Annotated in this window: 36 protein-coding genes and 1 pseudogene; 18 read left to right on the top strand and 19 right to left on the bottom strand. The window is 75.3% G+C overall.

Translation table 11 applies throughout. The features are described from left to right. From ACH4B3_RS33245 to ACH4B3_RS33230, 4 genes are all read right to left on the bottom strand, one after another. Nucleotides 1–7,124 (bottom strand): type I polyketide synthase (locus ACH4B3_RS33245; RefSeq protein WP_398469350.1); only part of this gene is annotated, 7,124 nt, incomplete at its 3' end. A gap of 67 nt (nucleotides 7,125–7,191) precedes the next feature. Next, nucleotides 7,192–10,518: a type I polyketide synthase gene (locus tag ACH4B3_RS33240; protein WP_398469348.1), complete on the bottom strand. Its 3,327-nt coding sequence runs from the start codon at nucleotides 10,516–10,518 to the stop codon at nucleotides 7,192–7,194. Nucleotides 10,519–10,801: 283 nt separating this feature from the next. Next, on the bottom strand, nucleotides 10,802–11,203 hold the full coding sequence (locus ACH4B3_RS33235; protein ID WP_398469346.1) for a nuclear transport factor 2 family protein: 402 nt from the start codon (nucleotides 11,201–11,203) through the stop codon (nucleotides 10,802–10,804). A gap of 270 nt (nucleotides 11,204–11,473) precedes the next feature. Then, nucleotides 11,474–14,344, bottom strand: a complete 2,871-nt coding sequence (locus ACH4B3_RS33230; RefSeq protein ID WP_398469344.1) for an AAA family ATPase — start codon at nucleotides 14,342–14,344, stop codon at nucleotides 11,474–11,476. Between the two features lie 1,777 nt (nucleotides 14,345–16,121). Between ACH4B3_RS33230 and ACH4B3_RS33225 the strand changes: the two genes are divergently transcribed. From ACH4B3_RS33225 to ACH4B3_RS33210, 4 genes are all read left to right on the top strand, one after another. After that, nucleotides 16,122–18,461: a molybdopterin oxidoreductase family protein gene (locus ACH4B3_RS33225; protein ID WP_398469342.1), complete on the top strand. Its 2,340-nt coding sequence runs from the start codon at nucleotides 16,122–16,124 to the stop codon at nucleotides 18,459–18,461. Nucleotides 18,462–18,467: 6 nt separating this feature from the next. Continuing rightward, entirely contained in the window at nucleotides 18,468–18,968 is a 501-nt protein-coding gene (locus ACH4B3_RS33220) for a hypothetical protein (RefSeq protein ID WP_398469340.1), read from the top strand. A gap of 136 nt (nucleotides 18,969–19,104) precedes the next feature. Next, on the top strand, nucleotides 19,105–21,864 hold the full coding sequence (locus ACH4B3_RS33215; protein WP_398469338.1) for an ABC transporter substrate-binding protein: 2,760 nt from the start codon (nucleotides 19,105–19,107) through the stop codon (nucleotides 21,862–21,864). 129 nt (nucleotides 21,865–21,993) lie between these two features. Further along, a complete protein-coding gene (locus ACH4B3_RS33210) occupies nucleotides 21,994–22,443 on the top strand; it encodes a PPOX class F420-dependent oxidoreductase (protein WP_398469336.1) in 450 nt (149 codons plus the stop codon). A gap of 47 nt (nucleotides 22,444–22,490) precedes the next feature. Here the strand turns inward: ACH4B3_RS33210 and ACH4B3_RS33205 are convergent, their stop codons facing one another. The 4 genes from ACH4B3_RS33205 to ACH4B3_RS33190 form a co-directional block, all read right to left on the bottom strand. Continuing rightward, complete coding sequence (locus tag ACH4B3_RS33205) at nucleotides 22,491–23,294, bottom strand: aminoglycoside phosphotransferase (protein ID WP_398469334.1); 804 nt, start codon at nucleotides 23,292–23,294, stop codon at nucleotides 22,491–22,493. A 190-nt stretch (nucleotides 23,295–23,484) separates the two neighbouring features. Next, nucleotides 23,485–23,706, bottom strand: coding sequence for a hypothetical protein (locus ACH4B3_RS33200; protein ID WP_398469332.1), 222 nt, complete (start codon nucleotides 23,704–23,706; stop codon nucleotides 23,485–23,487). Continuing rightward, nucleotides 23,703–24,119 carry a hypothetical protein gene (locus ACH4B3_RS33195; RefSeq protein ID WP_398469330.1) on the bottom strand — a complete coding sequence of 139 codons (417 nt, stop codon included), beginning with the start codon at nucleotides 24,117–24,119 and terminating at the stop codon, nucleotides 23,703–23,705. The genes ACH4B3_RS33200 and ACH4B3_RS33195 overlap by 4 nt, the downstream gene beginning before the upstream one ends. Before the next feature lie 74 nt (nucleotides 24,120–24,193). Next, nucleotides 24,194–25,378 carry a multiprotein-bridging factor 1 family protein gene (locus ACH4B3_RS33190; protein WP_398469328.1) on the bottom strand — a complete coding sequence of 395 codons (1,185 nt, stop codon included), beginning with the start codon at nucleotides 25,376–25,378 and terminating at the stop codon, nucleotides 24,194–24,196. A gap of 116 nt (nucleotides 25,379–25,494) precedes the next feature. Here ACH4B3_RS33190 and ACH4B3_RS33185 point away from each other — a divergent pair, with 116 nt between their 5' ends. From ACH4B3_RS33185 to ACH4B3_RS33175, 3 genes are all read left to right on the top strand, one after another. Further along, nucleotides 25,495–26,025 carry a flavoprotein gene (locus tag ACH4B3_RS33185; protein WP_398469326.1) on the top strand — a complete coding sequence of 177 codons (531 nt, stop codon included), beginning with the start codon at nucleotides 25,495–25,497 and terminating at the stop codon, nucleotides 26,023–26,025. A gap of 201 nt (nucleotides 26,026–26,226) precedes the next feature. Beyond that, complete coding sequence (locus ACH4B3_RS33180; RefSeq protein WP_398469324.1) at nucleotides 26,227–27,600, top strand: cryptochrome/photolyase family protein; 1,374 nt, start codon at nucleotides 26,227–26,229, stop codon at nucleotides 27,598–27,600. 370 nt (nucleotides 27,601–27,970) lie between these two features. Continuing rightward, nucleotides 27,971–29,017: a hypothetical protein gene (locus ACH4B3_RS33175; RefSeq protein WP_398469322.1), complete on the top strand. Its 1,047-nt coding sequence runs from the start codon at nucleotides 27,971–27,973 to the stop codon at nucleotides 29,015–29,017. Nucleotides 29,018–29,290: 273 nt separating this feature from the next. On the opposite strand, the gene ACH4B3_RS33170 is transcribed toward ACH4B3_RS33175, so the two are convergent. Then, on the bottom strand, nucleotides 29,291–31,054 hold the full coding sequence (locus tag ACH4B3_RS33170; RefSeq protein ID WP_398469354.1) for a S8 family peptidase: 1,764 nt from the start codon (nucleotides 31,052–31,054) through the stop codon (nucleotides 29,291–29,293). Nucleotides 31,055–31,914: 860 nt separating this feature from the next. Then, nucleotides 31,915–32,112, bottom strand: a complete 198-nt coding sequence (locus ACH4B3_RS33165; RefSeq protein ID WP_398469320.1) for a hypothetical protein — start codon at nucleotides 32,110–32,112, stop codon at nucleotides 31,915–31,917. Between the two features lie 268 nt (nucleotides 32,113–32,380). On the opposite strand from ACH4B3_RS33165, the gene ACH4B3_RS33160 reads away from it, so the two are divergent. From ACH4B3_RS33160 to ACH4B3_RS33150, 3 genes are all read left to right on the top strand, one after another. Next, the gene (locus ACH4B3_RS33160) at nucleotides 32,381–32,737 is read left to right on the top strand and encodes a DUF6204 family protein (RefSeq protein ID WP_398469318.1); all 357 of its coding nucleotides are present in this window, start codon (nucleotides 32,381–32,383) and stop codon (nucleotides 32,735–32,737) included. Between the two features lie 319 nt (nucleotides 32,738–33,056). Then, entirely contained in the window at nucleotides 33,057–34,412 is a 1,356-nt protein-coding gene (locus ACH4B3_RS33155; RefSeq protein ID WP_398469316.1) for an MFS transporter, read from the top strand. 61 nt (nucleotides 34,413–34,473) lie between these two features. Then, entirely contained in the window at nucleotides 34,474–34,830 is a 357-nt protein-coding gene (locus tag ACH4B3_RS33150) for an ArsR/SmtB family transcription factor (RefSeq protein WP_398469314.1), read from the top strand. Between the two features lie 251 nt (nucleotides 34,831–35,081). On the opposite strand, the gene ACH4B3_RS33145 is transcribed toward ACH4B3_RS33150, so the two are convergent. Next, complete coding sequence (locus ACH4B3_RS33145) at nucleotides 35,082–36,035, bottom strand: LysR substrate-binding domain-containing protein (RefSeq protein ID WP_398469312.1); 954 nt, start codon at nucleotides 36,033–36,035, stop codon at nucleotides 35,082–35,084. A 109-nt stretch (nucleotides 36,036–36,144) separates the two neighbouring features. On the opposite strand from ACH4B3_RS33145, the gene ACH4B3_RS33140 reads away from it, so the two are divergent. The 4 genes from ACH4B3_RS33140 (at nucleotide 36,145) to ACH4B3_RS33125 (ending at nucleotide 39,936) form a co-directional block, all read left to right on the top strand. After that, nucleotides 36,145–36,549: a DUF4345 domain-containing protein gene (locus ACH4B3_RS33140; protein WP_398469311.1), complete on the top strand. Its 405-nt coding sequence runs from the start codon at nucleotides 36,145–36,147 to the stop codon at nucleotides 36,547–36,549. A gap of 495 nt (nucleotides 36,550–37,044) precedes the next feature. Then, entirely contained in the window at nucleotides 37,045–38,067 is a 1,023-nt protein-coding gene (locus ACH4B3_RS33135) for an isopenicillin N synthase family dioxygenase (protein ID WP_398469309.1), read from the top strand. Between the two features lie 150 nt (nucleotides 38,068–38,217). Beyond that, on the top strand, nucleotides 38,218–38,688 hold the full coding sequence (locus ACH4B3_RS33130) for a hypothetical protein (protein WP_398469307.1): 471 nt from the start codon (nucleotides 38,218–38,220) through the stop codon (nucleotides 38,686–38,688). Between the two features lie 69 nt (nucleotides 38,689–38,757). Next, nucleotides 38,758–39,936 (top strand): PP2C family protein-serine/threonine phosphatase, encoded by a 1,179-nt coding sequence (locus ACH4B3_RS33125; RefSeq protein ID WP_398469305.1) that lies wholly within the window; start codon nucleotides 38,758–38,760, stop codon nucleotides 39,934–39,936. 37 nt (nucleotides 39,937–39,973) lie between these two features. Here ACH4B3_RS33125 and lysA read toward each other — a convergent pair whose 3' ends face one another. Further along, nucleotides 39,974–41,308 (bottom strand): diaminopimelate decarboxylase, encoded by a 1,335-nt coding sequence (gene lysA / locus ACH4B3_RS33120; protein ID WP_398469303.1) that lies wholly within the window; start codon nucleotides 41,306–41,308, stop codon nucleotides 39,974–39,976. After that, nucleotides 41,305–41,736, bottom strand: a complete 432-nt coding sequence (locus ACH4B3_RS33115; protein WP_398469301.1) for an SAV_915 family protein — start codon at nucleotides 41,734–41,736, stop codon at nucleotides 41,305–41,307. Before ACH4B3_RS33115 ends, lysA begins: the two co-directional genes overlap by 4 nt. A gap of 268 nt (nucleotides 41,737–42,004) precedes the next feature. On the opposite strand from ACH4B3_RS33115, the gene ACH4B3_RS33110 reads away from it, so the two are divergent. The 3 genes from ACH4B3_RS33110 (at nucleotide 42,005) to ACH4B3_RS33100 (ending at nucleotide 44,684) form a co-directional block, all read left to right on the top strand. After that, nucleotides 42,005–42,415 (top strand): PPOX class F420-dependent oxidoreductase, encoded by a 411-nt coding sequence (locus ACH4B3_RS33110; RefSeq protein WP_398469299.1) that lies wholly within the window; start codon nucleotides 42,005–42,007, stop codon nucleotides 42,413–42,415. Between the two features lie 419 nt (nucleotides 42,416–42,834). Further along, on the top strand, nucleotides 42,835–43,563 hold the full coding sequence (locus tag ACH4B3_RS33105; RefSeq protein WP_398469298.1) for a helix-turn-helix domain-containing protein: 729 nt from the start codon (nucleotides 42,835–42,837) through the stop codon (nucleotides 43,561–43,563). A 62-nt stretch (nucleotides 43,564–43,625) separates the two neighbouring features. Next, entirely contained in the window at nucleotides 43,626–44,684 is a 1,059-nt protein-coding gene (locus tag ACH4B3_RS33100; RefSeq protein ID WP_398469352.1) for a methyltransferase, read from the top strand. A gap of 275 nt (nucleotides 44,685–44,959) precedes the next feature. On the opposite strand, the gene ACH4B3_RS33095 is transcribed toward ACH4B3_RS33100, so the two are convergent. The 6 genes from ACH4B3_RS33095 to ACH4B3_RS33070 all read right to left on the bottom strand — a co-directional run bounded on the left by ACH4B3_RS33095 (nucleotide 44,960) and on the right by ACH4B3_RS33070 (nucleotide 53,527). Then, nucleotides 44,960–46,309 carry a hypothetical protein gene (locus ACH4B3_RS33095; protein WP_398469296.1) on the bottom strand — a complete coding sequence of 450 codons (1,350 nt, stop codon included), beginning with the start codon at nucleotides 46,307–46,309 and terminating at the stop codon, nucleotides 44,960–44,962. Between the two features lie 325 nt (nucleotides 46,310–46,634). Then, complete coding sequence (locus ACH4B3_RS33090) at nucleotides 46,635–47,333, bottom strand: DUF5825 family protein (protein ID WP_398469294.1); 699 nt, start codon at nucleotides 47,331–47,333, stop codon at nucleotides 46,635–46,637. Nucleotides 47,334–47,459: 126 nt separating this feature from the next. Further along, on the bottom strand, nucleotides 47,460–49,376 hold the full coding sequence (locus ACH4B3_RS33085; protein ID WP_398469292.1) for a RiPP maturation radical SAM C-methyltransferase: 1,917 nt from the start codon (nucleotides 49,374–49,376) through the stop codon (nucleotides 47,460–47,462). 298 nt (nucleotides 49,377–49,674) lie between these two features. Further along, complete coding sequence (locus tag ACH4B3_RS33080; protein WP_398469290.1) at nucleotides 49,675–51,609, bottom strand: alpha/beta hydrolase family protein; 1,935 nt, start codon at nucleotides 51,607–51,609, stop codon at nucleotides 49,675–49,677. A 590-nt stretch (nucleotides 51,610–52,199) separates the two neighbouring features. After that, on the bottom strand, nucleotides 52,200–52,874 hold the full coding sequence (locus ACH4B3_RS33075; RefSeq protein WP_398469288.1) for an HAD family hydrolase: 675 nt from the start codon (nucleotides 52,872–52,874) through the stop codon (nucleotides 52,200–52,202). Nucleotides 52,875–53,266: 392 nt separating this feature from the next. Next, entirely contained in the window at nucleotides 53,267–53,527 is a 261-nt protein-coding gene (locus ACH4B3_RS33070; protein WP_398469286.1) for a DUF5133 domain-containing protein, read from the bottom strand. 493 nt (nucleotides 53,528–54,020) lie between these two features. Between ACH4B3_RS33070 and ACH4B3_RS33065 the strand changes: the two are divergent. Next, nucleotides 54,021–54,114 (top strand): annotated as a pseudogene (locus tag ACH4B3_RS33065) (electron transfer flavoprotein subunit beta); the annotation flags it as partial.

Genomic DNA, 54,114 nt, shown 5'->3' with positions numbered 1-54,114 from the left:
ACGAACGGCTCCAACGCCCGCCCGCACCGCTCCATCGACTCCGCGAACACCGGCACCGAAGCCATCAACTCCCGCGCCATCCCCACCCACTGCGCCCCCTGACCCGGGAACACGAACACGGTGTGCGGCGGCTCCTCGGCCGCCTGGCCCCGTACCAGGGCGGCGGTGCCGGGCTCGGCGGTGCCGTCGGTGTCCCGCTCCAGGGCGGCGAGGCCGCCCAGCAGCGCCTCGCGGCTGTCGCCGATGACGGCGGCGCGGTGCTCCAGGCCCCAGCGGGTGGCGGCGAGTGACCAGCCGATGTCGGCGGGGCCGAGGGAGGGGTGCGCCTCGGCGAACCGCCGGAGCCGTGCCGCCTGGGCGCGCAGCGCCTCCTCGGTCCGGGCGGAGATCAGCCAGGGCAGCGGGCGGGCCACGGGTACCGGCCCGTCAACGGGTGCGCTGCCGGTGGGCTGTTCGGCGTCGGCCGCGGCCGGCACCTGCTCCAGGACCACATGCGCGTTGGTGCCGCTGACGCCGAAGGAGGACACCGCGGCGCGGCGCGGGCGGCCGGTCTCCGGCCAGCCGCGGGCCTCGGTGAGCAGTTCCACGGCGCCGGACGCCCAGTCGATGTGCGGTGACGGCTCGTCCACGTGCAGCGTCTTCGGCAGCGTGCCGTCACGCAGCGCCATCACCATCTTGATGACGCCGCCGACCCCGGCCGCCGCCTGCGCGTGGCCGATGTTGGACTTGAAGGAGCCCAGCCACAGCGGGTCGTCGCCGCCGCGTTCCTGCCCGTAGGTGGCGAGCAGCGCCTGCGCCTCGATGGGGTCGCCCAGGGTGGTGCCGGTGCCGTGCGCCTCCACCGCGTCCACCTCGGCCGCGGTGAGGCCCGCGTTGGCCAGCGCCTGCCGGATCACCCGCTCCTGCGAGGGCCCGTTGGGCGCGGTCAGACCGTTGCTGGCACCGTCCTGGTTGACCGCCGAACCGCGCACCACGGCCAGCACCCGGTGGCCGTTGCGGCGCGCGTCCGACAGCCGCTCCACCAGCAGCAGCCCGACGCCCTCGGACCAGCCGGTGCCGTCCGCCGCCGCGGCGAAGGACTTGCACCGGCCGTCGGCGGCCAGGCCCTGCTGGCGGCTGAACTCGGTGAACACGCTCGGCGTCGAGAGCACCGTGACGCCACCGGCCAGGGCCAGCGAGCACTCACCGCGGCGCAGCGACTCCACCGCCAGGTGCAGCGCGACCAGCGAGGAGGAGCAGGCGGTGTCGACGGTGACCGCCGGGCCCTCGAGACCGTAGGTGTAGGCGAGCCGGCCGGAGACCACACTGCCCGCGTTGCCGATGGTCAGGTAGCCCTCGACGCCCTCGGGGTAGCGGCTGACGCGGGTGGCGTAGTCGTGGTACATGACGCCCGCGAACACGCCGGTGCGGCTGCCGCGGAGGGTGGCCGGGTCGATTCCGGCGCGTTCGAAGACCTCCCAGGAGGTCTCCAGCAGCAGCCGCTGCTGGGGGTCCATGGCCAGCGCCTCGCGCGGCGAGATGCCGAAGAACCCGGCGTCGAAGTCGGCCGCGTCGTAGAGGAATCCGCCCTCGCCGACGTAGGAGGTGCCGGCGCGCCGTCCCTCGGTGTCGACCAGGCTCGCCACGTCCCAGCCGCGGTCGGTGGGGAAGGCGGAGATGGCGTCGGCGCCTTCGGTGACCAGGCGCCACAGGTCCTCGGGACTGCGGATGTCGCCGGGGTAGCGGCAGGCCATGCCGACGATCGCGATCGGCTCGTCGGAGGCGGCGGCCCGCGTGACGGCGGCGTCGGCGGCCGCGCCGGACCGCCGGCCGGCCAGTTTGCCGTGCAGGTGGCGGGCGAGGTCGGCGGCGGAGGGGTGGTCGAAGACGACGGTGGCGGCCAGCTTGACACCGGTGGCGGTGGTGAGCCGGTTGCGCAGTTCCACGGCGGCCAGCGAGTCGAAGCCGTGCTCGCGGAAGGAGCGGGCGGCGCTGATCGACCCGCCGGAGCCGTGGCCGAGCACGGCGCCGGCGTGTTCGCGCACCAGGTCGGTGAGCAGCCGCAGCGCGTCGGTGTCGGACAGTCCGGCCAGCCGCCCGGCGAGGGCGGAGCCGACGGCGGCCGGCGCTCCGCCGCCGGTGGTGCGGGCCGCCCGGCGCCGCGGGGCTCGCACCAGGCCGCGCAGCAGGTGCGGTACGCCCTGGTCGCCGGCCGCGGCGGTGAGGGCGCGCGGGTCCAGCCGGACCGGGACCAGCGCGGCCTGGTCGGTGGCGCCGGCGAGGGCCGCGTCGAACAGGGCGAGGCCGGTCTCCGACGGCATGGCGGCGACCCCGGTACGGGCCAGCCGGCGCACGTCGCCGCCGTCCAGGTGGCCGGTCATACCGCTGGCTTCGGCCCAGTAGCCCCAGGCCAGGGAGAGGGCGGGCAGCCCGGCCGCCCGGCGGTGGGTGGCGAGGGCGTCCAGGTAGGCGTTGGCGGCGGCGTAGTTGGCCTGGCCGGCGGTGCCGAGCACACCGGCGACGGAGGAGAACAGCACGAAGGCGGCCAGGTCGTGGTCGCGGGTCAGGTCGTGCAGGTTGTCCGCCGCGTCGGTCTTGGGCCGCAGCACGGTCTCCAGCCGCTCGCCGGTGAGCGTGGGGACGATGCCGTCGTCGAGCACCCCGGCGGCGTGCAGCACGGCGGTCAGCGGGTGTTCGGCGGGGATGTCCGCGAGGACCGCGGCGAGCGCCTCGCGGTCGGCGGCGTCGCAGGCCACGACGGTGGCGGTGGCGCCCAGTCCGGCCAGTTCGGCCACCAGTTCGGCGGCGCCCGGCGCGTCCGGGCCGCGGCGGCTGGTGAGCAGCAGCCGGCGGACGCCGTGCGCGGTGACCAGATGGCGGGCGAACAGGGCGCCCAGGGTGCCGGTGCCGCCGGTGATCAGGGCGGTGCCGGCCGGGTCGAGCGGCCGGCGGCCGGGCTCGGGGGCGAGGTCGGCGCGGGCCAGCCTGGGGACCGACCAGGCCCCGTCCCGCCAGGCCAGGTGGGGTTCCCCGGTGGCGAGCGCGGCGCCCAGCCGGGTGCGGTCCGGGCCGTCCGGGCCGTCGGTCTCCACCAGCACGAAGCGGCCGGGGTTCTCCGTCTGGGCCGAGCGCACCAGGCCCTGGACGGCGGCGTGGGCGGCGTCTCCGGCGCGGGTCACCAGCACCAGCCGGGAGTCGGTGAACCGCTCGTCGGCCAGCCAGGCCCGGACCAGGGCGAGGGCCTGGCCGAGCGCGGCGCGCAGGTCCGTGCCGGCCGGCAGCGGGGCCACCACGGCCGCCGGCGCGGCGGCATCCGCCGTTCCGGTGAGGGCGGCCAGGTCGGCGGCGTCCGCGCCGGGCAGCAGCAGGGGCTCCGGGTCGCCCGCCGACGTGCGGCCGGGGTCCGCGAGGGGCGCCCAGGACACCTGGTACAGGGCGTCGGTGCGGCCGTCCCGCGCGGCGGTCAGGGCTCCGGCCGGTACCGGGCGCAGGGTGAGGGATTCGACGGTGGCGACCGGGGCGCCGGTGGCGTCGGCGAGGTCCAGCGCGACCGTGCCGGGGCCGGTGGCGGCCATCCGCACCCGGGCCACGGCGGCCCCGGTGGCGTGCCAGGTCACGCCGCTCCAGGCGAACGGCAGCCGGACCGGGTGGCCCGGGACGTCGAGGGAGTCGAGCAGCGCCGGGTGCACGGCGGCGTCGAGCAGCGCCGGGTGCAGCCCGAACTGGTCGGCGTCGTCGGCCGATTCCAGCTCCACCTCGGCGTAGAGGTCGGCGCCGCGCCGCCAGGCGGCCCGCAGGCCCTGGAACACCGGGCCGTACTCGTAGCCGATCCCGGCCAGCCGGCCGTAGAGGTCGTCCAGGGTGACCGGTTCGGCTCCGGCGGGCGGCCACACCGCCAGGTCGGCGCCGGTGGCGGCGGGCGTGGCGGCGGCCAGGGTGCCGGACGCGTGGCGGGTCCATCCGCCGTCCGCGGTGCCGTCGTCCTCGGCGGCGGAGCCGCCGCCGGCGGGCTCCGGACGGGCGTGGACGCTCACCGGGCGCCGCCCGTCGCCGTCCTCCTCGCCGACCCGCACCTGTATCTGCACGCCGCCGCGTTCGGGCAGCGTCAGCGGGGCCTGGAGGGTGAGGTCCTCCAGGCGGCCGCAGCCGGCCTCCTCACCGGCCCGGAGGGCGAGTTCGACGAAGGCGGTGCCGGGCAGCAGCACGGTGCCGGAGACCGCGTGGTCGGCCAGCCAGGGGTGGGTGTGCAGGCCGATCCGGCCGGTGAGCAGCACCCCGCCGCCGTCGGCGAGGGTGACGGCGGCGCCGAGCAGCGGATGTCCGGCCGAGCCGAGTCCGATGGCGGCCGCGTCGCCGCGGGCGGCGGACGGGGTCAGCCAGTAGTGGCGGCGCTGGAAGGCGTAGGTGGGCAGTTCCACCCGTGCCGCGCCGTCGAACAGCCGGTCCCAGGCGACCGGGGCGCCCACCGCGTAGGCCTCGCCGACCGAGGTCAGGAACCGGTCGAGGCCGCCCTCGTCGCGGCGGAGCGAGCCGACCGTGGCGGTCCGGGCGCCGGCGGCGTCGGCGGTCTCCCCGATGGCCAGGGCGAGCACCGGGTGCGCACTGCACTCGACGAACAGGCCGTGCCCGTCGTCGATGAGCTGCCGGGTGACCTGCTCGAACTCGACGGTGCCGCGCAGGTTGCGGACCCAGTACGCGGCGTCCAGCCCGGCGGTGTCGATCGGCGCGGCGTCCACCGTGGAGTAGAAGGGCACCTCGCAGGAGCGGGGGGTGATGCCGTCCAGGACGCGCAGCAGTTCCTCGCGGACCGACTCCACCTGCGGGGAGTGGGAGGCGTAGTCGACCGGGATGCGGCGGGCACGGATCCCGTCCGCCTCGCAGCCGGCGACCAGTTCGTCCAAGGCGCCGGGCTCGCCGGCGACGACGGTGGAGGAGGCGCCGTTGACCGCCGCGACCGCGATGCGTCCGGCGTGGCCGGCGATCCGCGCCTCGGCCTCGGTGCGCGGCAGGGCCAGCGAGACCATGCCGCCCCGGCCGGCCAGCCGCGCGCCGATGACCCGTGACCTGAGTGCCACCACCTGGGCGGCGTCCTGGAGGGACAGCGCGCCGGCCACCGCGGCGGCGGCTATCTCGCCCTGCGAGTGGCCCGCCACCGCGGCGGGTTCCACGCCGTAGGAGCGCCACAGTTCGGCGAGCGAGACCATCACCGCCCAGGAGACCGGCTGCACCACGTCCACCCGGTCCAGGCCGGGGGCGCCTTCCTCGCCCCGCACCACCGCGCCGAGCGACCAGTCGGTGAACGGGGCCAGGGCCGCGGCGCACCGCTCCATCGACGCGGCGAACACCGGAGCCGACTCCCACAGCGCGCGGGCCATGCCCGCCCACTGGGCGCCCTGGCCGGGGAAGACGAACACGGTGCGGGTGCCCTTGAGGGCCGTGCCGGCCGCGACCGCCGGCGATGCCTCGCCGGCGCTCACCGCGTCGAGCCCGGCGAGCAGCGTCTCCCGGTCGGTGCCGAGGACGACCGCCCGGTGCTCCAGCGCGGCGCGGGTGGCGGTGAGCGATCCCGCGACGTCCCAGGGGTCGAGCGCGGGGCGCTCGGCGAGGTGGGCCCGCAGCCGCCCGGCCTGGGCGCGCAGCGCGGCGGCGCTCCGGGCGGACACCACCCACGGCACCACGCCCGCGGTGGCGGCGGCCGGGCGGATGTCCGCCGCCGGCCCGGCCACCCCGTCCACCGGCTCCTGCTCCTGCGTCTCTTCCGGTGCCTGCTCCAGGATCACGTGCGCGTTGGTCCCGCTGATGCCGAACGACGAGACACCGGCCCGCCACGGCTCGTCCTTCTCCGGCCACGGCCGCGCCTCGGTCAGCAACGACACCGCACCCGCCGACCAGTCGATGTGCGAGGACGGCTCGTCGGCGTGCAGCGTCTTCGGCAGCACCCCGTTCCGCAACGACATCACCATCTTGACGACGCCCGCGAGACCGGCCGCCGCCTGGGTGTGACCGATGTTGGACTTGAGCGAGCCGAGCCAGAGGGGGGTGCCGGCCGGACGCTGCCCGTAGGTGGCCAGCAGGGCGTGCGCCTCGATCGGGTCGCCGAGCCGGGTGCCGGTGCCGTGCGCCTCGACCGCGTCGACCCGGTGGGCCTCGATGCGCGCGTCGGCGAGCGCCTGCCGGATGACCTGTTCCTGCGCGAGGTCGTTGGGGGCGGTGAGGCCGTTGCTGGCACCGTCCTGGTTCACGGCGGAGCCCCGCACCACGGCCAGCACGGTGTGCCCGTTCCGCCGCGCCTCGGACAGCCGCTCCACGACCAGGACGGCCACGCCCTCGCCCGCGGAGAAGCCGTCGGCGCCCTCGGCGAACGCCTTGCTGCGGCCGTCGGCCGCCAGGCCGCGCTGGCGGCTGAGGTCGACCAGCCAGTTGGGGCTGGACATCACGGTGACGCCGCCGACCAGCGCCATCGAGCACTCGCCCCGGCGCAGTGCCCGCACGGCCAGGTGCAGGGCGACCAGGGACGAGGAGCAGGCGGTGTCCACCGACAGGGCGGGGCCGGACAGCCCGAGGGTGTAGGCGATGCGGCCCGACATCACGCTGGTGGTGGTGCCGACCATCAGGTAGCCCTCGACGTCCTCGGTGGCCGGGTCGCCGACGCGGGGCGCGTAGTCCTGCGGGAGCCCGCCGACGAACACGCCGGCGTCGGCGCCGCGCAGCGAGGCGGGGTTGATCCCGGCCCGCTCGACGGCCTCCCAGGAGGTCTCCAGCAGCAGCCGCTGCTGCGGGTCCATGGCCAGCGCCTCACGCGGCGAGATGCCGAAGAACTCGGCGTCGAACTCGCCGGCGCCGGAGAGGAACCCGCCGGCCCGCACGTAGCTGGTGCCGGGTCCGCTCATCGCCGGGTCGTACAGCGCCTCCAGGTCCCAGCCGCGGTCGGTGGGCAGCGGCTGGACGGCGTCACCGCCGCCGGCGACCAGCTCCCACAGCTCCTCGGGGGAGCCGATGCCGCCGGGGAAGCGGCAGGCCATCCCCACGATGGCGATCGGCTCGTGGCTCTGGTCCTCGATGGACTGCAGGCGCGCTTTGGTCTGCCGCAGGTCGGTGGTGACCAGCTTGAGGTAATCGCGGAGCTTGTCTTCGTTCGAGGTCATGGGGCTTGGGCTCCCGGCGCGAAGGGGTGGGGCTGACGTGGAGGGGGAAGGGGGCGGAACCGGCTGGTCAGGAGAGCCCGAGTTCCTTGTTGATGAGGGCGAACATCTCGTCGTCGGAGGCGGCGGCGATCTCCTCGTCACCGGCCGCGGCACCGCCGGTGTCCGGCGTGCCGGCGGGTGTGGGGCCGAGCTTGCCGAGCAGGCCGCGAAGCCGTTCGGCCAGCCAGGTCCGGTCCTGGTCGGCGAGTTCGGCGCTGATCACGGTGTGCTCCAGGCGCTCCCACTGGTCCCACAGCGGCGGGGCGTCCGCCTCGCCGCCCCGGGGGAAGAGCCGGTCGTGGAGTTGGCGGGCGAGACCGGCCGGGGTCGGGTGCCGGTACAGCAGCGTGGTCGGCAGTCGCAGTCCGGTCTCGGCGCTCAGCCCGTCGCGGAACTGCACCGCGGTCAGCGAGCTGAGCCCGGCGTCGACGAACGACGTGTCGGGGGCGATGTCGCGGCCGGAGCCGTGGCCGATGACGGCGGCCGCCTGGTCGCGTACCAGGTCCAGCAGCGCCCGGTCGCGTTCGGCGGCCGAGGCGGTGGCCAGCCGCCGCACCAGCGGGGGTTCGCCGTCGCCCTGGGGTGCGGTGCCGGTCGCGTCCGGTTCCGCGTCGGCCGTCCGCGGCCGGAGCTCCGGGTCCCGCGCCGCCGTGCCGGGGCCGCCGGGGAGCGGGCCGGCGGTGCGCGGCGCCGGGCGCGCGGTCCAGTAGGAGGTGCGCTGGAAGGGGTAGGTGGGCAGGTCGACGCGGCGGCCACCGGTGTGTGCCGGGCCGAAGTCCACCGGCACTCCGCCGGCGAACGCCGTGGCGGCGGAGCGCAGGAAGCGGTCCAGGCCGCCCTCGTCCCGTTGGATCGTCCCGACGGTCAGCAGGCCGTCCGCGGCGTCCGCCTCCTCGGCCGTCGCCAGGATGTTCATGGTCAGCACGGGGTGGACGCTGATCTCGACGAAGGCGGTGTACCCGTCCGCCAGCAGCCGGCGGGTGATCCGCTCGAACTCCACCACGTCCCGCTCGTTGCGTACCCAGTAGTCGGCGTCCAGGCCGGTGGTGTCCAGCGGCTCGCCCACGATCGTGGAGTAGTAGGGCACTCGGGAGGGCCGCGGGGTGAGGTCCGTCAGGCCGTCCCGGTACCGGTCCAGGACGGGGTCCACCGCCGGGCTGTGCGAGGCGTAGTCGACCAGCAGCCGACCGGCCCGGATGCCGTCCGCCTTGCACCGGGCGACCATGCTGTCCAGGGCTTCCGAGTCGCCGCCCACCACCGTGGACAGCGGGCCGTTGACGACGGCGACGGAGAGCCGGCCGGCGTGTTCGGCGGCGCGGGCCTCGGCGTCGGCTCGCGGCAGTTCCAGGGCCGCCATGCCCCCGGTGCCGGACAGGTGCGCGCCCATCAGCCGGCTGCGGTGGGCCATCACGCGGGCCCCGTCCTCGGTGGTGAGGCCGCCGGACACCACGGCCGCGGCGACCTCCCCCATCGAGTGGCCGACCACCGCGGCCGGCTCCACGCCGTAGGAGCGCCACAGTTCGGCGAGGGACACCATGACCGCCCAGAGCATCGGCTGGATGACCTCCACCCGGTCCAGCGGGCCGTCCAGCTCGGTGGCGAAGTCCCAGTCGACGTGCGGCGCCAGGGCCTGGCCGCAGCGCTCCATCGTCCGGGCGAAGACCGGGGCGGACGCCATCAGCTCCCGGGCCATGCCGGCCCACTGGGCACCCTGGCCGGGGAAGACGAAGACCGGCCGCACGGTGCGTCCGGCGGTGCCCAGGACGCCGCCGGCCGGTCGGCCGCCGCGGGCCAGTTCGGCCAGGTCGCGCCGGAGTTCCGCCCGGTCGGAGCCGAGCAGCACGGCGCGGTGGGCCAGGGTGGCGCGGGTGGTGGCCAGCGAGTGGGCGATGTCGCGGACGGTGGGCCCGGGGCGGGCCTCGGTGTGCCGCAGCAGCCGCTCCGCCTGGGCCCGCAGCGCCGCGGCGGAGCGGGCGGAGAGCACCCAGGGCACCGGGGTGGTCCCGGGGGCGTCCTGCGGCGTGTCCCCGGGCACGGACACGCGGCCGGCGCCCTCCGCGGGGGCGGGGGCGGGCGCGCCGGGTACCCGGTCGCGCGGCGGTTCGGCGACCACCACATGGCAGTTGGTGCCCGCCAGCGCGAACGCGCTGACCCCGGCGAGCAGCGGCCGGCCGGTCTCGGGCCACGGTCCGCGCTCCCGCTGGACGCTCAGTCCCAGGCTCTCCAGCGGGATGTCCGGGTGGGCCCGCTCGAAGTGCAGGCTGGGCGGCAGCTCCCGGTCGCGGAGGCTGAGCACGGTCTTGAGCAGGCCGACGACTCCGGCGGCGGCCTCCAGGTGGCCGATGTTGGTCTTGACCGAGCCGACCCGCAACGGCCGGTCCGCGGCCCGCCCCGGGCCGTACACCGCGCCGAGGGCATGGGCCTCGACCGGGTCGCCGGCGGGGGTGCCGGTGCCGTGCAGTTCCACGTACTGAGCCTGCGCCGGGTCGGTGCCCGCGTCGCGGTGCGCCTGCCGCAGCACCTCCTCCTGGGCGGCGCGGTGCGGTGTGGTGAGGGTGTCCCCGCCGCCGTCGTTGTTGACGGCGCTGCCGAGGATGACCCCGTGCACCACGTCGCCGTCCGCCTCCGCGGCGGCCAGCGGCTTGAGCAGCAGCACGGCGCCGCCCTCGCCCCGCACATAGCCGTCCGCCCGGGCGTCCAGGGGGCGGCAGCGGCCGTCGGCGGACAGCACGCCCGTCACCCGGGCGGCCACCGTGGGCCCCGGGGTGACGATGAGGTTGACGCCGCCGACCAGGGCGCTGGAGGACTCTCCGCGCCGCAGGCTCTCGCAGGCCAGGTGGACCGCGACCAGGGACGAGGACTGCCCGGTGTCCACGGTCAGGCTCGGGCCGCGCAGCCGCAGGGCGTACGAGACCCGGCCGGCCAGCATCGCGCGGTGGGCCGCGGTGAAGGCGTGCCCTCCGCCGTCGGCCGGGTCGGCGGTGAGTTCCGCGTAGTCGTTCCACAGCGCCGCGGTGAACACCCCGGTACGGCCGTCGCGCAGGGTGTCGGCGCTGATCCGGGCGTGCTCGACGGCCTCCCAGGAGAGTTCGAGCATGAGGCGCTGCTGGGGGTCCATGGCGGTCGCCTCGCGCGGCGGGATCCCGAAGAACTCCGCGTCGAAGGTGTCCACGCGGTCCAGCCAGCCGGCCCGGTCGGGGTGCCCGGGCCGGGGGTCGCCGCCCTCGTGGGTCCAGCGGCCCTCGGGGGCCTCGCCGACCGCGTCCCGGCCGGGGAGCAGGACGTCCGTCCAGAACCGCTCGGGCCCGGTCGCGCCGGGGAGCCTGCAGGCCATGCCCACCACGGCGATGGGCATGGCTGTCTCGTACGTCCTCATGCGAAACCCCCGATGACAAGATGACCTGGCTGGGCGGCGACGGGCGCGGTGACCGCTGCACGCGCCCTTTCGCGCCCGCCTCCGAGCGTGTGTGCTTCCGTTGACCGCGACCGTGATGAAGGCCGGCCGACCCGAGTGCCCGTCACGGTGGGCGCACGACCGGATCGTGACCTCGATTCTGGGGGGTGGTGGGGGCGCGGGCCCTGGGGCGCGCCCCCAGCATCGACCCCAGCATCACGGTGCGGTCATGGACGTCCGGGTGTCAGACGCCTTCGGCGGGCGCGACGTCGGTCGCGCCCCAGTAGGCGCGCATCTCCGCGATCAGGCCGTCCGCGGTGAACCGGAACACCGAGGTGACGTTGACCGCGAGCCGGCCGCCGTTCGGGTCCTGGGGGTTGCGGATGGTGGCCTTCAGGGCGGCCGCGACGTGCTCCTCGTCCTGGGAGCCGGTGAGCGTGCCGGGGGTGTCCTGGGTGCCGAACTCCTCGATGACGCGCTGGAAGTAGCCGCGCACGGCCTCCGCGCCCACCACGGGCCCGGTGCCGACCGGGTCCTCGATCCGGGCGTCGACGGTGAACATCTGGCAGACCGCGTCGATGTCCTTGGCGTTGACGCGGTCGAAGTAGTCGAGCACCAGCTGCTTGCGCTTGGCCTCGTCGGGCATGGGTCCTCCTGGGGTCGGGCCGGTCGGATGGCGGGATCCGCGCCCGCTCGCCACGAGTGGCGGGCCGGGCGCGGTGCCGGGCGCTGCGGGCGGCGGACCGGCCCCGGTCCCCCACCGGTACGGCGGGGGACCGGGAGCCGGCGACGCGTACCGGTCGCGCATGCGGCGCGGCCCCCGACGAAGCGCCGGGGGCCCGCTGCGATTCTGGGGGGCCGGAGGCGTCGGAAACCTCGGGTTCCGCCCCAGCAGCAACCCCAGCCTTTTCCCTTCTCAGACCCTGGCCAGGGCGTCCCTGAGCTCACCCCGGGAGGCGATGCCGAGCTTCCGGTAGGCCTGGCCCAGGTGCCATTCCACCGTCTTGACGGTGACGAACAGCATGCGCGCGATCTCCTGGTTGCGTTTGCCCTCGGCCGCCAGGGCGGACACCGACCGTTCCCTGGGGGTGAGCCCGGAGACCCCGGTACGGGTGGGCACCCGGGCCCGTACCCCCATGGCGGCGAGTTCGCCGCGGATCCGTTTGGCGAGGGCGGCGGCCCCAATGCCGTCGGCGATCTCGCCCGCCTTGCGCAGCAGCGGACGGGCCCGGTCGGCGCGGTCCTCCCGGCGCAGCGCGACCCCGTACTCGGTCAGCGCCAGGCAGCGTTCCAGTGCCGCGGGACTGTCCTCCAGCAGCGCCACCGCCTCCTCCAGGTACCGCAGGCCGGCCCGGCCCTCGTGGGCGAGTCCGGTGGCCACCAGGGCGCCGGCGACGGTGCGCGGGGTGCCGAAGCGGCGTGCCGAGGCCAGGGTCTCCTCGGCCAGCCCCCGGGCCTCCCGGGTGCGGCCCATCCTGGCCAGGGTGGCCGCCGCGGTGGCCGTGGGACTCAGCGCCGGGCAGTCGGTGCCCCACTCGGTGAGCGCCTCGGCCGACCGCAGCAGGTCGTGCACGCCCGCCTCGGGCTCGCCCTGGGCTATGCGCAGCCGTCCGCGTGCCATCACCAGGGGCAGGAAGGTGGGTTGCCGGGAGATGTCGTTGTCCAGGCCGCACCGGTCGACGACCCGGGCGGCGGTGCGCAGCTGGCCCTGGGCGACGAGCGAGTCGATCAGCGCGCCGGCCGCGAACGGCATGCCGGTCGGCGGCACCCCGGCCTCCTCGGTCGAGCCGAGCGCCAGGGAGCCGTCGGTCTCGGCCTCGGCGAGCATGCCGCGCTGGAACCGCAGCCAGGCGTGCAGGGCGCGCAGATCGGCGGTGGCCAGCAGCATGCTGCGCTCCTCGGCTTCGCGCAGCGCCTCGTGCAGCAGCCGGTCGGCCTCCAGCAGCCGGTCGCAGCAGGCGAAGACGAGCGCGATGAGCCAGCTCGCCTGGGCTCCGCCGTCCGGCGGCGCCGTCAGGGGTCCGTGCAGCAGGGCCCGTTCGGCGGTCCGCAGCACCTCATGGGCGGGCCGCCCGCCGATCAGCGCCTCGAACGCCTGCTGGGCGCCGACCAGCGCGGCGGTGGCCCCGGCCTCTCCGACGACGGTGCGGTCCAGGCGGCTGAGCTCCCGCACGGCCAGCGGCCTGGTGCGCGGGGTGAGCTGGGCTACCTTGACGATCTCGGAGTGCAGCCGCAGTTCCACCTCCCGGCTCCTGCCCTGCACCGCGGCATGGGCCTGTTGCAGCAGCGCCAGCGCGTCCTCGTAGCGGGCGGCGGCGGTGAGCGCGGAGCTCAGGTCGATGACTATGGCGGCGCGGTCCAGCGGGTCCTCGGTGAGTTCCAGTGCCTCGCCGAGGTGGGCCGGTGCCTCCGGGTCGCGCAGGCGCAGCTCGGCCGCGCCGAGCCGGGCCAGCAGCGCGGGCAGCAGGGCGGCCGGCGCGGGTTCGTTGAGCGCCCGGCGCAGCAGCCGGACGGCGGCGGCCGGGTCGCCCGCCTCCAGTGCCTCGCGGCCGGCTTCGGCGAGGACGGTCGCGGTCCACTCGTCGCCGGACGGCGGCAGCGGCACCAGCAGCGGCACGACCTGAGAGCCGGTGGCTCCCGCGGCGTGCAGTGCCTTGGCCGCGCGGGCGTGCGCGCGGTGCCGGGAGGGCAGCGGCAGGTGTTCGTAGATGGCGGTGCGCACCACCGGCTGGGCGAACCTCAGCGGGGGCAGGGCGTGCACGATGCCCAGGTCCATGAGGGTGCTGACGGCGTCGGCGGCCTCCGCCGCGTCCAGTCCGGCGACGTGGGCGGCGTGCGCGGCGTGGGCGGCGTTGGCCAGGGCGGGCTCGCCGGGGGCGTCGAGCACGGCCAGCGCGCGGGCGAGCCGGGTGGTGTGCTCGGCCAGTGGCTGCGGCAGCTGCTGGAGCCTGCGCAGCACGACGCGGGCGATGTTGCGCGGGCCGACGCGGGCGATGGACGCGGGGTCGCCGAGCTGCTCCTCCCGCACCTCCGCCAGCAGTTCGCGCAGGAAGAACGGGTTGCCGCCGGTGGCGGCGTAGCAGGCGCGCACCATGGTGTCGTCCAGCCGCACCCCGGGCAGGGCGCCGGTGGCGAACGCGCGCACCCCCTCCTCGCTGAGCGGGCCCACCGCGACCAGCCGGGCCGACGAGGCGGACAGCAGGGCCTGGTTGATGTCGGCGCGCTGTCCGTCGTCCACGGACTCGGTGGCCGCGCACACCAGCACCGGGTGCCCCTCCAGGCGGCCTTCCATGTAGGTGAGGAACTGGAGCGAGGAGACGTCGGCCCAGTGCAGGTCGTCCAGGAGGAGTAACAGCGGGGCGCGGCGGGCGAGGTGGACACACATCCAGTACAGGCCGTGCAGCACGGCCTGCCGCTGTTCGGGGCCGGCGCCGGTGGCCACTCCCCCGGTGCCGTACTCGAACAGTGGCGCGGCCAGCTTCGCCGGGCCGGACAGGACGGCCTTGCGCTCCGCGGCGTCGGCGGTCGCGAGCCAGGGTTCGAAGAGCTGCCGCACGACGCCGTAGGGGAAGCCCGCCTCGAACTCGCTGCCGCGGGCGTACAGCAGGGTGAACCCCGCGTGCTGGGCGCGCTTCTTGGCCTCGTTGAGCAGGGCCGTCTTGCCGAGCCCCAGGGCGCCCTCGAAGATCAGCAGCTGCCCGTCCCGGGCACGGCAGTTCTCGATGGCCGCGTCGATGGCCGCGAACTGGCTGTGCCGCTCGACAAAGGGACCGACCTCGAGCCGCATCACGGTGCTCCCTCCACTCTTCAGAAGATATGGCCGCTCCACAAATTCAGATATCGCTGAAAAATTCTTTCGCCAGCGACACTTGAGGAAGGCTCAGCAATTACCCGCTCGCCGTCGGCCCGGCGCGACGCCGCCGACGGACACCCGAAAAACATTCAGAGCGAATCAGCTTCAGCCACAGATAATGCACACAGTGCTGGAGTCACCCGTCAAATCCCCCGTTGTCCCACACAAAAACCGCACGGCCTTCTCAGGCGACGGCGGCATCGTGCATTACTGATCCGACGCGACCCATGGTAACCCACCGGACCAGTGCAGTGAGATATTAAACCTCTCTGACCGAGACTTCCGAAGGGTCGAGTTTCATCACCTTCGCGAAGAAATCGGCGGCGGTCCACCACTCCTCTCCGGGCGAAAAGTCGCCGGGCGCGGCAGGTAAAGCCCAGGTATGGCGGCGGTCGGCTCCACTTTCCGTACATGACGTTCCACAAACCTCCACCGCCGCCGCCGGCGCCTCCGTTTCCCGCGCCCCGGCGCCGCCCTGGCGCGGGAGCCGCGGCGCGGCCGCGACCGGCGTCGGGGCGGGCCGCCGGAGCGGCCGCGCCCGCTGCGGCCCGCGCAGCAGGTTGTTGCCAAAATTCCCTGGCAGTGAATGTATCCACCCCGGTCGGCGGCAGCCACCGGACGCCTCCCGGGAACGGGGTGGCCAGGACCGCCCCCGGCCACCCCCCGGCGCCCCACGACCTGCCCGCGGGCGCCCTCCCGGCGCGCCGGTCGGGCGAACGCGAGCGGAGTCCGCTTGCCGTGCTCCCGGCACCGGGAAGTACCGGCGCCGGGAAAAGAAACCTTCACGCCCCGGTCACGGCGATGTCATGCGGATCGGGTTTCCCGCGCCGAACACCACACCTCGGATGACATCGCGCACATTCCTCGGCGGCGACGGCCCCGGAAGCATGTTCGCTTGCACGGAAAAGACCGACGCGCCCCCGCCCGCCCGGTTCGCCCACCGCACCGTCAACACCCACAAGAGTGAATAAGGTACGGACCACGGCCGAGGACCGGCCTTTCTCCGGAAGTTCGCCGATCCCTCCGGACGGCGCCGCGGATCCGGCCCTCCGGCGGCATTCCCCACGCCCCGGGATCCCGAGCGGGCTTTACCGAGGGATGCGGAATTGTGCACTCCGGTACACCCGAAGTCCGTCCGGGGCCCCGGTACTCCCGAAGTCCACCCGCGCGGCACCGGTACCCCGAAGTGCGCCCCGCGGCGGCGCACCGGACGCCGCGGTCCGCGAGGCCGCAGGGCCGTCAGGCCGCAGGGCCGCCTTGGCTGCCGGGAAGAACCGTGCTCCGGCCGGCGGCGCACCGCGCACCCCGATGACCGGCCCGGTCAGGTCAGGTCAGGTCAGGTCAGGTCAGGTCAGGTCAGGGTGCCCGGACCCGAACGCGGGTTGTCCACGCCCAGATACGGCGCCGCGGCCCCGAGGACCGTGAAACGACGGTGACACGGAGCGGACCGCCGGACATCGGACATCGGGCAACGGGCAACGGGCAACGGGCAACGGGCAACGGGCAACGGGCAACGATGGAACACCCGCTCCGCCGGGCCCGGTCGGTACGCCGCCGACCGCCCGGCGCTCCGTCGCGCCCGTCCCCCGGCCGGGGGACGCGGGCCGCGGCGCGAGGGCGCGGGCCGTCCCCGTTCCCCCGGCCGGCGTTTCACTTCGCGACGCCCGGTAACCCGCAGCGGTGGCGGGCCCGGGGCCGACGGGAGAGTGGCATGACCGATCGCATCACGGACGTGTGGGGCAGCCGGCAGCCGTACGGCGCCGGGCAGAGCTGGCCGGCGCGGGTGGACCGGCACCTGGTGGTGGAGGAGTCCCGGGTCGAACGGTGGGTGCCGACGGCGTGCGTCCTGTGCTCCAACGGCTGCGGCATGGACGTCGCGGTCGCGGACGGACGCATCGTCGGGGTACGCGGCCGGGCCCAGGACCGGGTCAACCACGGACGGCTGGGGCCCAAGGGGCTGTTCGGCTGGCAGGCGAACAACTCCGCCGACCGCCTCACCGAGCCCCTGGTGCGGGTCGGCGGAGAGCTGCGGCCCACCGACTGGGACACCGCGATGCGGGCGGTGGTCGACCGGTCCCAGGCGGTCCTGGACCGGCACGGCCCGCTGGCGATGGCCTTCTACACCAGCGGGCAGCTGTTCGCCGAGGAGTACTACGCGCAGACGGTCATCGCCCGCGGCGGCCTCGGCACGCCCCACCTGGACGGCAACACCCGGCTGTGCACGGCGACCGCCGAATGGGCGCTGGTGGAGACCTTCGGCAGCGACGGCAACCCCGGCTCGTACACCGACATCGACCGGTGCGACACCCTGTTCCTCGTGGGCCACAACGTGGCCGAGACCCAGACCGTGCTGTGGATGCGCATGCTGGACCGGCTGCACGGGCCCGACCGCCCGCGGCTGGTCGTCATCGACCCGCGGACCACCCCGGCGGCCCGGGAGGCCGACGTCCACCTGCCGATCCGCGCCGGTACCAACGTGGCGGTGCTCAACGCGATCCTCCACGAACTGATCCGCAACGACTGGCTGGACCGGGACTTCGTCACCGCCCGCACCACGGGGTTCGAGGAACTGGCGGAGGTGGCAGGGCAGTACCCGCCGGAGCGCGCGGCGGAGATCTGCGACGTCCCGGCCGGTGCCATCCGGGACGCGGCCCGGGTGCTGGGGGCCGGCGAGCGGCTGGTCTCCACCGTGCTGCAGGGGGTGTACCAGTCCCACCAGGCGACCGCCGCCGCGGTGCAGGTCAACAACGTCAACCTGGTCCGCGGCATGATCGGCCGGCCCGGTGCCACGGTGTTCCAGATGAACGGCCAGCCCACCGCGCAGAACACCCGGGAGACCGGCGCCAACGGCACGCTGCCCTGCTTCCGCAACTGGCAGAACGACGCGCACATCGCCGAACTGGCCGAGGCGTGGCACGTCGACGCGCTGCGCATCCCGCACTGGTCCCCGCCCACCCACGCCATGGAGATCTTCCGGCACTGCGCGGACGGGACGGTCAAGTTCCTCTGGGTGACCGGGACCAACCCGGCCGTCTCCCTCCCCGAACTGCGCCGGATCCGTTCCGTCTGCGCCCGGGAAGGGCTGTTCCTGGTGGTCTCCGACGCCTTCCTCACCGAGACCGCCGCGCTGGCGGACGTGGTGCTGCCGGCCGCGCTGTGGGGCGAGAAGACCGGCTGCTACACCAACGCCGACCGCACCGTCCACCTGTCGGAGCGGGCCGTCGACCCGCCCGGCCAGGCCCGCTCGGACTTCGACGTCCTCATCGACTACGCCCGCCGGTTGGACCTGCGGGACCGGGACGGCCGGCCACTGCCGCCCTGGACCCGCCCCGAGGAGGCCGGGACGGACTTCACCGCCCTCACCCGCGGCCGGACCTGCGACCAGAGCGCGCTCACCTACGACCGGCTGCGGGACGGCGGCGGCGTCCAGTGGCCCTGCACCGACGACGCGCCGCACGGCACCGAACGGCTCTACACCGGGCACACCTTCCCCACCGGGGCCGACGTCTGCGAGGACTACGGGCACGACCTGGTGTCGGGGGCGCAGCACCAGGCGGACGAGCACCGGGCACACGATCCCGCCGGGCGGGCCGTGCTCAAGGCCGCGCCGTACCTGCCGCCCCACGAGGACGTGGACGAGGACCACCCGCTCCGGCTCACCACCGGCCGGCGGGTCTACCAGTGGCACACCCGGAGCAAGACCGCCCGCGTCCCCGAACTGGCGGACGCGGCACCGGACGTGTGGGTCGAACTCCATCCGGTGGACGCCGAGCGGTACGGCATCGACGACGGCGACCTGGTGCTGGTGCGCTCCCGCCGGGGCGAGGTCGAGGCACCGGCGGTGCTGACCGGCACCCGGCCCGGGGTGGTGTTCATCCCGTTCCACTACGGCTACTTCGACCAGGCCGGCCCCGAACGCCACACCCGGGCCGCCAACGAACTCACCCGGACCGAGTGGGACCCGGTCTCCAAACAGCCGCTCTTCAAGATGACCGCGGTCCGGGTGGACCGGCTGGCCGACGCCCGGACCGCCCGCACCGGACGGCGCTGAGCGGCCATGCACGACATCGGAACGCTGCTGGTGGAACTCCACGACGCCGAGACCGCCCTCGCGGACGAGTTCCGCGCGGTCGCCGAACGGCAGGCCGCCGACCCCGGCACCCACCATCCCTGCCACACCCTCGCCCGGCAGTGCGACGACCACGCCGCACGCGTCCGGGCGGCCGCCGGTCGCCACGCCACCGGCATCCCGGGCCCGCACCAACCACGGGGCGTCACCGGTGCGGTCGAGACCGCGCGGCACTGGGGTGCCGGCCTGATCGGCCGCCACCAGCACCATCCGGGGCTGCGACTGCTGCGCGACCTCGGCCGGCTGTACCTCACCGCCACCGCGGTGGACCTGCACTGGATCCTGCTGGGCCAGACCGCCCAGGCGGTGCGGGACGCCGGGCTGCTGGCCGAGTGCGCACCGCTGCACCGGGAGACGCGCACCCAGCTCGCGTGGATCAGCACCCGGCTCAAGGAGGCCGCCCCGCAGGTCCTGGCCACCGGCGGCTGACGCGCCCGGCGCGGGTCCCGCCCGCGCCGCACGGCGCGTGCGCCCCAAACGCTGCGCCGTCCGCGCCCCGTGCGGAATCATGAGAGGCGGTTCCCGGGGGACGGGCACAGGCGGCAGGGGGGTAGGGGTGGTGGGGGTGTTCGGAGCGCTGACGCCGGAGGATCCCGAACGGGTGGGTCCGTACCGGATCGTGGCGCGGCTGGGCGCGGGCGGCATGGGGCGGGTCTACCTCGGACGCTCCCGGGGCGGACGGCCGGTGGCGGTGAAGGTCGTGCGCCCGGAGCTGGCCGGGGACGAGGACTTCCGGCGCCGGTTCGCCCGTGAGGTGACCGCGGCGCGCCAGGTGAACGGCGTCTACACGGCGGGCGTCGTGGACGCCGACCCCGACGGCGACCCGGCCTGGCTCGCCACGGCGTACGTGCGGGGGGTGTCCCTGGACGCCGCGGTGGCCGCCCACGGGCCGCTGCCGGAGCCGGCGGTACTGGCGCTGGGCGCCGGCCTCGCCGAGGCGCTGGAGGCGATCCACACCGCCGGAGTGGTGCACCGGGATCTGAAGCCCTCCAACGTCCTGCTGGCCGCGGACGGGCCCCGGGTGATCGACTTCGGGATCTCCGTGGTCGCCGAGACCAGTGCCCTGACCCGGGCCGGAACCCTGATCGGGACACCGGGCTTCATGTCCCCCGAGCAGCTGCGGGGCAGGCCGGTGCACACGGCCGGCGACGTCTTCTCGCTCGGCGCGGTGCTGGTCTTCGCCGCCACCGGGGTGGGCCCGTTCGGCGTCGGCTCCACCCACGGCGTGCTGTTCCGCACCGTCTACGAGCCGCCGGACACGGCCGCGCTGCCGCCCGGGCGGCTCCTCGAACTGGCGACGTGGTGCCTGGCGAAGGATCCCGCCGAGCGGCCCACCGTGCCGGCCCTGACCGACGAGTTCGCGCAGGCGCTGGGCGACCCGCAGGAGCTGGCCGAGGTCCTGGCCGGCGGCGCCTGGCTGCCGCGGGCGGTGGCCCACACCCTGGCCGGCACTCCGGTGCCGCCGGCCGCCGGGGCGCCCGGCGGCCGGAACCCCGGGGGAACCTCCGGCGCCACCGGGCCCGTGCGGGAGACCCGGCCCTCGGGGCCCCCTGATGTCCCGGAGACCCCGGCCACCACGGAGACCTCAGTGCCACCGGTGGCCCCGGCGACCCCGGCAACCCCGGCGTCCCCGGTGACCCCGGCCTCTCCGGACACCTCAGCGTCTCCGGCGACCCCGGCAACCCCGGCGATTCCGGAGGCAGCGGAGCCGCCGGGCGCGCCGCCGCGGCCCGGCGCCCCGGGCGGCGCGGTCCCGGCGGCCCGGGCCGAAGGGCCGGAGGTGCCGGAGGGGCCGGCCGGGGGCCTGCCGCCCGCCGCGGCCGGCCCCGGGCAGACCGGCCCCACGCCGGCCCCGGCCCCGCCGGAGCCACCGCCCGCGGAGGACGGGGCCCGCCCCACGGCGTACGGCCCCGCCCCGCCCCCGTACCACCCCGGCCCCGCGACCGGTCCGGTCGGCCGGACGGTTCCGGCCGCCCGACCGGCGGGCGCCACCGGGGAACCGCCGCCGGTCCGCCGCCCGGCCCGCCGGCGGGCCCTGCTGGCGGTGACGGCCGTGGTGACGGTGGCCGCCGTCGCCGCCGCCATCGTCTGGAGCAACCGCGGCGGCGGCGGTGCCGAGGGCCGCGGCGACACCCGGACCACCGCGCCGACCGACGCCCCCACCGAGGACCGCCGGCCGGTGCGCACCCGCACCGTCACCATCGGGGTCAGCGCGCCCCTGACCGGGGACCTCGCCCCGTTCGGCCAGGGCATCAGGAACGCGGTCGACCTCGCGGTGCGGAACGCCAACTCCCGCAAGGAGGTGTCCGGGATCACCTTCGAGGTCAGCGCGCTGGACGACCGCGCCGACCCGGCCCAGGGGGTGCAGAACGCCTCCCGGCTGGTCGGCGACGACCAGGTGCTGGGGGTGGTCGGTCCGGTGAACGCGAGCGTCGCCCAGTCGACCCAGCAGGTGTTCGGCGCCGCCGACCTGGCGGAGGTCTCCCCCGCGACGACCAACCCGGTGCTGACGCTGGGGGCCGGGTGGGTCCAGGGCGCCCGCGCGCGGCCGTCCGACGCGTTCTTCCGGACCGTCACCACCGACGCCCAGCAGGGCACGTACGCGGCCCAGTACCTGTACCGGGAGGCGGAGAAGCGCAAGGCGTTCGTCATCGACGACCAAAGCGCGTACGGGACCGCGCTGGCGGACTCCTTCGGCGACGGGTTCACCGCGCTCGGCGGCAAGGTCGTCCGGCGCCACCACGTCGCGGCCGGCAGCCAGGACTTCGCCCGCGTGGTGTCCGACGTGCGGGACTCCGGTGCCGACGTGGTCTACTTCGGCGGCGCCTACCCCGACGCGGGGCCGCTGTCCAAACAGCTCAAGGAGGCGGGGTTCGACCAGCCGCTGGCCGGCGGGGACGGCCTGTACAGCGAGGCCTTCGCCGACCTGGCCGGCGGCTCGCGGGCCGACGGCGACCTCTGCACCACGGTGGGGGTGCCCGTGGCCGAACTGGACACCGCCCGGGCATTCGTGGCCGACTACCAGCGGGCCGGCTTCGCGGAGGAGCCGGGCCAGTACGGCGGTTACGCCTACGACGCGGCGTGGGCCATCGTCCAGGCCGTCAAAGCGGTCGCGGACGACCACGGGGGCGCACTGCCGGACGACGCCCGGGCCGAGGTCGTCAAGGCCCTGCACAAGGTCTCCTTCACCGGAGTGACCGGTGAGGTCGCCTTCGACGAGTACGGCGACACCACCAACCGGCGGCTGTCGGTGAACCGGGTCGACGACGGCGCCTGGCGCTACGTCACCAGCGGCACCCCGCGCGGCGGACGCCCCGCGGCGTGAGTCCCGGTCCGGCACCCTCGGCGGTGCCGGACCGGCCGCGCCCACACCCCCACGGCGCCGGACCGGCCATGCAGCGCCCCGTCGCCCGCGCCGGGCATCGGCGGCGCCGCGGCGGGGCAGACCTCCACCATGATCACTTTGCCGAACGAGATCCGGGCGCGCATCGAGGCGCCCACCATCTGGCACGTCGCCACGATCAACCCCGACGGCTCGCCGCACGTCAGCCCGATGTGGGTGGGGACCGACGGCGATCTGGTGCTGTTCAACACCTCCGTCGGGCGGATCAAGGAGCGCAACCTCCGCCGCGACCCGCGGGTCTCGCTGTCCCACGCCGACCCCGCCGACCCGTACGACCGGGTGCTGATCCAGGGCCGGGTGGTCCGCTTCGTCGAGGGGGCGGAGGCGGACCGGAACATGGACCTGCTGGCCCGCACCTATCTGGGGACCGAGCGCTACGAGTGGCTGGTGCCCGGCGAGCGGCGGGTGGTGGTGCTGATCGAGCCGTCCCGGGTACGGCGGCTGTCCGGGGTCGAGCCGCTCCCGCCCGGCGCCCCCGGCCACACCCCCGGCCGAGGATGACCGGCCCGGCCGCCGACCGGCCGCGCCCGGCGCGCGCACCGCCACCGCTACGCGAGGTGGTCCGCCCACGCCCGCGCACCCTCAACGTGACTCTCGATGCCGGGGACCCCGTGGGTATGGTGATGCTCCCAGCTGCGCGCCTCGGCCTCCGCGAGCACCGCCAAAGCCCGGGGCGGTGCGCCGCGGAACGAGGGGATCTTCGACGCCCACGCATACGCCTCCGCCGGCGTCTGCTCCCCGTCCACGATGAGCCGCATGGCCCACAGCGTGGGGTCCACCCACGCGGGGCCCACCAGCGGCCACGCCCAGTCGGTGAGGTACGCCCGGCCGTCGCCGATCAGGAAGTTCACCGCGGCCGGGTCGGTGTGCGCGATCGTCTCCCCGGTCAGGAGAGGCTCGTCCTCCGAGGAGCAGTAGGAGCCCCAGCGGCCCCACGCGGTCGGCAGCCACGGCGGCGGAGTCCCCTGGACGCCGAGCGCCGAGAGCGCACCGACAACCCTCCCCAGATCAGCGGAGCCGACAGTGAAGTCGGCATACGCGCCACCGGCGACGCCCTCGAAGCCGAGCAGCGTCCACCCGGCCGCTTCGACTTGCCACAGCAGCCGCGGGGCGGACTCCGGCAGATGCGGGTTGATCCGCCGCTCCAGCTCCAGCTCCCCGGCCTGCTCATGGTCGCCGGGCATGCCCTTGACGAATACCTGCCGGCCGTCGACGAGGGTGAACAGCGACGCCATGGCGCTGTTGCCCCCGGCCGTGAGGTCCTCGACGGTGGATTCCCCGCCCAGCTCCCGGGACACGGCGGAGCGTACCTCCGTCGGCATCCGGCCCCAGGGGACGCGCTCCATCGGCATTTCAGGCTCCCGGGGTGATCGCTGGCGGCCTGCTGGGGGGCTTCGGCGTGATGGGGCGGGGTGGCGGTGTCGACATCGTGTCTCTCCGAGGGGCGTGGACGTAGTCCTGAGTTTTCACTTCCGGGTGGCCTCGCGCACGCAGTGGGGCCCGACGCGGGGGTGAGCCGGGTGCCTGACCACCTGCCCCGGTCTACGGGGCCACCGGGTCGTCGGCGGCCTCGGCCGCTTCGCACGACGGGGCGCACGCCCACAGCTCGACCAGCTCCTCGGTGCTCCCATACGAAACCGTGTGGGTCCCGATGGACCGGTCAGCGAAGAGCCGGGCGCGGCACAGCGCGCAGTACCAGCCCTTGAGCTGCTCCTGCGTCAGCGTGGCCGTGTCGACCTCAGGGGCTGCCGGGGCACCGGTCACCGTGCGCCCTCGGCCGGCGCGGGCGCGGCCACGGCAGCCGTGAGGGCGGCATGGAGCAGGGCCGGGTCAGTGAGGTAGCGGGCCGGGCGCCACGGGACCAACCAGTGGACGCCGGGCCCCTTGACCGAAGCGGCGGGCGGCACCCCGACGACGGCGATCTCTCGGTCGCTCCGGGGCAGCACCTCGACGTGCGGCAACCGCCAGTCCCGGGCTTCCTCCCGTGGGACCAGCCAGTACAGCGAGCGGCCGTGGCCGCCGGAGATGACGGAGCCGGAGGCGCCGCCGAGCGCTTCGAGCACAGCCGTGCCGATCGGCTCTGTCACGCGCACGGCGTCCCACGCCTCGCCGGCGTGGAGCGCGATCACTTCGGGGCCGAGGGGCGGCGCCCAGGGGTGTACGAGGTCGGTCCGCATGAGAGCCTCCGGCGTTGGCGGTCAACGTGCGATCACCCTGGCCCCGGGCCGAACCCCTATGTGTCACACAACTGTCACACGCCCACCCACGCGGCCATACGCGACAGCGCCTCGGGCGACTGCCGACGCAGGTGGAGCAGCCCCCGGACCGTCTCCCGGACGCGAGGGTGGAACCGGGTCTGCTGGGGCGCCATCCGTCGCGCCTGCGTCAGCGAGGACAGAGCGGCGTCCGTACGGCCTGTCTCCATCTCCGCGCGCGCCTGGTCCACCAAGTGCGCGGCACGGCGCGACTTCGCCCATCCCTGAGGAGGGCGCACGGAACGGGCGACCCGCAGCGCCTCGTCGAACTGCCGCAGTTCCAGCCGAGCGAACGTCTCGTGAGTGCCCACGTTGGCCGGGCCGAACGACAGCCAGTGGATCTGCCCCACCTCTCCGGTCCGCTCGGCGATCTCGGTAGCGAGGCTCAAGTGATCGTCCACCGCCACCTCGTTCTGAGCCCGAGCAGCGATGACCGTCGCGCCGAGATGAAGCTGTCCCGCCACTGCCCTCGTCTCCGTGCTGTCCTCGGCGGCCGTCAGCATCCGGTGCCCGACTGACACCATGCTGAGACCGATGCGGTGTTCGGCATCCTTGCTTCGGTACGCCAGAGCCCTCTTGTACTGGCGAATGGCGCCCAGCAGCGGGTCGCCTGCCCGCTCCGCCGCCCACCCCATCCGGTCCAGCGCCACGATGGCCAGGTCGTAGGACCCCAACTTCGTCGTCACGTCATGCGCGCTTCGGTACGCCGACGCCAGGGCCCGCCACGCCTCGGTGGACGGCCGCGCACGGCACACCGCGGTGAGATCGGCGAGAGTAGCGGGCAGAGCAGCTGCCGCCTGGTGCAGGCGCGTCGCCCGCACGTGCCTGCACAGGGTGTCGGCCTCGCTGATCAGGTCCGGTGTCGGGCGCAGCGGGAGGTGCGAGTCGGTGGGCAGGTCGTAGAGATCGAGCGCCTCGCGAACGGGCCGGATGAGCGTGGCGACGTGGCTGGGCCGGAGCGTGGACACGGGCGGCCCCGTGAGGGAGGTGACGTCGATGTGCAGTGCCCTTGCGACCGCTGCGACAAGCTGGGGCGAGGCGGCGCGATGTCCGGCCTCGACATGGCGGAGCAGGCTGTACGAGTAGGGGATCCGCTGGGCGAGGCCGTGCTGCGTCAGGCCGGCCTTCTTCCTCTGGGCGGCGATGCGGGCACCGGTGTCTTCGTCGTCCACGGGAGGCATACTGGTCTCCGTTCCTTGCAGCCGTTTGGAACGGTACCCGCGGCGGTGACCGCGGGCACGGCGTCCGCCCCGACACCACCCGGTGCGGGGGCGGTTGCGTGTGGTGAGATGCGCCCATGACCTCTGTCCTGTATCTGTTCGGGTCGGCGGCACCGCCCGTGTTCGACCTCCCCGACGTCGTGCGCCGTGCCCGGTCGGACGGGTGGGATGTGTGTGTCGGCCTGACCCCGACCGCGGCCGACTGGCTGCGGGACCGGTGCACTGCGCTGGAGGAGCTGACAGGCCACCCGGTCAGGTCGCAGTACAAGCGGCCGGGTGCGGCAGACGTGTGGCCGAAGGCAGATGCAATCGTCTTCGCTCCGCTCACGATGAACAGCGTGAATGCGTGGGCGCTGGGCCTGACGTCATCGTTCGTCATCGGCGTCGTCGCCGAGGGCATCGGAAAGCGCATCCCGACGGTGGGCATGCCGTGCGTGAATGCGGCCTACGCTCAGCACCCCCAGTTCGAACGGTCGGTGGAGACCCTGCGGTCGGCCGGCGTGCGCATGCTGTACGGCGACGGCGGGTTCGTGCCGAACCAGCCCGGGGAGAAGCGCCCGTACCCGTGGGACCGTGCTCTCGACGAAGCACGGCGCCTGCGGTCTTAGCTCCATGAGCGCCGCGGACCAGCAGCGCCGCGGGCTGTCCGGACGCGGAAGGGTCCGGCACGGGCACCGCGGCGGGCACGCCGAGTAACCCCACCCGGGCGCCGCGCGTTGATCGACCGCGTCGGGGTCCCGCGCCCGCCGGGCGGTCCGTCCCGGCGGGGCGCCCGGCGCCCGGCCCCGCCCTTCGATCTGGAGTCCGCCATGAGCGTCTCGGTCGTCCTGTTCACCTCCGACCTCCGTCTGCACGACAACCCCGTACTCCGGGCCGCGCTGGACTCCGCGGACGCGGTGGTCCCGCTGTTCGTGCGGGACCCCGGCGTGCGGGCGGCCGCGCACCACTCCGCCAACCGGACCGCGTTCCTCGCCGACTGCCTGGCCGACCTCGACGCGCGGCTGCGGAAGGCCGGCGGCCGGCTGGTCGTCCGATCGGGCGAGGTGGCCGAACAGGTGGCCGGGGTGGTCACCGAGAGCGGGGCGGAGCAGGTGCACGTCGCCGCCGGCGTGTCGGGGTACGCGCACCGGCGGGAGCGGCGGCTGCAGCGGGCGCTGGCACCCTCCGGCTGCCGGCTCCGGGTGCACGACGGCTCGGTCACCGCGGTGCCCCCGGGCGCGGTGCGGCCCGCCGGCGGGGAGCACTTCGCCGTCTTCACCCCGTACTTCCGCCGCTGGTCGCAGGAGCACCTGCGGGTGCCGCTCGGGGCACCGCGCACCGTCCCGGTGCCCGGGTCGATCGGTTCCCTGGACCTGCCCCGCCGGTCGGACGTGCCGGGCGTGTCACCCGGTGTGCCGGAGGGCGGCGAGACGGCGGGCCGCAAGCGGTTCGCGGCGTGGCTGCGGAACGGCATCGACGGCTACACCGACCGCCATGACGACCTGGCGGGCGACGCCACCTCCAGGCTCTCCCCGTACCTGCACTTCGGGGCGGTGTCGCCGGTCGAGCTCGTGCACCGGGCCCGGGCCCACGGCGGCCCGGGCGCGGAGGGGTTCGTGCGCCAGCTGTGCTGGCGGGACTTCCACCACCAGGTGCTCGCGGGGCGCCCGGCCGCCGCCGCGCACGACTACCGCGACCGGCACGACACCTGGCGCTCCGAGCGGGAGGCGGCCGACGACATCGCCGCGTGGAAGGCCGGCCGGACCGGGTACCCGATCGTCGACGCGGCGATGCGGCAGCTCCTGCACGAGGGCTGGATGCACAACCGCGGCCGGCTGCTGACGGCGAGCTTCCTCACCAAGACCCTGTACGTGGACTGGCGGGTGGGGGCCCGGCACTTCCTCGACCTGCTGGTCGACGGGGACCTCGCCAACAACCAGCTGAACTGGCAGTGGGTGGCGGGCACGGGCACCGACACCCGGCCGAACCGGGTGCTCAACCCGGTGCTCCAGGCCAAGCGGTTCGACCCGGACGGCGCCTACGTCCGCCGGTGGGTCCCCGAACTGGCCGGCCTCGGCGCCCCCGCGGTGCACCAGCCCTGGCGGCTCGGCGCCGCCGACCGCGCCCGCTACGACTACCCGGAGCCGCTGGTGGACCTCGCGGAGGGCCTCGCCCGCTTCCAGCGGGCACGCGGCAAGGGCTGAGCCGCGGGCACACCGGCGGCGCGGAACGCCCTCCGGCGACCTTGCGGAAGCTGATGCTCCTGGTGATGCACGCGGTGGTACTGGGAGGTATGGACCACCTCCTCGAGCGACGACATCGGACTGACCCGCTCCCCGGCGCTCCCGTGTGTGCGGCTGGGCGGCACCACGGGGCCCGAGGGACGGCCAAGCCCTCGGGCCCGCTCCACGCTCCGGGCCGGTCCGGTGCCGGGCCGCTTGCGGGCCGGGCGTTCCCCGGCCGCGGGCGCCCGGCCGCCTTACGACCCGCTGCCTACGCCGGCCGCCCTACGGCCGCCGCTGTAGGCCCGTGGACCGTTACGGTCCGGACGGCACCCGGCCTAGCCTGCCGGCCATGGACGCCATGGACGGCACACTCGACGAGGCACTGGCACGACTGCACTCCTCCGGCCCCGAGTTCCGGGGCTTCCTGGCGAATCACGGCCCGATGGCCGTCGAGGCGCTGGCGCACCGGGGCCGGGCGGGCACGGTCCACCGCTGGCTGGACACCTACGAGCGGAAGCTGGAGGACGTCCCCGGGCCGCGGGCCCCGATCGGCGCCGACTGGCGCGAGGCGCTCGGCGACCCGGCGCGGGTCACCGACTGGACCGGGTACTTCGCCCGGCTGACCGCCGAACGCCCCTGGCGGGAGGTGCTGGTCGAATGGTGGCCACGGCTGCTGCCCGGCATCGCCGGCGCCGCGACGCACCCGGTGATCCGGGTCGGCCACGCGGTGCGCGCCCTCCTCGCGGAGGGCGACCGGGCACCGCGCGTCGCGGAACTCGCCCATGCGCTGGGGTACTGGGCGGCGCGCCACACGCTGCTGCCCGTCGCCGTGCACCCGGCCGGAGACGCCGGGCCGGCGGCCGCGCTCGCCGTGCTGCCCCGGGTCGCCGACCGGCGGGTGACCCCGCTGGACGGGTACGCCCAGCTGCCCGGCACCGCCGGCTGGGTGCCGGCGGTGCGGTCGCTGCGGATCCCCGGTTCGCCGGAGGCGGTCCGGGATCAGCTGGCCGCCCTGGTGCGCGCCGCCACCCTGCGGTACGCGGAGTTCGGACACGGCAACGGCATCATGCTGGTGCACGCCGCGACCGCGCCCAACGCGGTGCTGCGGACGCTGCCGGTGCTCCCGCACGCGTTGTGGGGGCCGTCCCTGGCGGCGGCGTGGACGGCGAGTGCGGCGATCACGTCCGTCTACGCGGCGGACGATCCGCTGCCCGCCCCGGACGCCTCGTCGATCACCCCCGAGGAGGTCTTCGGCCGGGCGGTGGCGAACGGCAACGAGCACGCGATCAAGTTCGCGGACACCGCCCTGGACGTGGCCGCCACGGCGGAGAGCGGCGACACCCGCGCCCTGTCGGCGGCGCTCAACGCCGTGCGGCTGATCGACTCGGAGGACTGATCCCCGGTACGGCGTTCCGCGGGCCGGCCGGTTCAGCGGGTCTTGGAGGTTCGTGCCGGTGCCGCCCGCCTCCGGGCCCGGGCGGTTCTGGTGCAGGCCGGAGAAGCCGTCCCGTGGCGAGCCAGGCTCAACCGACCGGTCCACCCGTTGCGGCATGCGGGGCAAGCACGGCGCCCACCGCCGTGGACGGCGGTGGGCGCGGAGGCCGGGGCCACAGCCGCCGCGCGATGTCGCGCGGCGGCTGCCCGGGCCCGGTTGCCTGCTGAACCTGCGTCAGAAGGTCAGGTTCCAGGCGTCGATCGTGCCGGTGTCGCGGGTGGCGATGTCCTGGACCCGCAGCTTCCAGGTGCCGTTGGCCGTCTCGGCGGAGGCGTCCACCGTGTAGGTCTTGGCCACGTTGTCGCCACTGTCGCTGTTGGGGAAGTCCTCCAGCAGGTAGGCGGTCCCGTCGGGGGCCACCAGGGACACCACGAGGTCGCCGCGGTAGGTGTGCTTGATGTCCACGCCCACCTTCAGGGTCGCCGGCGCGTTGCCGGTCACCCCGCTGACGGTGATCCGGCTCTCCACGGTGGCGTTGTCGGCGACGGCCACGTCGTCGAGGTTCTCGAACCGGCTGCCGGGCGGCTGGGTGGTGCCGCCGACGGCCTTGAGGGCGTCGGTCTGTCCCTCACCGAAGAAGCCGTTCTTCGCCGTGGTGCCGGTGCAGCGCCGGTCCGAGGGGCAGGGGACGTCCGCCGCCTGCGTACCCAGCCGGGTCCGGATGTCGGCCGGGGTCAGCGACGGGTTGGCGCTGACCATCAGCGCCGCCACCCCGGCGACGTGCGGGGAGGCCATGGAGGTGCCCTGGAGGCTGCCGTACTTGCCGCCCGGCAGGGTCGAGTAGACGCCGTCCGCCCCGTTACCGCCCGGCGCGGCGATGTCGATGACGCCGTTGCCGTAGTTGGAGTAGGAGGACTTGACCGTGCCCTTGCCGGTCGCCGACACGGTCACCACGCCGGGCAGCTCGGTGGGGATGTCGATGCACTCGTTGCTGATGGTGCGGTTGACCGGTGTCGAGTCGTTGGGGCTCGAGTCGTCGGTGGTCTTGTTGGCGAGGTCGTAGTCGGAGTTGCCGGCGGCCGCGATCTGCAGCGACCCCTTGCCCTCGGCGTACGCCTGGGCCCGCCGGACCCCCTCGATGATGGCCGCCTGGTCGAGGTCGTCGGGGCAGTTGAACGCCCACGGGTCGGTGTAGTAGCTGTTGTTGGTGACCTTGAAGCCGTGGTCACCGGCCCACATGAACCCGCAGATGGTGTTCTCGGCGAAGAACAGGCCGCTGCCCGGCTCGGCGATGCGCACCGAGGAGATCTTCACCCCGGGGGCGACGCCGATGACGCCCTTGCCGTTCTTCGCGGCGGCGATGGTGCCGGCCACGTGGGTGCCGTGGGTGTCGATGTCGCGCCAGGCGCCCTCGCGGGTGTCGGGCTTGCCGTAGGCGCAGGAGGCCGAGTCCGCGGCGTTGAAGTTGGGGGCCAGGTCCTGGTGGCGGTCGTCGACTCCGGTGTCCAGGACACCGACCTTGACCGTGGAGGAACCGGTGGTGACCGCCCACGCCTTGTCCGCGTTGATCTGGGTCATGTCCCAGCGGTTGGACTCGGTCAGGGTGGTGGGGCTCTGCGAGGGGGTGGACGGCAGGGCCGGGTTGTACGCGTCGGCCGGTACGTCGGAGGTCCGGGTGGCGCCGACCTGCTGGACGCCGCTGACCCCGCGCATGGTGCCGGCGAAGGAGGCGGAGGTCGAGTGCGCCACCACCACGCCGATCGCGTCGTAGTGGGAGAAGACGGTGCCGCCGTTGGCGGTGACCGCGGAGCGCACCGCGGAGGTGTCGCCGGGCGCCGTGATGACCAGATAGGCGCGGGTGCCCGCGGCCCAGCTGCCCGAGGACGAGGAGACCGACGCGGAGTCGGATGAAGGAGCGGACGAGGAAGCGGCGTTGGCGAGGCCGGCGGGCACCGCCAGGGTCAGCGCCGCGCCGAGAGCGGCCGCGGCCGCGGCCATCGGCCGCACGCGTCTGGGTATGACAGACAAGGGGTCCTCCGAAGAACCGCCGGATGTGGGAGGTGAGTCGTCCCTCGGCGGAAGGGACGGGGACAACATGCCGGATCTCTCCGCGGAGCAACAGGGGTTGCCCACCGGTATCCTGCCGGACCCCTGGTGACACGCCCTGCTGGAGGGAAAACCCGGTATCCGTCCCTGTATCGGCAGCGGGATGGCCCCATGCGCGGCCCGCCGCCCGAAGACGGCGGGCAGGGCGGCGGCGCGGTGCGGCGGGCGGCAGCGCACGCGGGCCGCCGGACGGCGGAAGTGCCGCGCGGGAGGCGCGGGACGGGGCGGCAGGCACAGGGCGGGGCCGGCACAGGCCCGGGCGGCCGGCGGGGCGGGGCCCGGTCACCGGTTGCGCGGAGTTCGGCGGGTCCCGCCGTGGAGGGGCCGGCGCCCCGCCCGTCCCGTCGCCACGGGCCGCCGGACCGGGGCGAGGTCCGGCGGGGTTCCTCGGTGCGGGCCGCGCTCCCGCCGGACGGATCGGCGGCGGGAACGCTCCGCCCCGGGCCGGTACGCGCTCACGGCGGCGGACCGGCCGGCCGGGGCGGCCGGTCGTGCCCGGTCCCAGCCGGCCGAGCCGTTACCGGAGCCGGGCGGAGAAGGGTCCGACGGGCGGTGGCCCGCGGTCGGCGGAAGTGCGGAACCCTCGCGCGGCGCGGCCCGGCGTCACCGGCTCGGCACCCGCGGCCCGGCGGCGGGGGCCGAGCGGCGGCCGTGCCCGACGCGCGCCCCGGAGCCGCCCGCCCGCCGGCGGCGGGCGAACGGCGGGGTCGTGGGCGGAGACGGAGAGCGGGGCGCCGGCGTCCCCGGGGGTGCTACGGCAGGTACACCTCGATGGCCGCCGCTCCCTTCTCCTCCAGGAGCCGCCTGGCCCGCTCGATGCGCTCCGGAGTGGGGTCGCGCCCGGAGACGAGGACCAGGTCCTCGGGATCGATCGGCTGTTCGCTGCCGGTGCGGATCTCCGGGGCCCGCTGTCCGCGTCTCGGCTGCCCGTACTCTTCGCGGTTGCCCATGTGTGACTCCTCGGGTCTGGTCCGGGGCAGTCCTGCTCCCCTCAGTATCGGGGGCCCGGCCCGTTCTCTCCTGTTCAGATCCCGGCCCGCCCGCGCCGGCCGGAGCAGGCGGGGCCGCGGTCCCGGCGGGCACGGGCCCTGGCCCGGTCGCGCCGCCGGCCGCCGTCCCGTCCGGGCGGGGAACCGGCGCTCCGCCGCTCCTTCCGCGCGCCGCACCACCGCCGTAAACGCGTGGCGGCACAGGGTTCCCGGCGGCTACCTTCCGGGCATGCCGACCCGTACCTTCCGCATCACCGTCCGCGGCGTCTTCGACGGCCTCGAGCCCGGGCAGCGAGCCGAACTGCTGGCCCGTGCCCCGGAACACGACGTGCTGCACGCGGCGTTCACCCCGGAGGGGCACCTCTGCTACGACCTCGCCGCCCGACCGGCCTTCACCTTCCGCTTCCAGGACTCCGGCGAGGCGGCGGAGGACATCCTGGCCGCGACCGAACGCGCCGAGACCGCCGCCCGGGCCTGGCTGACCGAGCGCGGATACGGCTACAAGAACCTCCGGTCCCAGGCCGCGGACCTGTCGCAGGCACCGCTGGGCGCACGGCAGCGGCGCGACGCCCGGAGGAACGGCTGAGCGCCGGGCCCCCGACCTCGTCCTGCCCGCCGGCGACGGACCGGGGCTGCGGCGCCTGACGGACCCGGTGCGCGCCCGAACGGAGAGCTGAGCCCCGGCCCCGTTTCCCGGGCGGGCCGGCGCGCCCGTGGCCTCGCCGCGCCACCGCCTCCGCCGAGCCCCCGCGGGGTGTGAACCCGCGGGGACGCCCCGGCCCCACCGGACACCCGGCCCGGCCCGGGCCCGCGCGCGGGCCCCACTCCACATGCCCATCAGGTGCATTCATGCGCACATGTTGTCTATCGTGGCGGGGTCAGGGTTCCGGGCACCGGGAGGACGCATGCCGGCCGTGCCGCGCGATCGCCGATACCGCCGCCTGTTCACCGCGCAGGTGATCGCACTGGTGGGCACCGGGCTGGCCACGGTGGCGCTGAGTCTGCTCGCCGACGACATCGCCGGCCCGGACGCCGGGTCCGTACTGGGCACCGCGCTGGCGATCAAGATGGCGGCCTACGTCGGGCTCACTCCGGTCATCAGCGCGCTCGCGCACCGCCTGGCGCCGCGGCCCGTGCTGGTGGCCGCGGACCTGATCCGGGCCGCGGTGGCCCTCGCCCTGCCGTTCGTGACCGAGATCTGGCAGGTGTACCTGCTGATTTTCCTGCTGCAGGCCGCCTCCGCCACCTTCACCCCGGCCTTCCAGGCCCTGATCCCCCGCGTACTGCCCGGGGAGGAGGACTACACCCGGGCGCTGTCCCTGTCCCGGCTGGCGTACGACCTGGAGGTCCTGCTCAGTCCGGTGCTGGCCGCCGCCCTGCTCGCCCACGTCACCTACGGCGGCCTCTTCCTGGGCACCGTGGCGGGGTTCCTCGGCTCGGCGGCCCTCGTCCTGGCGACGGCGCTGCCGCCCCCCTCCCCCGGGCCGGCCGGCGGCGGCGGTTTCGCGGCACGGACCACCCGTGGCGCGCGGCTGATCCTCGCCACCCCACGGCTGCGCGCGCTGCTCGCGCTGAACCTCGCGGTCGCCGCCGCCGGCGCCATGGTGCTGGTCAACACCATCGTCTACGTGCGCGGTCACCTCGGCCGCGCCGCCTCCGACGTGCCCACGGCGTTCGGCGCGTACGGCGCCGGTTCCGTCCTCAGCGCGCTGCTGCTGCCCCGGCTGCTGCGCCGGACCACCGATCGCACGCTGATGCTGACCGCCGGACTGCTCTCCGCCGGACTGCTCACCGCGCTGGCCGCCACCACCTGGGCCGGCCCGGCCGGCTGGTCGTGGCCGGCGCTGCTGGCCCTGTGGGCGGGGTTCGGTGCCACCGGCTCGCTCATCATGACCCCCACCGGCCGGCTGGTCCGCCGGTCGGCCGGTGCCGGTGACCTCACCGCCGTCTTCGCCGCCCAGTTCTCGCTGTCTCACGGCTGCTGGCTGTTCACCTACCCGCTGGCCGGCCGGCTGGGCGCCGCCGCCGGCCTGACCGCCACCGCCCTCGCCCTCGCGGCGGTGGGCCTCGGCGCGGCACTGCTCGCGTGGCGGCTGTGGCCCACGGGCGATCCCTCCCGCATCCCGCATGTGCACAGCGTCCTGGGCCATGAGCACCCCCACCTGGCCGGCGCGCGCCCGGTGGGCGGCGGGTGGGAGCACACCCACCACTTCGTCATCGACGACCTGCACCGGAGGTGGCCGCTGCGGCCCGCCGGCTGACCGTTCCCGCACCGGCCCGTGGGTGGGGCCCCGCCCACGGCGGGCGGCCTACCATGTGCGCATGAGCGCACGCATGCACTCGGCAGGTGCACATCCCTCGCAACACGTGGACAACGGCGAGCGGCTGGACACCGCCGCGGCCGTCCTCGCGCTGCTCGCCGACCGCACCCGGCTGGCGCTGCTCCAGCGCCTCACCGAAGGCGAGGCGGACGTCGCCACGCTGACCGCCGCGTGCGGCGCCGCCCGCCCGTCGGTCAGCCAGCACCTGGCCAAACTCCGCCTCGCCGGACTGGTGGCCACCCGCAAGGACGGCCGGCGGGTGGTCTACGCGCTCAAGCACGGCCATCTCGAACGCCTGGTCACCGAGGCGCTGAGCGTCGCCGACCACCAGCTCGGTCAGCTCCCGCCGCACGCCTAGCTGTACTGCCCGGGCCGCACCCGGGCGGCGCCACCGAAGGCCGGTGAACGGCGGCGGGGCGGATCCCGCGTCGCGGCGGGTCGGCGGACCGGCAGGTCCCGCGCCGCCGCCGTCGTCCGGGCGCCGTTACGGGCGGCGGGAGGTCGGGAGGTAGACGACGAGTCGGCCGGCGGACCGTCGCGCGAGCGTCCCGGCCGGGCCGCCGGCCAGCGGGCGCCGGGATCGGGCACCGGCGCCGGGCGGCGGCGCCGTCACCGGGCCGGCGGGTGCCACCAGCGGGGGTCCGGGCCGGGTCCCGCGGTCCGGGCCAGGCCGGCGGCGGTGCGGCGGAGGGCCGCGACGCCCGGGACGTCGCGGCGGGCGGCCGCCCAGGCGAGCACCGCGGTGCACGGCGGCGCGTCGGCCAGGTCGACGTACCCGATGCCGGGGCGCGGGAACAGCTCGCGGCACGCCGCCGACACGATACGGATGCCCTGGCCGCGGCTGACCGCGGAGAGGCTGGACTCGAAGGTGGTCGCCGCGTGTGCGGTGTGGGTCACCGGGGTCCCGTCGGGGCGCGGGTCGGCGGCCCAGAAGTCGCGCCAGTCCCGGTGCACGGCGGGCGCGAGTCCGACCACGGGCAGGTGCGCCAGTTCGGCCAGGGACACCGCGTCCCGGCCGGCCAGCGGATGGGTGTCCCACAGGCAGACCGCCCGCGGCTCGGTCGCCAGTCGCAGGGTCTGGACGCCCGGTGGCACGGGGGCGTAGCACAGCACGGCGTCCACCCGGCCGTCCAGCAGCGCGCCGGACTGCTCGACGAAGTCCACCTCGCGCGGCACCACGTCCAGCCCGGGGTGGTCCCGGCGGACCCGGGTGACCAGTTCGGTGATGACGGGCAGGGCGGTGACGTAGCAGCCGAGGACCACCCGCCCGGAGACCGAGCGGGCCTGGTCGGCGACGGCACGGCGCAGGGCGTCGGCGCTGTCCGCCACGGCCCGCATCCGGGGCAGCAGCGCCTCCCCGGCGGCGGTCAGCCGGACGCGCCGGGTGGAGCGCTCCACCAGGGCGGTCCCGAGCTGCTCCTCCAGCCGCCGGATCTGCCGGCTCAGGGCGGGCTGGCTGATGTAGAGCCGCGCGGCCGCGCGGCCGAAGTGCAGTTCCTCGGCGAGCACCAGGAAGAGTCGCAGCCGGTGCACGCTCGGATCGGACAGGGCCGCGTGATCCATACCCGGCACGGTATCAATCGGCCGCCGGTGCGCATCGGTTGCGGCTTCCGTGCGCCACCGCCGCGGCCGAGGATGGAGGCCGGACCCGGTACCGGAGAAGGGAGCGGAGATGTCGTCGCGGGACGCGTTCCGGGGAACGCTGGCGGTGCTCGGGCTGATCGTGGTGGGCACCGGTGTGCCGGACGTGGTGGCCGGTCCGGGGGCGGTGCCCGGGAGCCACGACGTCGGGGCCACTCTGGACAGCAACTACCGCTTCTTCGCCGGGGTCTGGTGCGCCCTGGGCCTCGCGCTGCTGGCGGCCGCGCGCCAGCCGGAGGAGCACGCCCCGGTGCTGCGGGCGGTCTTCGGCGCGGTGTTCGCCGGCGGGCTGACGCGCGGGGTGTCCTGTGTCGCGGTCGGCACGCCGCACGCGCTGTACGCCTCCTTCATCGCGGTGGAGCTGCTGCTGCCGCCGCTGCTGATGCTCTGGTACGGCCGCCTGCCGGCCGCCCGGGAGCGGACGGTCGCGGTGTAGCGGGAGGTGTTCGGGGGTGTCCGGGGCGGCCGCGCAGGGGACGGCCGCCCCGGCTCCCTTCCCCGACCGGAACGGCGGCCTTCCCCCGGACTTGACTTCCCCCGGGCTTTCCCCGGACTTTCCCCGGGCCGGAACGGCGGCGCCGCGGACCGCCGGGGCCGCGGGCGGGCCGGGAGGGCCACCGCGCGAGGGGCGGCACCGTCCGTGATCAGCGTCACCGGCGGGTCCCGGCCACCTGGCAGTAATCTGTCGGACATGGTTCCGCTCGTACGCCGTCGCCACGTGGACTTCGTCCGCGTCACGAGCATGTCCTGTCCGCACATCGGCTGACGTGCGTCTGTGGGCCGCCCGCCGCCGGGCCAGGCCCCCCTTCCCCCCTCTCTCAGCTCTCTCAGCCCGTACCCGGTACCGCCGGCTCGCCGCACCACGGCCTGCCGCCGCAGCGGGCCCGCCCATCGGCGGGCTCCGCCGGGTCCTCCTCCCGCGGATGTGTCCATGTCTTCCCAGCAGCTGCCCGTGATCGACCTCTCCGCTGCCTCCGGCGGTCCGCGCGAACGCGCGGAACTGCACTCCCGGCTCCACTCGGCCGCCCATGACGTGGGCTTCTTCCAGCTGACCGGCCACGGCGTGACCGAGGCCGAGACCGCCGCCCTGACCCGCGCCATGCGGGACTTCTTCGCGCTGCCGGAGGCCGACCGGCTGGCGATATCCAACCTCTCCTCGCCGCACTTCCGCGGCTACACCCGGACCGGGGACGAGCACACCGCCGGCAGCCGGGACTGGCGTGACCAGCTCGACATCGGTGCGGAGCGGCCGCCGCGGGTGCCCGGCCCCGGGGAGCCGGCGTACTGGTGGCTGGAGGGCCCCAACCAGTGGCCCGCGGCGCTGCCCGGGCTGCGCGCCACCGCGCTGGGCTGGATCGACCGGCTGGCCGGCGTGGCCGGCCGGCTGCTGCACGAACTGCTGGCGGCGATCGGCGCGCCACCGGACTTCTACGACCACGCCTTCGGCGACGAGCCGCATCTCCATCTGAAGCTGGTGCGCTACCCGGGCCGGGCCCCGGACGGTGCCGACCAGGGCGTGGGCGCCCACAAGGACTACGGCTTCCTCACCCTGCTGCTCCAGGACCGCATCGGGGGGCTCCAGGTGGAGCGGTCGGACGGCCGGTTCCACGACGTGCCGCCGCTGCCCGGCGCCTTCGTCGTCAACCTGGGTGAGCTGCTCGAGGTGGCCACCGACGGCTACCTCAAGGCCACCCACCACCGGGTGGTGAGCCCGCCCGGCGGGCGGGAGCGGTTCTCCGTGCCGTTCTTCTACAACCCCCGGCTGGACGCGCGGATCGAGCCGCTGCCGTTCCCGCACGCGCGGCACGCGCCGGGGGCGACCCGGGACCCGGCCAATCCGCTCTTCGCCGAGTACGGCCGCAACGAGCTCAAGGGCTGGCTGCGGGCGCACCCCGGCGTCGCCCGCCGCCACCACGCCGGCCTGCTGGAGCGCGCCCCGGTCCCGGTCGGGTGAGCGGGCAGGGCTCCCCCGCGCGGGCCGGTGTGCCCGGCCCGCGCGGGGCAGGGGCCGGCGGCACACACCGGTGACCGGTCTGTGTGCGTTTGACATGGTTCGGGCGGATGGCACGGTGGTAGGGAGACAACTGTCATCGGGAGGTCCGGCATGGGATCCGGTTCGGCATGGCGATCCGTGGCACGGCAACTGCCCCTCAGGCTCACCGTGGGCGCGTTCATCCTCAACTCCGGCCTGTCGAAGCGGGCCGCCGACCAGGCCGCCGCCGAGCAGATGCAGCAGTTCGCCGCGGGCACCTATCCGGCCCTGGGCGCGATGGACGCCCAGCGGTTCGCCCGTCTGCTCTCCGCCGGGGAACTCGCCGTCGCCGCGGCGCTGCTGCTGCCGGTGGTCCCCGCCGCCGTGGCCGGAGGCGCGCTGACCGCGTTCTCCCTCGGGACGCTCGGGCTCTACCTGCGGACCCCCGGTATGCGCGAAGAGGGCGGCCTGCGCCCGACCGAGCAGGGCATCCCGCTGGCCAAGGACGTGTGGATGCTCGGCGTCGGCCTCTCCCTGCTCGCCGAGGGCGGGACCAGGCGGCGCGGGCCCGGGCCGGCCGCCTGGTACCTCGTCCACCACTGACCGGACCGGAGCCGGTCGGCGGCGGGCAGGGCGGCCGGGGACCGGGACCACGCGGTGCAGGGAGGCGCCATGGAGCTGCGGCGACCCCCCGGGCCGCGCCGGTGGCCGTGGCTGACCGGCTCGGTCGCGGTGCCGCTGCTGCTCATCCTGCTCGTCACCGTCGTCGACATCCTGGCACCGCCCGAGGTCCATCTCGGGCCCTTCCTAGTCGCCGCCCCCGCCATCGCGGCGTCGTTCTGCGGCCCGCGGATGACGGCGTTCATCGGGGTGCTCGCGGTCGCCGCGCAGGCGGTGGTGGCCATCGTGCGCACCAGCCTGGTCGATCTCAACCACACCCTCCAGATCACCGCGTTGATCCTGATCTCCGCGATCGTGACCTTCTTCGCCCATCTGCGGGAGCGGCACGAGAGACAGCTGACCCAGCTCAGGTCGGTGGCCGAGGCCACCCAGGGGGTGCTGCTGCGGGCGCTGCCGCAGCGGATCGGCCCGCTGCGGGTGGCATCCGTCTACCTGGCCGCCGAGGCCGAGGCGCAGATCGGCGGCGATCTGTACGCGGTCGCCCGGACCGCCCGGGGCACCCGCCTGATCATCGGTGACGTCCGGGGCAAGGGCCTGGAGGCGATCGGGGACGCCGCTCTGGTGCTCGGGGCGTTCCGCGCGGCCGCCCACCGGCAGGCGGAGCTGCCGGTGCTGGTCGGCCATCTGGAGGGGGCCGTCTCCTCCGACCTGACCGACCCCGGGGGATCCCGCCAGGAGGGCGCCGACCCCGGGGAGACGTTCATCACCGCGGCGGTCCTGGACGTCCCGGACACCGGATCGACCCTGACCCTGGTGAACTGCGGCCACCCCCCTCCGCTGCTGCTGCGGGACGGCCGGGTCACGCCGCTGGAGGTGAGTCGCCCCGCCCTGCCGCTGGGCCTCGCCGAGTTCGCCCCGTCCGAGCTGGTGGTGGAGTCCTTCCCGTTCCGCACCGGTGATCTCGTCCTGCTCTACACCGACGGGGTCATCGAGGCACGCGACCGGAACGGGGCCTTCTATCCGCTGGTCGACCGGATGACCGCCTGGCCGGGAGGGGAGCCCGACGCCCTCCTGCGATACCTCTGCCGGGACCTGGTGGCGTACTCCGGCGGTGTGCTGGACGACGACGCGGCCATGGTCGCGGTCCGGCGGTCGGCGGGCGGGCCCGTCGCCGCCGCGGGCCCGGCTCCGGAGGCGGCCGCGACCCGGCCGGGGCGGGACGACCGGTGACCGTCCGACGGCCGCCCCGCCCCGCCCCGGGCCGGTCTCACAGGCCCACGTCCCGGTCGCGGATGTCGGCCGGCGACTCGCGCCGTACCAGCAGGCGGGCCCGGCCGCCGGCCACGGCGACCACGGGCGGGCGGCCGACGAGGTTGTAGCCGGAGGCCATGGAGAGGTGGTAGGCGCCCGCCACCGGTACGGCGATCAGGTCGCCGGGACGCACGTCGCCGGGGAGTGCCACGTCAGCGGCGAGCACGTCGCCGGCCTCGCAGTGCCGGCCGACCACGGTCACCGGGCGCTGACCGGCCGCACCGGCCCGGCCGATCAGCCGGGGTGCGTACCGCGCCCCGTACAGCGCGGGCCGCGGGTTGTCGCTCATCCCGCCGTCCACCGCCACGAAGGTGCGCTCGCCGGTGCGTTTGACGGCGAGGACGCGGTAGAGGGCGACCCCGGCCGGGCCCACGATCGCCCGGCCCGGCTCGATGATCAGGCGGGGCACCGGCAGCCGGGCGGCCGCGCAGCTCTCGGCGAGTTCCGCGCGGACCCTCCGGGCCAGCCGGGTCAGGTCCAGTGCCTTGTCCTGCGGCCGGTAGGCGATGCCGTGACCGCCGCCCAGGTCGAGCTCGGGCAGGGTGACGCCGTGCTGGTCCCGCACCCGCGCCAGCAGCCCCACCATCCGGCGGACGGCCGTGAGATAGGGCCTGACGAGGGTGATCTGCGAGCCGAGGTGGCAGTGGAGCCCGGTCAGTTCCAGCTGCGGCAGCCCCAGGATGCGGGCGATGGCGTGCTGGGCGTGGCCGTCGGCCACGGACAGGCCGAACTTCTGGCCGTCCGTGCCGGTGCGGATCTTGTCGTGGCCTCCGGCGCTGATGCCGGGCACGATCCGGACCAGGACCCGCTGGTGGCCGTCGCGGCCGACCTCGGCGGCCAGCCGGGCGATCTCGGAGGCGCTGTCGATCACGATGCGCCCCACGCCCAGCCGCAGCGCGGTCCGCAGGTCGTGCGGCGACTTGGCGTTGCCGTGCAGCACGATCCGCTCCGGCGGGAAGCCGGTGGTGACCGCGAGTTCCAGTTCGCCGGCGGAGCAGACCTCCAGGCCCAGTCCCTCCTCGTCCACCCAGTGGGCCATGGCCCGGCACAGGAACGCCTTGGCGGCGTAGACCACGTCCGCCTCGGGGAAGGCGTGCCGGTAGGTGCGGCAGCGCTCCCGCACCTCGCCTTCGTCGAGTACGTAGAGGGGGGTGCCGAAGCGGTCGGCGAGCCCGGCGAGCGGCACGCCGCCCACCGAGAGGTTCCCGCGGGACCGCTCGGCCGCCGAGGCGGGCCATACGGACAGGCCGCCGCCGGTGCCGAGGGCCGGGGGTTCGCGCACCGTGGTCACCGGGCGATCTCTTCCCGGCCGCCCCGTCGGGCCGGCCGCTCGGTGCGGGTGGCGCTCCCGGTCGCCCGGAGCCCCGCTCCGGTGCGCGGGCCGGGGCCGTACGCCGGGCCGGCGTACGGCGCCGTGGACTGCCCGCCCCCGGCGGGGGGCGCGGTCAGCTGCGGGTCCACCGTGACGGTGGTGACGCCGAGCGGTGCGGTGAGCGCGCGCAGCGCGGGGGCGGCGAGCCGGATCCAGGCCTGGCCGGGGCCGAGCGCCGCGGTCAGCAGGTCCCGGCTGGTGAAGCCGACCGCGGTGCGGCCGCCGCGAGCGGTGCGGAACAGGCGCGCGGCGCACGCCGTGGGGCCCGGCCGGACCGGGACGTAGAGGGGTCCGGCCGGGAACCGTTCGAAGGGTTCCGGATCGTCACCGCAGGTGTGGTGGGTCATGGGATGCCTCCTGGAGGATCCGCGGATGAGCGTCGGGCGGGTGGGTGTCCCGGCACCGGGGACCGGGCCGGGGCGGTGCGCCGAACGTATGCCCGCTGAACGGCGTTTCCCGACGCCTCATGACGTGACACTGACGGCGATCGGTGCTTTTCTGACGGGATTTCGACGTGTGGGGCGGCACACCGGGGCTCTGGGCGGGGCTCGCGGGCCCGGGCCGGGCGGGCAAAGCCGTCGACGGTGGCGGCCCGGACGACCTAGGGTCACGCGCATGACGGTTTCACTGAGCGATGGCGCGCGAAGGCTCCTGGACGATCCCCACCCCGCGGTGCTGGGCACGGTCAACCCCGACGGGAGCCCTCAGACGTCCGTCGTCTGGGTCGCGAGGGAAGGGGACGAACTGGTCGTCTCCACCGAGGCGGGCCGGCGCAAGGAACGGAACATCGCACGGGACCCCCGGGTGAGCCTGACGGTCTACGACCGTGCCGACCCCCTCCGGTACCTGGAGGTGCGCGGGGTGGCCACGGTGACCGAGGACCTCGGCCGGCGGGTGGCCGTCCGGCTGGCGGAGGAGTACGAGGGGGCGGGGGCGGGTGAGGAGTACCGCCGGCTCCCGCCGGAGGTGGTGCGGGTGGTGATCCGGATCGAGCCCCGCCGGGTCGTGGGGACCGCGGCCGGCTGACCCGCCGGACCGCGGCGCCGGCCGCGGCCGGTCGGGGCCCCGTCGGGTGACGCGCCGGCCGGCCCGGCGCCGCCCGGCGCGGTCTCCGACGGACGCGCGTCGTCGAGGGCCGGAGGGCCCGTCGGTCACTCCGGGCGTCGGACGGCACCACACATCGACCGACCATCCCGACGCGGGCTCCCTGGTGGCCGCGACTCCCCGGTGGCCGCACGGGGTTCCGCGCGTCGGCCCGCGGAACTTTCTTCCAAGACGGGGCGGCTCGGGTCCGTCAGGGTGGGGGCATGCACAGCGACGAAGTGGATGCCGAGGCCGGAGCCGTGGCATTGGCCGCGGACCATGGGTCCGGCGGTGACCGTGGAGCCGACAGCGGTTGGGAAGTGGCGCGGCCCGGCGACGCGCCTGCCGTTGCCGGTGTCCGGATGGCCGGCTTCCGGGATCGCGTCGGCCGGGCACTGGACCTGCGGGTGCTGCCCCAGCCTGCCGTGGTCGTCGTCATCGGTCTGGGAAACGACCCGTTCACGGTCGAAGGCGGCACCGCGCAACGACCCGCGACGCGCCCGAACCCGCACCCGAGCCTGGTCGCGTCGTTGTCGCCCGGTCCCGCGCGGATCCGCGGCCGGGACGTCGAGTGCATCGAGATGTGCCTGTCGCCCGGCACCGCTTACGCGCTGCTGGGTGTGTCGCCGCACGAACTGGCGGGAGCGGTCGTCGGCCTGGAGGACCTGTGGGGGCGGCAGGAACGGCAGCTCCGCGAACGGGTGGCCGCCGCCACCGCATGGCAGGAACGCTTCGCGCTGGTCGGCGAGTTCCTCGCCCGCCAGGCCGCCCGGGGCCCGTCGATCACACCCGAGGTCGCCGGTGTGTGGGACACGATCGTGGCGCACAGGGGCCGGGTGCGGGTGGCCGAACTCGCCGCGTCCTGCGGGTGGAGCCGCAAGCGGCTGTGGTCCCGGTTCAGCGCCCAGATCGGCCTCACTCCCAAGCGCGCCGCCATGCTCGTCCGCTTCGACCACGCCGCCCAGGCCCTGCGCGCGGGCGGGAACACCGCCGACATCGCCCTGGCGCACGGATACGCCGACCAGTCCCACCTCCACCGCGACGTCCTCGCCTTCGCCGGGTGCACGCCCACCGCTCTGGCCGGCCTCTGACCCGTACCCCCGGACATCACCATCACCCACCACGACGAGTAAGGAAGTCATCCGTGAGCACCATGGACACAGCTGCTGCCCGAGAGGCCATGGCCGACCGAGGTCTGATCGTCCGACTCGCCTTCGGCAGCATGGCCGCGCAGACCCTGCGCGCCGCGGTACGGCTCGGAGTCTTCGACCTGGTCGGTGACGGCCCGCGCCCGGCCGGCGAGGTGGCCGCCGCCGCGGGAGCCGAGCACCAACCCATGACGAGGCTGTTGCGCGCCCTCGCCGGCCTGGGCCTGATGGAGGAGCACGAACCCGACGCGTTCTCGGTGACTCCCGCCGGCGCCCTTCTCGGTTCCGGCCGCCCCGACTCGCTCGTCTCGTTCGTCCGGATGTTCACCGACCCGGCGATCGTGCGGGCCTGGGATGGACTGGACGACAGCGTCCGAACCGGCGGCATCGCGTTCGACGCCGTCTTCGGCACCGACTTCTTCAGCCACCTCGGCCGACACCCCGAGCTGTCCGCCGACTTCAACGCGGCGATGAGCCAGGCCTCCGCGGAGACGGCCGCCGTGCTGCCGCACGCCTACGACTTCGGCCGCTTCACCTCGGTCACCGACGTCGGCGGCGGCGACGGAAGCGTCCTGGCCGGCGTGCTCGCCGCGCACCCGGCGCTCACCGGTGTCCTCCACGACACCGAGGACGGCCTGGCCCAGGCACCGCGGACGCTGGACCGGCACGGGATGGCGGACCGCTGTTCCCTGTCCGCGGGCGACTTCTTCCGCTCCGTTCCCGGCGGCTCGGACCTGTACCTGATCAAGAGCGTCCTGCACGACTGGTCGGACGATCAAGCGGTCACGATCCTCGGCCACTGCCGCGAGGTACTGCCGCCCGGCGGCCGCGTCCTGATCGTGGAGCCGGTGCTTCCCGAGGTCGTCGGTACCGTCGGCGCCGCGCACGCCGCAGACGACGGGATCACTTACCTCAGCGACCTCAACATGCTGGTGAACCTGGGCGGGAGGGAACGTACCCGCAAGGACTTCGAAGAGGTGTGCCACCGCGCGGGACTGTCCGTCGTGTCGGTGACGCCGCTGGAGGCGGCCCCCTTCTATCTGATCGAGACCGTGGCCCGCTGACCCACGAGCGCGCACCGGTGCCGCGGGGCCGGCCGACCCGCGGCACACCGCCCGCGGGCGCCTCTCGCACCGCCGGGCGGAGATCTTCCGGCTGCCCTACGAGGAGAAGGCCCCCGGCCCGGGACTCGCGGTGTACGTCAACCGGACGGCCGTTCTCGGCTTCTTCCTGGTGGTGGCCGCGCTGCGGCACAACGCCAGGTCTCCTCCCGGCTCCACGGCCAGGAGGGCCATGGGGCCGGCCGCCGGCACGCCGGCGGCCGGCCGTTCCGTGCGACTCAGGCCGCGGGGCCGGTCCGGGCCGTCCCGGAGCCGACGGCGGTGCCGATCTCCAGCCGCCAGCCGGTGAGCAGGTCCGCGGCGACCCCCGGCCAGCGGCGGGCCAGCCGCTGCTCGGCCACCCGCTGGGTGAACGAGGACGCGACGATGCGGCGTGCCCGGTCCGGCTCGTCCCGCAGCAGGCGCTGGTACGCGGGCAGTGTGTCGGCGGTGATGTAGGCCCACCGCTCCTCGGTCCGCGCGAGGTTGAAGCGCGGCAGTGAGGTGGTCAGGTGGATGGCCGTCGTCCTGCCGCCGAGGGTGATCTCGTCGCTGAGGACCAGCGGGGCGTACTTGCCGGGGGTTCTGGTTCCGGGTATCGAGGCGGCCCCGCCGACGGTCATCCCGTAGGTCACGGCGGCGCCCACCGGACCGTCGTGCCGGTACATCTGGTCCCACTGCCCGGCGATGATCTGGTTCTGCTCGCGGGCGAGCAGCGCGGTGTTGCCGCGCCGGACGCCGCCGGGCTCCCCGGTGGCGATGTCACGCCACGCGGCGACCGCGTCGTCGTCGATGAGACCGGCCGCCCGCAGTTCCTCGACCGCGCTCAGGCCGCCCCCCAGATACGCGGTGTGCATGGCGCCCTGGTCCATGAAGATGTGCTTCTGCATGGCGAGGAACTTCGCCTCGTACCAGCGGAGTTGCTCCGAGGGAAGGGCGGTCCGGGCCTCGGTGAGCTGCCGGACGTCGTACGGCAGCGCCGCCCGCACCTCGGTCGGCAGTTCCGCGACCTTCCCGGAGACCAGACCCGCGACGTCGGCCATCGCGTCCAGGTCCTCGAAGCCCGCGGTGAAGGCGGGGCCGATCATGTTGGCCATGCCCGCCCACTGCATCTGCGGGTGGTCCAGGAAGAGTCTGCCGTAGAACCCGTACACCGCGGCCACGGTGTCCTCGTTGGCGTCGACGCCCCGTCCCGGGTCCCAGGTGGTCAGGTCGATTCCCGCGTCGTCCGCGGCCCGCACCAGCCAGTACTGCCACAGCAGTGCGGCGTAGCGGGTGGGGGCGACGCCGTCGGCGCGGGCCCGGGTCAGCCATGACTCCAAGGTCGCCCGGTCGGCGGGGAGTTCGGGGTGGACGCCGCCGGTGAGTTCGCCGTCGGCGTTGGTGAGGGGCAGGTCGAGCGGCGGTGCGGAGGCCGGCGACGCGTGCGGGGCCTCGGCGGCCGGGGACGCGGTGGGGCCGTGCCGCGGCGCCGGTGGCGCGGCGGTCGCCGTTCCGGACACACCCAGTGCGAGGAGGGTTCCGATCGCGGCCGCGGCCGCTGTGTTGCGTCTGATCGCCGTGCTCCGTGTTCTCTTGTCGAGGGACACCCACCGGAGTTGACGTGTCCGGCCCCGTCGAACATCTGAACTGGACTGAGGCTGCGCGGAATCGTAGCCAATGCGCCACGGCGTCACAACGAGATCCGGAGGCGGGGCCGCGACACCTCGCGGGGCCCGCGCCGCCCCTCCACGGTGGTGACGGCCGAAGGCGCGGGCCGCGGCGGCGTCCGGCCGGGCGGCGGGGGCCTCGGCCCGCGGCGGGGCCCGGCCCACGGCGCCGGGACACGGCTGCCCGGCGCCGGGGGTCGGGGTGCCCGACGCCGGGAGTCGGCGGGCCGGCGCCGGGAGTCGGCGGGCGGCGGCGCCGCGGGGGTCACACCGTCATGGACTCCTGGAGCCACCGCCGCACCCGGTAGGGCAGCCACCAGACCAGTTCCCCGGCCTCGCCGACCAGTCGTTCCGTCCGCAGGTCGGCGAGGATCTCCGGGTCCACCCGCCGGGCCGGCACCCCGTGCTCCAGCAGGGCGATCGCCTCCTGGTACTCGGGCTCCGCCACCGTGAACCGGCGCAGGTCTCCCCACCGGCGGTCCCGGATCTGCACGAAGCCGGGGCCCCGGCGCCACAGGCACTTGCAGAGGTAGTGCTGGTGCCGCCACTCCTGGAGGGCGGCGGCCGGATCGGCCGGTCCGGTGAGGTCCAGCGGCGGCTGGAGGTGGTTCAGCGCCCGCCACTGCTCGGGGTCCTCGTCCGCCAGCGCCAACCGCCATTCGACCAGCACCGCGTGCGCGGTCAGGTCGCGGACCAGACACAGGGCTCGCACCGCCCGCGCGGCGGCGGCCGGGTCCGCCGCGGCGCGGGTCAGGTCCACGGATTCGGGCAGCCGCACCCGTCGGGCGCCGAGCCGCCACAGCCGGTCCGCCTCCTCGGCGGCCCGGCCGGTGAGCGGAAGTTCGCCCAGGTCCATGCCCGGCAGGCGGCAGGCGTCGGGGTCGTAGTCGCGCCAGGCGAGCACCGGCAGCGGATGGTCCGGTGCTGCGGGGTCCGCGGCCGGCGGGGTGGTCGTGGTGCTCATCCGGGGTCGCTCCTCCTGCGTCGGGGGCCGGCGCGGTGCGCCGGGCGGGCGGCGGCCGGTGGCGGCCGGAGTGGTCGGTCGGGGGCGGGTGCGGGGCGCCGGGCGAGGGAGGCGCCGGGCGGGCGGTCAGACCTGACCGGCCGGCTCCGGGGTCCGCTGCGGCGTGGCGTGGGTGTGGCGCATGAAGTACAGCCGCAGCAGGTCCTCGTTGACGGCGGCCGGCGCGATGTGGACGTACTGCCCGCCGTCGGTGAACACCAGCCCGAGGCCCAGCCACTCCTCCAGCAGTGCAGCGACCTCCGCCTCCTCGACGGCCCGGCCGGGCAGCCGGCCGCGGAGTTTGCGGGTCAGCGCGGTGACCGCGTGCGGCTGGTCCAGCAGTCGGAACACCTCCAGCTGCAGGGGGTCGGTCAGCTCCCGCGCACCCCAGTCGAACAGCCGCCGCCGGCTGACCAGGACGATGCGGTCGCCCAGGTCGGAGTAGGTGAGCCGGCTGTCGGCGTTGTGCTTCTTCCAGGCCGCCAGCGCGTCGTTCAGGGCGTCCACGGTGTGCTGGCCGATGCCCCGCTCCGGGGCTTCGAAGACGTACGCGAGGTCGTACAGCTCCGCTTCGGGCAGGTCGTAGGTGAACCGGTAGTGCGCCTCCGGGCGCAGGCCGGAGAAGCCGAGCTCGGGCCGGTTGAAGTAGGGGCTGAAGCGCTCGATGGCGATCCGCGCGGAGAGGTCCACCGGCGGGTTCAGGTGCTCCAGCGCGGGGATCTGGGCGATCACCGGGTCGTAGTCGGCCTCCGTCTCCCCCGGGAAGCCGTGCAGGTAGTTCCAGGCGACGGAGAGTCCGGTCTCGGCGCCGTCGCGGAGCATCCGCACGTTCTGGCAGCCGCTGACGCCCTTGTCCATCAGGTTCAGCACCCGGCTGTTGAGGCTCTCGATGCCCGGCTGGACGTAGATCAGCCCGGCGTCGGCGAGGGTGCGCAGCTGGGCGCGGCGCATGTTCGCCTTGATCTCGATGTGCAGCCGCAGGTCGTGGCCGCTTTCGATGATGCGGGGCAGCACCGTGGTCAGGTAGCCCATGTCGAGGATGTTGTCCACGACGTACATGTCGAGCACCCGGTGCCGCCGGGAGAGTTCCGTGATCTCTTCGTAGAAGGTGTCCGGGCTCTTGCTGCGGAACTGCATGAACGATCCGTTGAGGCCGCAGAACGTGCAGTGGTGCTTCTCCCCCCACCAGCACCCGCGGGCGCCCTCCACCACGAGTTTGGGCTCCACCCAGGCCCGGGCTTCGGAGGTGGCGAGCCGTTCGAAGTAGCCGGTGTAGTCGGGCGGCAGGATGGCGGCCGGGGGCAGCGGCCTGGTGCTCATCGGGTTGGCGACACTGGCGCCGTCCGGCCCCCGGTGGCACAGCCCGGGGATGCCGTCGAGCGCGGTGCCCTCCCGGAGCGCGGTGAGCAGGGCGGGAAAGGCCGCCTCTCCCTCACCGCGCACCACGTGGTCCACGAAGGGGAAGTTGCGGTGGGTGGCGGCGCCCTGCTCGGCGTCGCAGTTGGCACCGCCGAAGACCGTCACGATGTGCGGCGCCAGCGCCTTGACCTGCCGTGCCGCGGCCAGCGCGGCGGTGTTCTGCTGGAAGGTGGAGGTGAATCCGACGACGTCCGGGTTCTCGGCGACGATCCGCTCGGCCGTCTCCCGGACGAACTCCGGCACGATCCGGTGCAACTGGCAAGACTTTTCCAGCCGCGACGCGCGCACTTTCCCGGTCAGCGTCGAGGTGAACTCCTCCACCCGCCACTCGGGGTCGTCGTACAGCGCCGAGGAGAACACCCAGTCGCCGCATCCCAGGAAGTACGAGGACAGCGCGTAGTACTCGTAGTCCTGGCAGGTGAAGGGGGTACGGGCGGTGATCCAGTCGGTGAAGTCCACATTGGCGTGCAGCACGTCGGCACGGGCGCCGGGCACCCGCTCGTCGACGCTGCGTTTGAGGATGCCGAGCGCGAGGGACGGCAGATCGATCGGAGACCAGGGCATGTTGACCAGCAGGACGCGCATGACGGCTCCTCGGCACGAAGGACAGGCAAGGGAAACAAGTGGGCGGGGGAACGGCAGCGGCGGCCGCCGGGCGCGGGGCGGGCCCGCCGCCGCGGTGCCCGCGGGGTGCCGCGGCGGCGCACCCGGCGACCGGCCCGGGCCGGCCCGAAGGCCGGACCCGGACCGGCCGGGGCTCACTCCTCCTCGCTGTCCTCCGCGGTGCGGAACGGCACGGTGACGGTGATCCCGACGCTCGGCGAGCGGTTCTCCTCGTCGCCCGCGAGCGGGTCGTTCTGGATGATGTCCTTCTGCACGGCTGCTACCTCCTCTCCGTGTCCCGGCCGGTGGTGCCGGCGTCGGTGGTGCGGTCACCGGGAGCGCCGGCGGCGTGGCCGCTCCCGTCTTCTCCCCCGTGACCTTCGGTACGGGGAGTTCGGTGGGCCTCCCGCCGCGGGCCGTGCAGGCCCCGGCCGAGGAAGGCCATCGCCCGGCGCAGGACGGCGACGTGGTCGCCGCCGAGATAGCCGTCGTGGCCGGAGTCCAGCCACATCGCCTCGTGCGGGACCCCGGCGGCGGTGAGCGCCGCCAGGTACGCACGGACCTGTCCGGGCGGGCATTTGGTGTCCCGGGTGCCGGCCACCACCAGCAGCGGTGCCCGCACCCGGTCGGCGTAGCGCAGCGGTGAACTGCGGGCGTAGCGTTCCGGGACCTCCTCGGGGGTGCCGCCGAAGAGGGCCTCGTCCAGGGCGCGCAGCGCGGGGGTGCCGGAGCGGTGGGCCAGCGCGCAGTCGGCCACCGGCTTGACCGCCACCCCGGCCTGCCAGAGGTCGGGCCGGGTGCCCAGGGCGAGCAGCACCAGGTAGCCGCCCCAGGACGTGCCCCACAGCCCGATCGCGTCGGGGCGGGCCAGTTCACGGCGGATCAGGTCGGCGCGGACCGCGGCGAGGTCGGCGACCTGGGTGAGCCCGACGCCCTCGCGGTAGGCGGCCCGCCAGCGGGGGCCGTAGCCGGTGGAGCCGCGGTAGTTGACGCGGGCCACCGCGTATCCGGAGGCGACCAGGGAGTGCACCATCGGGTCGTAGGCGTCCCGGTCGTGGTCGGTGGGGCCGCCGTGCACCAGGAAGACCAGGGGCGGTCGGTCCGCGCCGGTGGCGGGCAGGCCGAGCAGGGTGTGCACCGGTCCGTCGGGCCCGTCGGTCCACAGCTCGGTGTGGCGGCCGGGGACCCGTCCCGCCGGGGCTCCGACGGTGGGCAGCGGGGTGCCGGCGGTGGAGCACAGCCGGGGCGGGGTGGCCGAGTCGGTCCACAGGTAGTGCACGTCGCCGTCGCCGCGCGGGGCGGCGTCCAGCACGGTGCCGGGCGGCGTCGGCACTGGCTCCAGAGTGCGGCGGTCGAGGTCGGCGGTGAACAGGTGGCTGCGGCCCCGGCGGTCCTGCCGCACCAGTACCCGGCGGCCGTCCGGGTACCAGCGGGCGGTGATCTCGGTGTCGAATCCGCACCAGGAGTGGGTGTGCAGGCCGCTGCCGGGGCTCCAGGTGGCCGGTGCGTAGCCGGTGCCGTGTTGGCGGACCAGCAGCAGTTCGGCCACCGGGCGATCCGGACCGGGCGCGGCCGATGCGGGGTCCGGGGCGGCGGGGGCGAAGCCGAGCGACCACACCCGGCCGTGGCGGCCGGAGAGCCGGGCCACCGGGGAGCCGTCGGTCCGGTACACCGTGACCGCGTCCGGCCCGGCCGCGGTCGTGGTGACGGCGAGCAGGCCGCCGTCCGCGGAGAGCCCGGCGAGCGCGGCCGCCCCGGCGACCCGGAGGACGAGGCGGGCGGTGCGGTCGGGGCCGCCGAGGTACACGCTCAGGCCGTCCGGACCGCCCAGGCCGACGGCGACCGTGTCACCGGCGGCGGCCAGGCCGCGCGGGGCACCGGCGGGTACCCCGGGCAGGGCGGGGCGGTCGGGGCCGCCGGGGAAGTCCTGGCGGCGCCAGATCCCGTGTCCGTCCCGGTCCTCGTCGAACCACCAGACCGCGGCGTCGGCCGCGACGGCGCAGTGCAGGGTGCCGTGCGGCCGGTCGGTGACCTGACGGGCCCGGCCGGTACGGGCGTTCCAGGTGAAGATCTCGCACCGCCCGCCGGCGTCACCGGTGAGGGCCATGCGGGCCGGGTCGGTGGGGCAGACCTCCGGGAGCACCGCCCGGTAGACCTTGAACCGCGGCTGGTCGGAGGTGTGGCGCGCCCCCGGGGCGGAGGCGGGGGCGCTCATCCGGACCTGCCCGGTGCCGGGCGGCGGGTGGCGGCCCGGGCGGCCGGGCCCCGCCCGGCGGTCGCGGGCGGCGGTGGCGCGCCGGTGGCGGGCGGCCGGACGGGCGGCGGCGGGACGGCGGGCGGCGGGGACGTCCCCGCGGCGGCCGCCATCACCGGCTCCGGCTCGGCACCCGCTTCTCAGGTCGTGGTGGTGGTGGACCGGCCGCGGCGCTCCGCGGTGCGGTGCCCGCGGGCGGGCCCGCCGGGACCGGTGCTCCGGCCGGCCGGGCCGCCGGGATCAGGAACGACGGCGAGCCGGAGACCCGGAATAAGGCTCTGCTTCCGTGTACACCGCTTCTTCGTTTCACTCCGGCCCCCCTGTCGAGCGCATCCCTCGCGGAGATCATGAAAACCAAATGATCATTAGCGAGCATTTGGTGAAGAACATGCGCATCAAGTGAAACTGCGCGGAGTCTAGCCAGGCGCCATCAAGCCCGGCAAGACCACACGCACAGCCGGAACACCCCCAAAGCGGTCCCCGCGTTCCTCCCCCAGGTCACCCCGTGGGCGGGCCCTGGAAACCCGGCCGGCGGCCGCGCCGGGCGAGGTTCAGCCGGCCGGCCCCGCGGGGGCCAGCGGGCCGTCCGCCAGGGTGCGCAGCAGATGGGCCGGATCGCGGTAGACCGCGGTGGCGCCGGCCTCCTCCAGGTCGGCCCGCGGGATGCCGCCGCTGAGCACCCCGACGCAGGTCACCCCGGCCCGGCTGCCGGCCCGCATGTCCCACACCGAGTCGCCCACGAACACCGCCCGCGACGCCGGCGCCCCGGCCAGTTCCAGCGCGTGGGCGACGGGCTCGGGGGCGGGCTTCCCGGCTGTCACGTCGTCCGAGCTCGCGGTGGCGGTGATCGCGTCGTCGGCGTCGAGGGCCCGGCGCAGCGCCGCCAGTTCCGGACCCCCGGCGGAGGTCGCGAGCACCACGCTCCAGCCGTCCTCGGCGAGCCGCCGCAGCAGCCGCCCCGCCTCCGGCAGCGCGGTCAGCCGGGCGAAGTAGGTCCCGTAGAGGGTGACGTGCGCGGCGCTGATGGCACCGTCCTGGTCCGGGTCGCGGTCGTCGCCCAGCAGATGGGCGACGAGATCGGCGGAAGCGAGCCCCACCGCGCGGTGGATGGCGTGCATCGGCACCTCGTGCCCGGCCTGGCGGAACGCCTCCCACCAGGCGGTGACATGCAGGTGGTTGGTGTCGACCAGGGTGCCGTCGACGTCGAACACGGCAGCCCGTGCCATGTGCTGTCCCTCCATCCCGAGGAGCCGCAATCCCGAGGAGCCGCCATCCCGAGGAGCCGGGCACCGGGGTGTCCGCGCCGGGCCGGGTGCGCAGCGGCCGTCCGGACCGCCGGGTCCGGGCCCCTGTCGCGCCGGACCGCGGGCCGTTGCGCCCACTCTGCCCGGCCGGCCGCTCCGGTGCAGCCGGAAGGCCGCCGGACGGGCCCGCCGCCGGCCGCTCGCCGCACCCCGGCCGACCGCGGCCGGTCCCGGCGCCGGGCCCCCGGCCACCGCGGCCGGTCCGGACGCCGGGCCCCCGGACGCCGGGGCCGGGCGGCGGCCGGGAGGGGAGGCCGGCACCGCGGCCGGGGAGCCGACGGCCCGGACGGGCGACCGGAGTCCGGACCGTCCGGTCAGTGGTCCGCGGTGGCCCTGCCCCGCGCCTCCCCGGTGGCCAGGAGCGAGTCGTCGGCGACCCGGGCACCGGGCAACCGGTGCCGGGCGGCGATCAGGGCGGCGTCGACGTCGCGGGTGCCGGTGGCGACGCACAGGGTGTAGGCGACGTCCTCCATCCGCTGCCGCACCTCCTCACTCCCCGACTCCGCGTGCAGCAGGGCGAGGGTCCGGTACTGCTCGATCGTCTTCCGCAGCACCGCGGGGTGAGCCATCAGCACGGCGTTCTCCTTCCACTCTTCACGACGGACGGCACGTCCACGGCGCCCGGCTACCCGGCGGCGGGCCGAGCATGTATGTCTCCCGGCCGGGGCCTCCGGGCGCCCCGCACATCCGGACGCCCCGGACGCCCCGGACGGGGCCGGCCGGCCCGGTCGGCCCCGGCGGCGGGCGCTGCCGCGGTGGGGTGCCAGAAGTCAGGGAACTCAGTGCCAGAAGGGCCACCACCTCGGAGAGGTGATCGACACAGCGCACCCCCACAAATACCCGCGAAGAGTCCCATACCCCATGATTCAGGGCCCTACGGAGACGTGACACCATGGCACTCGGTGTGCTTTATTGAGGGAACTCAGTGCCATGTAGTGGATGTAGCTCGCTCCGGGGCAGTGATCCTCCCGGGGCGGCCGCAACGCCGGATCACGAACCGCGGTCCCCGACCCGGCCCACGCCCCGGGTCACCGCCGCGCCCAGGAGCCATCAGAGAGGGAACAGCCCGTGAGCTTGAGGATCGTTGTCTGTGTGAAGTACGTGCCCGACGCCACCGGCGACCGGCATTTCGCCGAGGACCTGACCGTCGATCGGGACGACG

This window comes from Streptomyces sp. NPDC018031, assembly GCF_044327625.1.
In the GTDB taxonomy this organism is placed as follows: domain Bacteria; phylum Actinomycetota; class Actinomycetes; order Streptomycetales; family Streptomycetaceae; genus Streptomyces.
Note: the sequence above shows the minus strand (reverse complement) of the source record. Positions and strands in the feature narration are given on the sequence as shown.

Bases quoted from the DNA above. Each gene is read 5' to 3' on its own strand.
- ACH4B3_RS33240 (WP_398469348.1), bottom strand. From the start codon at position 10,518: ATGCCCATCGCCGTGGTGGGCATGGCCTGCAGGCTCCCCGGCGCGACC.
- ACH4B3_RS33235 (WP_398469346.1), bottom strand. From the start codon at position 11,203: ATGCCCGACGAGGCCAAGCGCAAGCAGCTGGTGCTCGACTACTTCGAC.
- ACH4B3_RS33230 (WP_398469344.1), bottom strand. From the start codon at position 14,344: ATGCGGCTCGAGGTCGGTCCCTTTGTCGAGCGGCACAGCCAGTTCGCG.
- ACH4B3_RS33225 (WP_398469342.1), top strand. From the start codon at position 16,122: ATGACCGATCGCATCACGGACGTGTGGGGCAGCCGGCAGCCGTACGGC.
- ACH4B3_RS33220 (WP_398469340.1), top strand. From the start codon at position 18,468: ATGCACGACATCGGAACGCTGCTGGTGGAACTCCACGACGCCGAGACC.
- ACH4B3_RS33210 (WP_398469336.1), top strand. From the start codon at position 21,994: ATGATCACTTTGCCGAACGAGATCCGGGCGCGCATCGAGGCGCCCACC.
- ACH4B3_RS33205 (WP_398469334.1), bottom strand. From the start codon at position 23,294: ATGCCGATGGAGCGCGTCCCCTGGGGCCGGATGCCGACGGAGGTACGC.
- ACH4B3_RS33195 (WP_398469330.1), bottom strand. From the start codon at position 24,119: ATGCGGACCGACCTCGTACACCCCTGGGCGCCGCCCCTCGGCCCCGAA.
- ACH4B3_RS33190 (WP_398469328.1), bottom strand. From the start codon at position 25,378: ATGCCTCCCGTGGACGACGAAGACACCGGTGCCCGCATCGCCGCCCAG.
- ACH4B3_RS33185 (WP_398469326.1), top strand. From the start codon at position 25,495: ATGACCTCTGTCCTGTATCTGTTCGGGTCGGCGGCACCGCCCGTGTTC.
- ACH4B3_RS33180 (WP_398469324.1), top strand. From the start codon at position 26,227: ATGAGCGTCTCGGTCGTCCTGTTCACCTCCGACCTCCGTCTGCACGAC.
- ACH4B3_RS33175 (WP_398469322.1), top strand. From the start codon at position 27,971: ATGGACGCCATGGACGGCACACTCGACGAGGCACTGGCACGACTGCAC.
- ACH4B3_RS33170 (WP_398469354.1), bottom strand. From the start codon at position 31,054: ATGGCCGCGGCCGCGGCCGCTCTCGGCGCGGCGCTGACCCTGGCGGTG.
- ACH4B3_RS33165 (WP_398469320.1), bottom strand. From the start codon at position 32,112: ATGGGCAACCGCGAAGAGTACGGGCAGCCGAGACGCGGACAGCGGGCC.
- ACH4B3_RS33160 (WP_398469318.1), top strand. From the start codon at position 32,381: ATGCCGACCCGTACCTTCCGCATCACCGTCCGCGGCGTCTTCGACGGC.
- ACH4B3_RS33155 (WP_398469316.1), top strand. From the start codon at position 33,057: ATGCCGGCCGTGCCGCGCGATCGCCGATACCGCCGCCTGTTCACCGCG.
- ACH4B3_RS33150 (WP_398469314.1), top strand. From the start codon at position 34,474: ATGAGCGCACGCATGCACTCGGCAGGTGCACATCCCTCGCAACACGTG.
- ACH4B3_RS33145 (WP_398469312.1), bottom strand. From the start codon at position 36,035: ATGGATCACGCGGCCCTGTCCGATCCGAGCGTGCACCGGCTGCGACTC.
- ACH4B3_RS33140 (WP_398469311.1), top strand. From the start codon at position 36,145: ATGTCGTCGCGGGACGCGTTCCGGGGAACGCTGGCGGTGCTCGGGCTG.
- ACH4B3_RS33135 (WP_398469309.1), top strand. From the start codon at position 37,045: ATGTCTTCCCAGCAGCTGCCCGTGATCGACCTCTCCGCTGCCTCCGGC.
- ACH4B3_RS33130 (WP_398469307.1), top strand. From the start codon at position 38,218: ATGGGATCCGGTTCGGCATGGCGATCCGTGGCACGGCAACTGCCCCTC.
- ACH4B3_RS33125 (WP_398469305.1), top strand. From the start codon at position 38,758: ATGGAGCTGCGGCGACCCCCCGGGCCGCGCCGGTGGCCGTGGCTGACC.
- ACH4B3_RS33115 (WP_398469301.1), bottom strand. From the start codon at position 41,736: ATGACCCACCACACCTGCGGTGACGATCCGGAACCCTTCGAACGGTTC.
- ACH4B3_RS33110 (WP_398469299.1), top strand. From the start codon at position 42,005: ATGACGGTTTCACTGAGCGATGGCGCGCGAAGGCTCCTGGACGATCCC.
- ACH4B3_RS33105 (WP_398469298.1), top strand. From the start codon at position 42,835: ATGGCCGGCTTCCGGGATCGCGTCGGCCGGGCACTGGACCTGCGGGTG.
- ACH4B3_RS33100 (WP_398469352.1), top strand. From the start codon at position 43,626: ATGGACACAGCTGCTGCCCGAGAGGCCATGGCCGACCGAGGTCTGATC.
- ACH4B3_RS33090 (WP_398469294.1), bottom strand. From the start codon at position 47,333: ATGAGCACCACGACCACCCCGCCGGCCGCGGACCCCGCAGCACCGGAC.
- ACH4B3_RS33085 (WP_398469292.1), bottom strand. From the start codon at position 49,376: ATGCGCGTCCTGCTGGTCAACATGCCCTGGTCTCCGATCGATCTGCCG.
- ACH4B3_RS33080 (WP_398469290.1), bottom strand. From the start codon at position 51,609: ATGAGCGCCCCCGCCTCCGCCCCGGGGGCGCGCCACACCTCCGACCAG.
- ACH4B3_RS33075 (WP_398469288.1), bottom strand. From the start codon at position 52,874: ATGGCACGGGCTGCCGTGTTCGACGTCGACGGCACCCTGGTCGACACC.